40 protein-coding genes and 1 pseudogene (1 of these 41 running past the window's edge) are annotated in these 57,671 nt (G+C 64.7%); 19 read left to right on the forward strand and 22 right to left on the reverse strand.

Annotation, left to right across the window (positions count from 1 at the left end):
- Positions 1 to 472 (forward strand): annotated as a pseudogene (locus ASD73_RS21750) (mannitol dehydrogenase family protein); the annotation flags it as partial.
- Positions 473 to 549: 77 nt separating this feature from the next.
- Here the strand turns inward: ASD73_RS21750 and manD are convergent.
- The 4 genes from manD to ASD73_RS21770 form a co-directional block, all read right to left on the reverse strand.
- Positions 550 to 1,758, reverse strand: a complete 1,209-nt coding sequence (manD, locus tag ASD73_RS21755) for a D-mannonate dehydratase ManD (RefSeq protein ID WP_056368307.1) — start codon at positions 1,756 to 1,758, stop codon at positions 550 to 552.
- A gap of 219 nt (positions 1,759 to 1,977) precedes the next feature.
- On the reverse strand, positions 1,978 to 4,926 hold the full coding sequence (locus ASD73_RS21760) for a TonB-dependent receptor (RefSeq protein ID WP_235534644.1): 2,949 nt from the start codon (positions 4,924 to 4,926) through the stop codon (positions 1,978 to 1,980).
- Between the two features lie 355 nt (positions 4,927 to 5,281).
- Positions 5,282 to 6,676 (reverse strand): HlyD family type I secretion periplasmic adaptor subunit, encoded by a 1,395-nt coding sequence (locus ASD73_RS21765; protein ID WP_056368312.1) that lies wholly within the window; start codon positions 6,674 to 6,676, stop codon positions 5,282 to 5,284.
- Positions 6,673 to 8,826 (reverse strand): type I secretion system permease/ATPase, encoded by a 2,154-nt coding sequence (locus ASD73_RS21770; protein ID WP_268801260.1) that lies wholly within the window; start codon positions 8,824 to 8,826, stop codon positions 6,673 to 6,675. The genes ASD73_RS21765 and ASD73_RS21770 overlap by 4 nt, the downstream gene beginning before the upstream one ends.
- A gap of 247 nt (positions 8,827 to 9,073) precedes the next feature.
- Between ASD73_RS21770 and ASD73_RS22905 the strand changes: the two genes are divergently transcribed.
- The gene (locus tag ASD73_RS22905) at positions 9,074 to 13,885 is read left to right on the forward strand and encodes a beta strand repeat-containing protein (RefSeq protein WP_162248186.1); all 4,812 of its coding nucleotides are present in this window, start codon (positions 9,074 to 9,076) and stop codon (positions 13,883 to 13,885) included.
- 8 nt (positions 13,886 to 13,893) lie between these two features.
- Here the strand turns inward: ASD73_RS22905 and ASD73_RS21780 are convergent, their stop codons facing one another.
- The 7 genes from ASD73_RS21780 to ASD73_RS21810 all read right to left on the reverse strand — a co-directional run bounded on the left by ASD73_RS21780 (position 13,894) and on the right by ASD73_RS21810 (position 25,246).
- On the reverse strand, positions 13,894 to 16,077 hold the full coding sequence (locus ASD73_RS21780; protein ID WP_056368316.1) for a calcium-binding protein: 2,184 nt from the start codon (positions 16,075 to 16,077) through the stop codon (positions 13,894 to 13,896).
- A gap of 393 nt (positions 16,078 to 16,470) precedes the next feature.
- Positions 16,471 to 17,610 carry a PepSY-associated TM helix domain-containing protein gene (locus tag ASD73_RS21785; protein ID WP_056368318.1) on the reverse strand — a complete coding sequence of 380 codons (1,140 nt, stop codon included), beginning with the start codon at positions 17,608 to 17,610 and terminating at the stop codon, positions 16,471 to 16,473.
- Positions 17,611 to 17,614: 4 nt separating this feature from the next.
- Positions 17,615 to 19,717, reverse strand: a complete 2,103-nt coding sequence (locus ASD73_RS21790) for a TonB-dependent siderophore receptor (RefSeq protein WP_056368321.1) — start codon at positions 19,715 to 19,717, stop codon at positions 17,615 to 17,617.
- 186 nt (positions 19,718 to 19,903) lie between these two features.
- Positions 19,904 to 20,833, reverse strand: coding sequence for a tetratricopeptide repeat protein (locus ASD73_RS21795; protein WP_156377504.1), 930 nt, complete (start codon positions 20,831 to 20,833; stop codon positions 19,904 to 19,906).
- Complete coding sequence (locus ASD73_RS21800) at positions 20,830 to 21,894, reverse strand: dipeptidase (RefSeq protein ID WP_056368324.1); 1,065 nt, start codon at positions 21,892 to 21,894, stop codon at positions 20,830 to 20,832. The genes ASD73_RS21795 and ASD73_RS21800 overlap by 4 nt, the downstream gene beginning before the upstream one ends.
- A 92-nt stretch (positions 21,895 to 21,986) precedes the next feature.
- Positions 21,987 to 22,649 (reverse strand): helix-turn-helix domain-containing protein, encoded by a 663-nt coding sequence (locus ASD73_RS21805; protein WP_082521773.1) that lies wholly within the window; start codon positions 22,647 to 22,649, stop codon positions 21,987 to 21,989.
- Between the two features lie 155 nt (positions 22,650 to 22,804).
- The gene (locus tag ASD73_RS21810; RefSeq protein WP_056368326.1) at positions 22,805 to 25,246 is read right to left on the reverse strand and encodes a TonB-dependent receptor plug domain-containing protein; all 2,442 of its coding nucleotides are present in this window, start codon (positions 25,244 to 25,246) and stop codon (positions 22,805 to 22,807) included.
- A 186-nt stretch (positions 25,247 to 25,432) separates the two neighbouring features.
- Here ASD73_RS21810 and ASD73_RS21815 point away from each other — a divergent pair, with 186 nt between their 5' ends.
- Genes ASD73_RS21815 through ASD73_RS21830 form a run of 4 tightly spaced genes read left to right on the forward strand, consistent with a single transcriptional unit; the run spans position 25,433 to position 30,853 of the window.
- Positions 25,433 to 26,740, forward strand: coding sequence for a metal-dependent hydrolase family protein (locus tag ASD73_RS21815; protein ID WP_056368328.1), 1,308 nt, complete (start codon positions 25,433 to 25,435; stop codon positions 26,738 to 26,740).
- 47 nt (positions 26,741 to 26,787) lie between these two features.
- Positions 26,788 to 28,356, forward strand: a complete 1,569-nt coding sequence (amaB, locus tag ASD73_RS21820) for an L-piperidine-6-carboxylate dehydrogenase (RefSeq protein WP_235534645.1) — start codon at positions 26,788 to 26,790, stop codon at positions 28,354 to 28,356.
- Positions 28,357 to 28,387: 31 nt separating this feature from the next.
- Positions 28,388 to 29,380 (forward strand): tetratricopeptide repeat protein, encoded by a 993-nt coding sequence (locus ASD73_RS21825; protein WP_235534646.1) that lies wholly within the window; start codon positions 28,388 to 28,390, stop codon positions 29,378 to 29,380.
- Positions 29,381 to 29,440: 60 nt separating this feature from the next.
- Complete coding sequence (locus tag ASD73_RS21830; RefSeq protein ID WP_056368332.1) at positions 29,441 to 30,853, forward strand: amino acid permease; 1,413 nt, start codon at positions 29,441 to 29,443, stop codon at positions 30,851 to 30,853.
- Positions 30,854 to 30,868: 15 nt separating this feature from the next.
- On the opposite strand, the gene ASD73_RS21835 is transcribed toward ASD73_RS21830, so the two are convergent.
- The 8 genes from ASD73_RS21835 to ASD73_RS21870 are packed head-to-tail and all read right to left on the reverse strand — an operon-like array spanning position 30,869 to position 38,505.
- On the reverse strand, positions 30,869 to 32,545 hold the full coding sequence (locus ASD73_RS21835; RefSeq protein WP_056368335.1) for a GMC family oxidoreductase: 1,677 nt from the start codon (positions 32,543 to 32,545) through the stop codon (positions 30,869 to 30,871).
- Positions 32,546 to 32,567: 22 nt separating this feature from the next.
- On the reverse strand, positions 32,568 to 33,407 hold the full coding sequence (locus ASD73_RS21840; RefSeq protein ID WP_056368336.1) for a sugar phosphate isomerase/epimerase family protein: 840 nt from the start codon (positions 33,405 to 33,407) through the stop codon (positions 32,568 to 32,570).
- Positions 33,404 to 33,967, reverse strand: a complete 564-nt coding sequence (locus ASD73_RS21845) for a gluconate 2-dehydrogenase subunit 3 family protein (RefSeq protein ID WP_200935002.1) — start codon at positions 33,965 to 33,967, stop codon at positions 33,404 to 33,406. The genes ASD73_RS21840 and ASD73_RS21845 overlap by 4 nt, the downstream gene beginning before the upstream one ends.
- Positions 33,964 to 34,791: a 3-keto-disaccharide hydrolase gene (locus ASD73_RS21850; protein ID WP_443027990.1), complete on the reverse strand. Its 828-nt coding sequence runs from the start codon at positions 34,789 to 34,791 to the stop codon at positions 33,964 to 33,966. The genes ASD73_RS21845 and ASD73_RS21850 overlap by 4 nt, the downstream gene beginning before the upstream one ends.
- Before the next feature lie 11 nt (positions 34,792 to 34,802).
- Positions 34,803 to 35,714: a hydroxypyruvate isomerase family protein gene (locus ASD73_RS21855; RefSeq protein WP_056368339.1), complete on the reverse strand. Its 912-nt coding sequence runs from the start codon at positions 35,712 to 35,714 to the stop codon at positions 34,803 to 34,805.
- Positions 35,711 to 37,009, reverse strand: coding sequence for an MFS transporter (locus ASD73_RS21860; protein ID WP_056368341.1), 1,299 nt, complete (start codon positions 37,007 to 37,009; stop codon positions 35,711 to 35,713). The genes ASD73_RS21855 and ASD73_RS21860 overlap by 4 nt, the downstream gene beginning before the upstream one ends.
- A 46-nt stretch (positions 37,010 to 37,055) precedes the next feature.
- Positions 37,056 to 38,099 (reverse strand): sugar phosphate isomerase/epimerase family protein, encoded by a 1,044-nt coding sequence (locus tag ASD73_RS21865; RefSeq protein WP_056368343.1) that lies wholly within the window; start codon positions 38,097 to 38,099, stop codon positions 37,056 to 37,058.
- Positions 38,100 to 38,115: 16 nt separating this feature from the next.
- Complete coding sequence (locus ASD73_RS21870; protein WP_056368345.1) at positions 38,116 to 38,505, reverse strand: c-type cytochrome; 390 nt, start codon at positions 38,503 to 38,505, stop codon at positions 38,116 to 38,118.
- 95 nt (positions 38,506 to 38,600) lie between these two features.
- Between ASD73_RS21870 and ASD73_RS21875 the strand changes: the two genes are divergently transcribed.
- Positions 38,601 to 39,803, forward strand: a complete 1,203-nt coding sequence (locus ASD73_RS21875; RefSeq protein WP_056368412.1) for a Gfo/Idh/MocA family protein — start codon at positions 38,601 to 38,603, stop codon at positions 39,801 to 39,803.
- Positions 39,804 to 39,858: 55 nt separating this feature from the next.
- Here the strand turns inward: ASD73_RS21875 and ASD73_RS21880 are convergent, their stop codons facing one another.
- Positions 39,859 to 40,614 carry an AraC family transcriptional regulator gene (locus ASD73_RS21880; RefSeq protein ID WP_056368347.1) on the reverse strand — a complete coding sequence of 252 codons (756 nt, stop codon included), beginning with the start codon at positions 40,612 to 40,614 and terminating at the stop codon, positions 39,859 to 39,861.
- 183 nt (positions 40,615 to 40,797) lie between these two features.
- On the opposite strand from ASD73_RS21880, the gene ASD73_RS21885 reads away from it, so the two are divergent.
- The 11 genes from ASD73_RS21885 (at position 40,798) to ASD73_RS21935 (ending at position 55,223) form a co-directional block, all read left to right on the forward strand.
- Entirely contained in the window at positions 40,798 to 41,463 is a 666-nt protein-coding gene (locus ASD73_RS21885; RefSeq protein ID WP_162248188.1) for a helix-turn-helix domain-containing protein, read from the forward strand.
- 243 nt (positions 41,464 to 41,706) lie between these two features.
- Positions 41,707 to 43,662: a serine hydrolase domain-containing protein gene (locus ASD73_RS21890; protein WP_156377508.1), complete on the forward strand. Its 1,956-nt coding sequence runs from the start codon at positions 41,707 to 41,709 to the stop codon at positions 43,660 to 43,662.
- Positions 43,663 to 43,843: 181 nt separating this feature from the next.
- Positions 43,844 to 44,890: a DUF1611 domain-containing protein gene (locus ASD73_RS21895; RefSeq protein WP_235534647.1), complete on the forward strand. Its 1,047-nt coding sequence runs from the start codon at positions 43,844 to 43,846 to the stop codon at positions 44,888 to 44,890.
- Entirely contained in the window at positions 44,887 to 46,056 is a 1,170-nt protein-coding gene (locus tag ASD73_RS21900; protein WP_056368353.1) for a YkvI family membrane protein, read from the forward strand. The genes ASD73_RS21895 and ASD73_RS21900 overlap by 4 nt, the downstream gene beginning before the upstream one ends.
- Positions 46,053 to 47,132, forward strand: a complete 1,080-nt coding sequence (locus ASD73_RS21905; RefSeq protein WP_056368356.1) for an alpha/beta fold hydrolase — start codon at positions 46,053 to 46,055, stop codon at positions 47,130 to 47,132. The genes ASD73_RS21900 and ASD73_RS21905 overlap by 4 nt, the downstream gene beginning before the upstream one ends.
- A gap of 47 nt (positions 47,133 to 47,179) precedes the next feature.
- Positions 47,180 to 48,814 (forward strand): N-acyl-D-amino-acid deacylase family protein, encoded by a 1,635-nt coding sequence (locus ASD73_RS21910; RefSeq protein ID WP_056368358.1) that lies wholly within the window; start codon positions 47,180 to 47,182, stop codon positions 48,812 to 48,814.
- Between the two features lie 4 nt (positions 48,815 to 48,818).
- Positions 48,819 to 50,258, forward strand: a complete 1,440-nt coding sequence (locus ASD73_RS21915) for a serine hydrolase domain-containing protein (protein WP_056368361.1) — start codon at positions 48,819 to 48,821, stop codon at positions 50,256 to 50,258.
- A gap of 20 nt (positions 50,259 to 50,278) precedes the next feature.
- Entirely contained in the window at positions 50,279 to 51,289 is a 1,011-nt protein-coding gene (locus ASD73_RS21920; RefSeq protein ID WP_056368363.1) for a dipeptide epimerase, read from the forward strand.
- Between the two features lie 27 nt (positions 51,290 to 51,316).
- The gene (locus ASD73_RS21925) at positions 51,317 to 52,603 is read left to right on the forward strand and encodes a metal-dependent hydrolase family protein (RefSeq protein ID WP_056368365.1); all 1,287 of its coding nucleotides are present in this window, start codon (positions 51,317 to 51,319) and stop codon (positions 52,601 to 52,603) included.
- 2 nt (positions 52,604 to 52,605) lie between these two features.
- Positions 52,606 to 54,591 (forward strand): serine hydrolase domain-containing protein, encoded by a 1,986-nt coding sequence (locus tag ASD73_RS21930; RefSeq protein WP_235534648.1) that lies wholly within the window; start codon positions 52,606 to 52,608, stop codon positions 54,589 to 54,591.
- A gap of 260 nt (positions 54,592 to 54,851) precedes the next feature.
- Entirely contained in the window at positions 54,852 to 55,223 is a 372-nt protein-coding gene (locus ASD73_RS21935; protein WP_056368368.1) for a pentapeptide repeat-containing protein, read from the forward strand.
- A gap of 98 nt (positions 55,224 to 55,321) precedes the next feature.
- Here the strand turns inward: ASD73_RS21935 and ASD73_RS21940 are convergent, their stop codons facing one another.
- Positions 55,322 to 55,654: a hypothetical protein gene (locus ASD73_RS21940; RefSeq protein ID WP_056368370.1), complete on the reverse strand. Its 333-nt coding sequence runs from the start codon at positions 55,652 to 55,654 to the stop codon at positions 55,322 to 55,324.
- A 135-nt stretch (positions 55,655 to 55,789) separates the two neighbouring features.
- On the opposite strand from ASD73_RS21940, the gene ASD73_RS21945 reads away from it, so the two are divergent.
- A complete protein-coding gene (locus tag ASD73_RS21945) occupies positions 55,790 to 56,170 on the forward strand; it encodes a hypothetical protein (protein ID WP_056368372.1) in 381 nt (126 codons plus the stop codon).
- A 662-nt stretch (positions 56,171 to 56,832) separates the two neighbouring features.
- Here ASD73_RS21945 and ASD73_RS21950 read toward each other — a convergent pair.
- A protein-coding gene (locus ASD73_RS21950) for a TonB-dependent receptor plug domain-containing protein (RefSeq protein WP_056368374.1) crosses the window boundary here: on the reverse strand, positions 56,833 to 57,671 show its end. Its footprint extends 1,870 nt past the window's final position; only the last 839 of its 2,709 coding nucleotides appear in the window; its start codon lies off the right edge, out of view — the gene reads right to left on this strand; the stop codon is at positions 56,833 to 56,835.

Here is a 57,671-nt window from a genome sequence, read left to right on the forward strand (position 1 = left end):
GCCTATATCGGCCTATATCGGGCTTGGGGCAGGGCATGCTTTTGTCCATCAGGCGATCGCCGACCCGGCGATCCGGCCGGTGATCGAGCGGCTGATGCGCGAGGAAGCGGCCCCGACGATCGACGCGGCGCCGGGACAGGACCTCTCGGCCTATGCCGGCGCCCTGCTCGACCGTTTCGCCAACCCCGCCCTGAACCACCGGCTGATCCAGATCGCGATGGATGGCAGCCAGAAAATCCCGCAACGCTGGCTCGAAACGCTCGCCTGGCATCAGAAACGCGGCGCGCGTTGCCCGGCGCTCGAAACGGCGATCGCCGCATGGATCGCTTTCCTGCGCAGCGACCATCCGCTTGACGATCCGCTCGCGGAGCAGCTCCGCACTGTCGTCGGGGGGGAAAGGGCGATGGAACGGCTGTTCGGCGCGAACGGTCTGCTCCCTTCCGGTTGGCACCCCGAAGACGTCATCGCATAACCGCGACGGATCGAGGAAACGGCCCATGCCCAGCCGATGCTGATGCATCGGCTCGAGCTGGAATGCCTCAAGACAGCTCACCAGTTGAACATCGTCCCGTCTTCGAGCCGGGCGACGGGCAGATAGGCGGGCTGATAGGGATATTTTGCCGCCTGCTTCTCGTCGATGTCGACCCCATGCCCCGGGGCGTCGCCTGCATACATATATCCCTGCTCGAAACGGTAGCTGTGCGGGAAGACTTCGTCGGTCTCGGGCGTGTGGCGCATATATTCCTGGATCCCGAAATTGGGGACCCATGTGTCGAAGTGGAGCGCCGCGCCCATGCACACGGGCGACAGGTCGGTCGCGCCATGGCTGCCGGTCTTGATCTGATAGATCGCGGCCAGGTCGGCGATCCGCCGTAAATGCGTGATGCCGCCGGCGTGAACCACGGTCGCGCGGATATAGTCGATCAGCTGGTTCTGGATCAGCTCCTTGCAGTCCCAGATCGTGTTGAAAATCTCTCCGACGGCCAGCGGGGTCGTCGTATGCTGGCGAATGAGTTTGAACGCTTCCTGATTTTCCGCCGGGGTCGCATCTTCGAGCCAGAATAGCTTCGCGGGCTCCAGCGCCTTGCCGAGCTGGGCGGCTTCGATGGGGGTCATCCGATGATGGCCGTCATGGAGCAGGTGATGCTCGAAACCATAGGTATCGCGGATTTTTTCGAACAATTTGGGGATGTGATCGAGATATTTCTTCGTATCCCAGATCGTCAGCGACGGAAGCGCGGCGTCGGCTGGCTCATAGAAGAGCTTGCCGCGGCCGACACCATAGGCGTCCTTGATGCCCGGTACCCCCGATTGCGCGCGAATGGCCTTATATCCCAAGTCGATATACTGGCCGACGGCGTCGACGGTTTCGGCGATGTCGGCGCCATTGGCATGGCCATAGACCATCACGCCGTCGCGGCTCTTTCCGCCGAGCAGGTCGTAGATCGGCATGCCCGCCATCTTTCCCTTGATATCCCAAAGCGCCGTGTCGACCGCCGCGATCGCCGACATGGTGACAGGGCCGCGCCGCCAATAGGCGCCGCGATAGAGATACTGCCAGATATCCTCGATCCGGCGCGGGTCCATCCCGATCAGGCAAGGGATGACATGGTCTTCGAGATAGGAAACGACCGAGAGCTCGCGCCCGTTCAGCGTCGCATCGCCGATTCCGAAAACCCCCTGATCGGTCTCGATCTTCAAGGTAACGAAATTACGCCCCGGACATGTCACGATGACGCGGGCAGACTGGATCTTCATGCTATTTTCCTGTTCTCGTTACGTGGAGCCGATCGGCTGCTCCCGTTGTTCATAGCATCTGCCTTACCATTTTCAATAAAATTGGTAATACCAATTGTGACAATTAATGGACCGGTTTTAACCTGCTTTCCGGTGCGCACCGAGACGGTCGCCGCCCGCAACATATCGCCGCGAGCATGATCGGAAAACCGACCGATGCTCGCGGCGACAGGGAGAAGCTCAGAACTGGAAATTGACTGCCAGGCTGAACGTGCGGCCGAAATAGGAGGTGTAGAGCGGGTCTTTCCGCGTGGTGTCGGTGTAGAGACGGTTGGTCTCGTTGGTGATGTTCGATACCTCGGCGATGAGCTTGATATTGTCGTTGATGTTGTAGGAGGCCGAGGCATCGACGAAGATCGAGCTCGCATTGACGTTCGCGTCGCTGTCGGTCGGGCCCGGGACGCCGGTGAGGAAGGCCGCCCGGTAGTTAATCGTCGACCGGACGCTGAACTTGTCGTCCTCATAATAGAGCGTGGCGCTGGCGGTTTCCGGCGAGAGGCCGACAAGAGGCGCCCTGCGCGTGAGGGTCGGCGAGATGATGTAATTGATGCTCGAGCGCACGCGCGTGAAGTTGGCGAGCAAGCCGAAATTGCTGAGCGCCCCCGGCAGGAAAGTAAACGGCAGCTGGAGGTTCGCCTCGAACCCGCGCAGCGGCCCGCCGTCGGTGTTGTTGCTGCGCGTCACGCTGAACAGTTCGTCGGGCGTGATGCCCGTGCCCGTGCCCTCGAGCAGCGACAGCGGAAGCCCGAGATCGCGGAACGGCACCAGCTGGTTGGTATTCTGGATATAGGTCTCGATATTCTTGTAGAAATAGGCGACCGACAGCAGTGAACCGGGCGCGAAATACCATTCGAGCGCGGCGTCGACCGTGTTCGCCCGGATCGGATCGAGATAGGGGTTGGTGATCGAGGCGGTGCGGATCACGATGTTCGCGCTGCCGCTGGGGATCAATTGCCCATAGGACGGGCGCGACATCACGCGCGCTGCCGAGAAGCGGGCGATAAGGTCGGGCGTGACGTCGAGCGCGACGTTTATCGACGGCAGCCAGTCATCGTAGCTACGCTCCACCGTCGAGATTACATATCGCGTCGGATAGGGCGATCCGGCTGGCGCAGCGGTAGGGATCGGCCCGTAAGTGTCGAAGCTGGTACGGACATAGCGAACGCCGGCATCGCCGCGCAGCGCGAATGGCAAGACGTCTTCGGTGTCGAACTTCACCATGGCGTAGCCCGACGTGTATTTCTCTTCGACCCCGCCATAGGTGCCCTTGGCGCACTCCAGGTTGCAATATTGATAGCTGCTGAAGTTCACCGCCTCGCGGAACTTGTCCGGATCGATCGCAAGGAAATCCTGCATCTGGCCGTTCAGATTCTTGCCGATCCCTTTCGTCACGAAGGTGATGTCGGCGAGCGACACGCCTGCGGGGAGCATCTGCGGCAACGACTGGGCGGGGATCAACTGCCGCTCGCGCGCGGTATATTTGTTGGTGCGATACTGGCCACCCACCTGAACGGTGAAGTTCGGGGCGGCCTCCCACTCGGCGTTTAATTCGAAGGTCTTGCTGACGATCGTGTTTTTACGGATGAAGCTCGAAATCTGTCCGCGCTGCGTGCCGTCGGCCAGCGGTGGGCCAAACAGGAAATTGGCCGGATTGGTCAGGTCGATGCCGTAACCGATCTTCGGGACGTCCGGATTGTCGCGGAAGTCGATCGAGAAATTATCGGTGTCGTTCGAATCCATCGCGACCTGGAGGCGGTCGACGTTCAATTTGGAATCGTTGACGCCGGCCAGGCCGAAGACGCGGAACGTGTCGGAGAAGCGATGGTCGAAGTTGAGGTTCACCTGGCGGAAGGTCGAGGTGAAGCGCTCGTCCTGCATTTCCGATCGCAGGTCCACGCCGTCCCACAGGCCATGGATCAGCGACCCGTTGTCGTCGACTTCGATGTCGCGGATCGACATCATCGGCTGGCCGTTGTTCGAGGCGGTGCGGCCCATCGAGCGCGCATCGAGCATCGTGTCGAGACGATTGACCTTGAAGCGCGAATACAGGCCGTCGAGCGAGATATCGGTGTCGTCGGTGGGTTTCCATTGCAGCGTCAGCGACCCGGCCATACGCTCCTGATTCTGGCTGCCCTTCACCGGACGGGGCAGGCGAGGCAGGAAAACCCCGCCACCCGGGCGGCCCGACACACCCGTGCGGCTCATGATATAATCATAGGCTTCCTTGGTGCTGGTGCGGGGGTTGCCGGCGCTGCAGTTGTTGGCGTCGGCGCCGACCGGGGTGCCGCCATTGGCATAGCCCGGCGCGGGGCTGTTCACCGGTACGCCGCCATAGGTGTAGCCGACAGGCGTACAAAAGGGGAAGATGATGCCGCCCTGCGACTGCCCGGCGACGTAGGATGGCAGGATGTCGACCGCCGAATAGGCATATTCGTCGATGTGACGCTTCGAATAGGCGAGGCTGGCGAGCACGCCGAATGTGTCGCCGAACTGCTTGGAAACGAGTGCGGACAGCCGCGGATCGGCCTTCTTGCTGATGTCGTTATAGATTCCGCGCGCCGTGCCCGAGAAGACAAAGTCCTCCTTCTGGTCGAACGGCCGGGGCGCGCGCAGGTCAACCGTCGCGCCGAGCGAGCCTTCCTCAACGTCGGCGGAGGTCGTCTTGCGGACCGAAAGCGCGGAGAAGATTTCGGTCGGGAAGGTCACGAAGTCGAACGAGCGGCCCGTGGCGACGCCGCCGCGGATGTCGCTGCCGCTGACCTGCGATGTGCCCTCCATCCCGTTGATCCGCACGCGGGTGAATTGCGCGCCGAGACCGCGAACCGAGATATTGCGCCCCTCGCCGCCATCGCCGCGCGACAAGGCGACGCCGGGAATACGCTGCATCGATTCGGCGAGGTTGGAATCGGGAAACTTGCCGATGTCTTCGGAGACGATGCTGTCGACCGCGGCGGTTTCCTGCCGCTTCAGGTTCAGCGCGCTATTTAGCGAGCCACGGAAACCGGTCACGATGATCTCTTGCGTGTCGGCTTGGGGAGATTCGGTGTTGTCGCCTGTCGGGCTGGCTTGTTCGGCCGGTGCCTGCGTAGCCGTCTGGCCATGGGCTGGCGACATGATCAGCAGGCTCATCAGACTCGTTGAAATAAGCAGGTGGCGCCTGCTGCAGCTCTCGCGACTCATTCTTCTCTCCCTTCGGCCTGCACCAAGATCCGTCGCCCTTTTGTAATCAGGGCGACCGATTTGACGTCGTGTGTCCTGTTGCCGGATAGACTTGTCAGTCCAATTTGGCAATAGTGCCTTACCAATTATCGGAATGACAGGGATTGTGCGCAGATTTCGCACATATATGCGGCCGTCATCGCGCATTCGGAGTATTTGGTCAGGCCAATATCGGCCCCGCGGAACAGGCCGGCCCGCATTAACGTGAGGCCTCCATGATGCCGTGCGTCATCGGCGCTTCCCTCTCTTCAGAGGGGAGGAGGCATTAGCGCTCCCGCGCCGCCGTCGCCCGGATCTCGTCGATCGGGCTCAGCAGGTAGGAGGCGAGCGAGCGGCGGCCGGTGCGGATGTCGGCGGTGACCGCCATGCCGGGGGTGAGAGGGATCGCCCTGCCATCGCGCACGATCGTCGCGCGGTCCAGCGTCACCCGCGCGGTGTAGATGAGGCCGCGCTTCTCATCCTGCACCGCGTCCGAGCTGATCTGCTCGAGCCGACCCGGCACCGCGCCGTAGCGCGTGAAGGAAAAGGCCTCGACCTTCAGCGCGACCGGTTGGCCGGCGCGGACGAAGCCGACATCCTTGTTGGCGATCGCCACTTCGGCGACGAGCTTCCCGCGCGCAGGCACGATCACCATGATCGGCTTGGCCGCCTCGACGACGCCGCCGACGGTGTGGACGGCGAGCTGCGTGACCGTGCCGTCGACGGGGCTGACGAGGCGCTGGAGGCTGCCGCGTTTCGTCGCCTTGGTCAGCTCCTCCTTGCGCAGCCGCGCGTCGCTCTCGGCCTTGGCGAGATCGGCGAGGATGCGCGCGCGCGCTTCGGCGGTGGATTGGCTCGAATGGCCGCCGGCCACCGCGATCTGCGCTTCGGCCTTGCGTGCGGTGGCGAGCGCGGCGTCGCGGTCGCGCGCGGCGACGAGGCGCTGGCGGCGCATTTCGATCACGCGCAGTTTCGAGACATAGCCTTTCTCCAGCAGCGTCTCGTTGGCGGCGATCTGCTCGTCGAGCAGCGGCAGGGTCTCGGTGAGCTTGTCCGCCTGGATCTGCGCTTCGGCCCGGGCCGCGCGGGCGGATTCGGTGTCGGCGGCATGCGTCTGACTGCCCGCCCGGATCTCGGCGAGCTGAGCGCGGGCGAGCGCGATCTGGGTGGCGGCGACGTCGGCCGTGGTTCCGGCGGGCGGGGTAAAGCGCAGACCCTGGCCGTCGAGCGCGGACAGTATGGCGCGCAGCCGCGCGGCGTCGAGCACGGCGGTCTCCAGCGCTTTGCCGGCCTGCGCCGTGTCGGCATCCGAGACGGTGGGATCGAGCTCGACCAGCGGCTGACCGGCGCGGACGCGCTGGCCGTCGCGGACCAAGATGGCGTGGACGATCCCTGCCGCGCCGGGCTGGATCAGCTTGACGTCGTTGGCGGGGATCAGCTTGCCCGGCGCCGAGGCGACGACGTCGACCCGGCCAAGCACCAGCCAGAGCAGGGCAACGGTAAGCAGGCCGAGCAATAGCCAGGCGGTGATCCGCGCGGTCGGCGACACGGGGCGCTCGACCACTTCGAGCGCGGCGGGAAGGAAATCGGCTTCCTCGGTGCGCAATACCCCGCGCGATCGCGCGCGTTCATTGTCGAGCGCGTCGCGAACGGCCGTCCAGTGACGCGTGATCGCGTTCATGCCGCCGCCCCCGCCTGAACGCCGATCTGGCGGTGATGGAGCGCGGCATAGCGGCCGCCGAGGCGGAGCAGCTCGTCATGCGTGCCGCTTTCGACGATGCGCCCCTTGTCGAGCGTCAGGATACGGTCGCACTGGCGGATCGCGGAGAGGCGATGCGCGATGATCAGCACGGTGCGGCCGGCGGCGATCGCCTTGAGGTTGCGCTGGACGATCTCCTCGCTCTCGGCATCGAGCGCCGAGGTCGCCTCGTCGAGGATCAGGATGCGCGGATTGGTGATCAGCGCGCGGGCGATGGCGAGGCGCTGGCGCTGGCCGCCCGAGAAATTGACGCCGCGTTCCTCGACGATCGTGTCATAGCCCCGAGGCAACTCCAGGATGAAGTCGTGCGCGCCGGCGAGGCGGGCGGCGGTCATAACCCGCTCGATCGCCATGACGGGATCGGCGAGCGCGATATTCTCGCGGATCGAGCGGTTGAACAATATGTTCTCCTGCAACACCACCCCGATCTGGCGGCGCAGCCAGGCGGGGTCGATCTGCGCGATGTCGACGCCGTCGATCAGCACGCGGCCGCTTGCGGGCAGATAGAGGCGCTGGAGCAATTTGGTGAGCGTCGACTTGCCCGAGCCCGAGGCGCCGGCGATGCCGAGCGTGGCGCCGGCGGGCAGATCGAGGTCGATGTCGTCGAGCGTCCAGGGGCCCTCGGCGGTATAGCGGAAGCGGACGGCCTCGAAGCGGACATGGCCGGCGAGCGCAGGCAAAGCTGTGCGCGATCCGGCGCCGGGCTCGGGGCCGCTATTGAGGATGTCGCCGATCCGCTGGACCGAGAGGCGGACCTGCTGGAAGTCCTGCCAGAGCTGCGCCATTCGGATGACCGGGCCGGAGACGCGCTGGGCGAACATGTTGAACGCGACCAGCCCGCCGATGGTCAGCGCGCCGGCGATCACCTGCTGCGCGCCGAAGAACAGGATCGCGGCGAGGCTCAGCTTGGAGATGAGCTGGACCGCCTGGCTGCCCGAATTGCCGAGGTTGATCACCCGCTGGTTGGCGGCGCTGTACGCGGCGAGCTGGCGCTCCCAGCGGTCCTGCCATTGCGGCTCGACCGCGGCGGCCTTGAGTGTCTGCATGCCCGAGACGCTCTCGACGAGCAGCGCGTTGTTCGCGGCGCCGCGCGCGAATTTCTCGTCGAGCCGACGGCGCAAGGGGCCGGTGACGACGAGCGAGACGATCACATAAGCGGGGAGGGTGAGCGCGACGATGGCGAAGAGGAGCGGCGAGTACAGCCACATCGCGACGAGGAAGACGATCGTAAACAGCGGATCGACCAGCACGGTGAGCGAGGCATTGGTCATGAATTCGCGCACCGTCTCCAGCTCGCGGACGCGGGTCACGGTGTCGCCGACGCGGCGATTCTCGAAATAGGCGAGCGGCAGGCGGAGCAGGTGGCGGAAGAGGCGGCTGCCCAGCTCGACGTCCAATTTCTGGCTGGTCTCCGAATAGAGCCGGGTGCGCAGCCAGCCGAACGCGACTTCCCAGAGCGAGACGACCACCAGTCCGATGCTGAGCACCTGCAGCGTTGCCAGGCTGTTGTGCGCCAGCACCTTGTCGACGACATTCTGGAAGAAGAGTGGCGCGGCGAGGCCGAGCAGGTTGAGCGCGAGGGTGATCAGCAGCACCTCGCCGATCAGCTTTCGGTACTTGACGATCTGGGGAACGAACCAGGTCATGTCGAAGGCGGGCGCGGCAACCTGCGCGGCATCACGGGTGGCGATGAGAAGCAGCTCTCCCGACCAACGGGCCTCCAGTTCGGCGCGGTCCCACCGCTCGATCGCGACACCGGGGCGCTGGACCGCGACGGCATCCTCGCCGACGCGGCCGATCACGAACCAACCCTCGGCACCGGTGGCCATCGCCGGCATGGGAAGGCGTCTCAGTCGCTCGAAATCCGCGGTCGTGGCGCGGGCGCGGACGCCTTCGATCCGCTTTGCCAGGCGTAGCATATCGGATGCCGTGACCGGATCGGAATGGCCCAGGCTGTGGCGCAGCTCGGCCGGGTCCGCGGCTATGCGGTGCATTGCGAGAATTTGGGCGAAGGCGGCGAGCCCGGTGTCCGCGGGCGGCTCCGACGTCCCAAGGGACAGGTCCTGCTGCACGGTGGGTCTCCGATCGGATTCTTGAGGCGTTGATAATCTGCGGGGTGCGGCAACGTGAATCGTCCGGCACGAACCTTGGTAGCGGCCAAAGCCTGGCGAGCGAAGGCGCCGCGGCTCCGGTCGTCGGAGCAAAGGGGCGATTCGGCTTTCGCAGGTGCAGCATATGGTTGACCCGGGTGCCGTCGCGGGCTGTTTGGTCGCGATTGCGCGGGGGGTGTCTTTTCAGGCTTATGACGGGAACCTTGCCATGCCTACCCTCTACATCTCACCGACCGGCAGCGGTTCGGGCGACGGCTCGAGCGCCACGAACGCCGCGACGCTGAAGGACCTGCCGCAGCTCATCGCGGCGGCGGGCCCGGGCGGGCAGGTGTTGCTGCTCGCCGACCAGGGGGCCTATACCGCGCCGACCGGGGCGCTGGCGATCGTCGCGGGAGGGACGGCGAGCGCGCCGGTGACGATCCGCGGGGTCGATGGCGCGGGCAATGCGATGGCGGCGACGATCGCCGGTACCCGGACCGAGCCGTTCGACCCGGCCAGCCCCTCGGGCGAGGAGGTCTTCCGCCTGCTCGGCGGCGCGAACAATCTGCGCTTCAGCGATCTTGCCTTCGAGAATGTCGGCACGGCCTTTCGTGTCGGCGCCGATGTGCGCAACCTCGCGATCGAGCATGTCGACGCTGCGAACGTCTCGCGCTTCTTTGACAATATGGTCTCGGGGGCCAATGCCAGCGCGACGATCACCGGGCTCACGATCCGTGACGTCGCGGTGGACGGTTATTCGAAAGGCGCGATCCGCATCCAGTACGACACGAACAATGTGCTGATCGAGGATGTGCGCGGCGACAGCCAGTTTCAGGACGGCGACAATTTCGCGATCGGCGTCCACATCACCGGCACTGCGCACGACGTGACGATCGACCGTGTCGCCATGCGCAACGCGCTCGACACGGTGAATGATTATCGCAACGGCGACGGTTTCGCGACCGAGCGCGGCACCTATAACATCACGCTGCGCGACGTGATCGCCACGGGCAACAGCGATGGCGGGCTCGATTTGAAGAGCGACAACATCGTGGTCGACGGCGCGATCGTCTCGGGCAATGGCCGCAACATCCGGCTGTGGGGCACGGGCGCGCAGCTGAGCAATATCGTCAGCCTCGACGCGGGTGCGCCGCTCGCCGGGGGCAATCGCGAGCATATCTGGCTGGCCGAGGGCGCGAGCGCGACGATCGACGGGGCGTTCTTCTCCGACCCCGGTTCGCCGACGTTGTTCAATCTCGCCGAGAGGAACGGCGCGCTGACGGTGCGGGACTATGGCCTCGCCACCGGTGCGGGCACGGTGACCTTGAAGAAGGGCACGGGATCGGTGCTGACCCTGGACGGGCAGCGCGTAGTAGTAGCGGCGGGAACCGCGGGCGACGACCTGATCGGCGGCACTGCGGGCGCCGATGCGCTGATCGGTGGCGCGGGCAATGACATGATGATCGGCAATGCCGGCGACGATGTGCTGGCCGGCGGTTCGGGCGCGGACATATTGGTTGGCGGCGCCGGACGTGATCTGCTCAGTTACGCAGGCAGCATCGCCGGGGTGCAGGTCGACCTGATGCGGCTCTCCGCCAGCGGCGGCGATGCCGCGGGCGATCTGTTCGAAGGGTTCGAGGATGTCGAGGGCTCGGCTTTTGACGACACGCTGGCGGGGAATGCGGGCGCGAACCGGCTGTTCGGCGGGAATGGCGACGATAGGCTTTCGGGCGGCGCGGGGGACGACATGCTCGATGGCGGCGCGGGCGCGGACCTGCTCGATGGCGGGGCCGGGATCGATCGGGTCGATTATGGCAGCAGCGGCGCGGGGGTGGTGGTCGATCTTGCCAATGGCGCGGCAAGCGGCGGCGAGGCGGCAGGCGATCGGCTGATCGGAATTGAAGCGGTGGAAGGCTCGGCCTTTGCCGATACGCTGTCGGGCGATGACGGCGCGGACTCGCTCGGCGGCGGCGCGGGCGACGACCGGATCGACGGGCGCGGCGGCGACGATCTGCTCGTCGGCGGCGCAGGTGCCGACATGCTGATCGGCGGCGCCGGGTTTGACAGCGCCGACTATTCGGGCAGTGGCGCCGCGGTCACGATCGATCTTGTCGCCGGTACCGGGATTGGCGGCGATGCCCAGGGCGACCGGCTCCAGGGGGTCGAAGGACTGATCGGCTCGGGCTTCGGCGATGTGCTGACCGGGGACGGCTTCGCCAATGTGCTGATCGGCGGCGCGGGCGCGGACCGGCTGACGGGCGGTGCCGGGACCGACACCGCCGATTATGCGGCGAGCGGCGCTGCGGTGAACGCGGTACTGGGCGGCACCGGTAGCGGCGGCGATGCCCAGGGCGACGTGCTGGCGGGGATCGAGAATCTGGTCGGCTCGGGCTTTGGCGATGTGCTGACCGGCGACGGTACGGCCAATGCGCTGTCGGGCGGCGCCGGGGACGACCGGCTGGCCGGCAAGGGCGGGGCGGACCGGCTCGACGGCGGCGCGGGTATCGATATTGCCGACTTTTCGACCAGCGCGAGCGCAGTGATGGCGGACCTCGCGGCGGGCACGGCGTCGGGCGGGGTGAGCCTTGTCGCGATCGAGGGCCTGATCGGTACAGCGTTCGACGATGTGCTGAACGGCGACGCGGGCGACAACCGGCTGGTCGGAGGCAAGGGCGCGGACCTGCTCGATGGGCGCGACGGCCCCGACACGGCGGATTATTCGGGCTCGGGGGCAGCGGTGCAGGTCGACCTTGCCCTGTCGGTGCAGAGTGGAACGGGCGATGCGGCGGGCGACCGGCTGGTGAGTATCGAAGCACTGGTCGGCTCGGCCTTCGACGATGCGCTGGCCGGGGTGGGAGCGGACGAGGCGTTGTACGGCGGCGCGGGCGCGGACCGGCTCGACGGGCGCGGCGGCGACGATCTGCTTCAGGGCGGGGCGGGCGCCGATGTGCTGATCGGCGGCGAGGGAATCGATACGGTTGACTACAGCGCCAATGCGAATGCCATCTCGATCGACCTCCAGACCGGCGTAAGCAGCGGCGGCGATGCCGAGGGCGACCGGTTCGACGGGATCGAGCGTTTCATCGGCACCGGCTTTGCGGATACGCTGATCGGAAATGGCGGCGATCAGATTCTCGTCGGCGGTGCGGGCGGAGACCGGATCGACGGTGCGGGCGGGTTCGACACTGTGGTGTATTCGGGCAGCGCCGTGGGCGTGAAGGTCAACCTCGCCACCGGCGCCGTGTCGGGCGGTGATGCGCAGGGCGACGGCCTGTCGGGGATCGAGGCTGTGACCGGCAGCGCCTTCGCCGACACGCTGACGGGCGACGCGAACGCCAACCGGATCGACGGCGACGCGGGCAACGACATACTCGATGGCGGCGCGGGCGCGGATGTGATGAACGGCGGCGCGGGCGACGATTCCTATGTGGTCGACAATGAAGGCGATCAGGTAACGGAGACGGTCGGCGGCGGGGTCGATATCGTGCGCACGGGCCTGTCCTCTCTGACGCTCGCCGATGGGGTCGAAGACCTGAGCTATACCGGCGGCGGCGGCTTTACCGGCACCGGCAATGCGCTCGATAACAGCTTGTACGGCAAGGCGTTTGCTGACGCGCTCTACGGGCTCGACGGCGACGACAAGCTGGTGGGCGGCGCGGGCGCGGACCTGCTCGACGGCGGGACGGGACGCGACCAGGTCGATTACACCAAGTCCGCCGCGATCACCGTGAACCTTGTCACCAACGTCAATCGCGGTGGTGAGGCGGAGGGCGACCGGCTGGTCGGCATCGAGACGGTGATCGGCTCCAACTATGCCGACAGCATCACCGGCGGCGACGATCCGCTGCTCGGCGATATCCTCTATGGGCGGGGCGGCGACGATCTCTTGTTCGGTGGCGCGGGTGACGATCAGCTCGACGGCGGCAGCGGTAACGACGTGCTGCGCGGCGGCACCGGCAACGACCTCTATGTCGTCTATGAGGCTGGCGACCAGGTGATCGAGGCGGCGGGGGAGGGGCGCGATCGCATCCGCACCGCCGCGACGAGCTACACGCTTGGCGCCAATATCGAGGAGCTGGTCTATACCGGGACGATCGGTGCGACGATGACCGGCAATGCGCTCGACAATTTCGTCGTCGGCAGCGGAGGCGAGGATCGGCTGACCGGCGGCGACGGCGCGGACGTGCTGCGCGGCGGCGCGGGCGGCGATATGCTCGACGGCGGCGCGGGGTCGGACACTGCGGAATATGCGGGCTCGCTCGGCGGCGTGCTGGTCAACCTGCGCGCGCAGACCGCGACCGGCGGCGATGCCATGGGCGACCGGCTGGTCAGTATCGAGAATGCGCAGGGCTCGGCCTTTGCGGATGTGCTGCTGGGCAGCGCCAGCGCCAATATACTGACCGGCGGCGAAGGCGACGACGCGCTCTCCGGCGACGACGGCAACGACACGCTGCGCGGAGGCATGGGCGCCGACCGGCTCGATGGCGGCAAGAATGAGGATATGCTCTCGGGCGAGGACGGCGACGACACGCTGTACGGCGGGTCGCAGACCGACCGGCTATATGGCGGCGCGGGCAATGATCTTCTGGTCGGCGATGCCGAGTGGGTCTCGTCGCTCGCAGCGCGGGACACTCTCGACGGCGGCGACGGCGACGACACACTGGTCGGCGACGGAATGAACATGACGGCGAGCGGGGTCGGCGGCGCGGACACGCTGATCGGCGGGCTCGGCAACGACATATTATATGGCGACGCGGTGACCATGGCGGCTGGCGCGCGCGGCGGCGCGGACAAGCTGACCGGCGGCGGCGGGGGCGACCGCTTCGTCTTCGCATCCGGCTCGGGCGCCGACGAGATCACCGACTTCACTCGCGGCGGCGCCGAGGCCGACCTGATCGACCTCAGCGCCTTCGACATCGCTTATGAGGCGCTGCGCTTCACCACCAGCAGCGCGGGGGTGACGATCCAGCTGGGCGGCACCGATACAATCTTCGTTCGCGGGGCTACCACGCTCGATCGGGCGGACTTCGCCTTCGGCTGAATCCCGCGTCAGCCGAAGACGAAATCGTTGGGCGACAACGCCTGCGCGCCGCGGACGAAGATGCTGTCCGTGCCCATGGAGATGCGGGTTCCGTCGGCGCTCGCCGTGAAACCGAGTTGCTCATAGGCGAGGTCGAAGGCGCTGAGATCGATATGGTCCGCGCCCGAGGTGAAATCGCTGATTTCGTCGGCACCCGAGCCGGGCGCGAAGATGAACCAGTCGGCGCCTGCGCCGCCCGCAAGCAGGTCGTTTCCGCCGCCGCCGATCAGGTGATCGGGGCCGTCGCCGCCATAGAGCTTGTCGGCACCGCCGGTCACCGTGGCGGTCGACTCCCGGCCGTCGCCATAGAGCCAGTCATTGCCGTCGCCACCCTCCAGCGTGTCCGCGCCGCCCCTGGCGCTGTCCATCATCACGTCACCGTCGCCGATCAGGATGTCGTTGCCCGCGCCGCCGGTCAGCCGGTCGTTGCCGCCTCTGCCGCTGCCATAGACATTGGTCGCATCGCCGATCAGCAGGTCGGCATCGTCGCCGCCGTCGAGCCGGTCGTTGGCGCCCTGGCTGCTGAGCCATTCCTGATCGCCGACCAGCCGGTCCGCGCCCGCGCCGCCGAAGAGCGTGTCCGACTGCCAGCCGCCGAGCAGCATGTCGGCACCCGACTGGCCCCGGAGCAGATCCTCGCCATTGCCGCCGACGAGCATATCGTCACCCGAGTTGCCGGCGATGTCATCATTGCCGCCGAGCCCGCCCAGCGTGTCGCTGCCCGCGCCTCCAATCACCGCGTTGGCGAGCGCATTGCCATTGCCAGTAAAATCGGCGGCGCCGCGACGGATCAGTTGCTCGACATTGCCGGCGAGCGTGTAGCTGCCCAGCGTCGTCTCGACCCGGTCGAACCCGGCGTCGGCGGCCTCGATGATCCGGTCGCCGCTATCGTCGACGAGGAAGATGTCGTCGCTCGCGGAGCCTTCCAGCGCATCCGCCGTGGCGGTGGCGGGCAGGGGAAGCAGCGCGATATAGCCGGTCGCGCCCGGCGAGGCGTCACCCTGATCGACGGTCAGCGTTTCGCGGATCGTTTCAATGCCGCTGAGCCCGGGCAGCGAATCGCGGGTGGCGAGCGTCGAGAGTTCGGACCGGGTGATCTCGACGCCCTGCAGGTTGAGCCGCCCCTGCGAGGAGATCACCTTGGTGCGCGATCCGGCATCGTCGAAGCGCCCGCCGATCACGGTCACGTCGGCGTCGTCGTCGAGCCAGAGCTGGTTCTGCTCGGAGATGCCGCCGCGCAGAACCGGGTTCAGGCCGACCGAGTCGATCAGCGTCGCCTCGCCCCAGAGGCGGTAATTGCGGCCATTCTCCTCGCTGAGCGCGCGGACGACCAAAGTGCCGCTCGACTTGAGGTCATAGCCGCCGTCGCTGTTGCCGCGCGCGACCGTGTCGATGAAGCGCACGTCATAAACGCCGCGCTCGCTCGCGAAGCCGTCGCCGTTGAAATAGGCGCCGGCGGTGCTCTGGATATTCTCCATCACCACCTGGCTAAGCGTGACGTTGTGGACGGTGCCGTCGAGATGGACGCCCGCGGGCAGGTCGTCGCCCGTTTGCCCGGCCATGTCCGCCGTCACATTTTCGATCACCACATTGTTGGTGTCGTACTGGAGGCGGATCGCAACTCTGGAGAAGCCCTGTATGTCGACGTCGCGGATCGTCAGCCCGGCGATCGTCGCCGTATCCGAAGGCGCACTGGAATAATTCTCGAAGAAGCGGCGGACATTGTTCGCGTCGATATTCTCAATGTGGAGATTGCCGAGATCGGCGGTGACGCGGAAGGCCGTGCCGACATTGTCGATCCTGAGGTCGCGGAATTCAAGATTGTCCGCGCCCGCGCCGAGCTTGAACAGCTCGTTGCCGGAGGCGTCGCCCGCCTGCCAGTCGGCCGGACGCGAGCCGGTGAAATGCGCGGCCATGGCATTGCCGTCGGAATCGATGCCGCGCACCACCACCGGCTGGCCCTCCGCCCCGCCGCGGGTGATGCCGAGGATGCCGGTGACGTTATAGTCGCCCTGGTCGGCCAGCAGCAGCACCTCGCCCCCCGGCCCCGCCCTTCCGATCAGCGTGTTGAGCGAACCGATGGATGCTGCGTTATTGATATCGCTGCCACTTTTGTCCCCGGATCCGGCAGGCGAGATGTACAGGCTTGGCATGGCAAACGACCCCTTGCTGTTGCGCCGAGGTTAACTTCGGCCAATTCGCCATGCTGCACTGCACTATAGTTAAGCCAGCGTTAAGCTGATCATCGGAGTGGTTATCGCGATGGACCGCCTGCCCGGGTGCAACCTGGCTCGGCGCTTAACATATTGGCATGAGGGCTTTTGGAGGCCGAGCGGCCGGTTTGAGGACGGCATGATCATACCCAACGGGGCCGACCTATTTGCGCGCGAAAAGCCGCAACAGGCAAAAGCCCGGAATCGCCGCCAGGGCGATGACGGCCAAAATGTCAAAGAGGCCGACCGTCAGCAGGCCGGTCACGAGCGAAGCGATTGTGACAATCGCCATCAGTAGCGGCCAAGCATATGTTCGGCGGACGGTCTGCCTGGTCACCTTGCGTCTCCGCCTTCGACGACTTCGTGGACGCGCCGTTGCAGCGACTGGCCGCGATGCCCGATCCAGAGATAGATGCCGCTGCCGAGGATGACGATCGCGATGATGTCGAGCAGCGCCCAGACGATCTTGAGCGGCAGGCCCGCATAGTCGCCGAAGTGCAACGGCTGCGACAGATACATGGCGCTGAGGCTGAGCGGCCAGGTCGGGACGCCAGTCAGCTTCGACGTCGCGGCGTCGACGAGTACGGGTTGATAGTTGCGCTGGTCGAGCTGTGATTGGCCGATCATGAAAACGCCATAATGATGCTCGCCGCTATAGCCCGTCCCGGGATAGCTGACGAAGGCGGGCTTGAGCTCCGGCCGCGCCGCTTTCGCCTCGGCGACCGCCTTTTCGATCAGTCCGAATTTCGCGGGGGGCGGGCGATCCGCCCATTCGCGGGTCAGTTCGGCAAGCTGGTCCTTCTGCCACTGGTCATAGAGCGGCTCGTCGAGCGTGTTGATCACGCCGGTTAGCCCGACCACCAGCAGCCAGGCGGTGGCCGCGATGCCCAGCAGATTGTGGATGTCGAGCCACTTTAGTCGTTTGCTGCGTGCCTTGCGGATCGTCCCGAACTCGAGCTTGCGCATGAAGGGACGGTAGAGCACGACGCCCGATATGGTGGCGATGGCGAAGAGCAGGCCCATCGCGCCGAGAAAGAGCTTGCCGGGAAGCCCCGCGAACATGTCGGTGTGCAGCCGCAGGATGAAGAACATGACGCCTTCGTTGAACTGCGGCGCGGGAACGGCCGTGCCCGTGTAAGCATCGAAAAGCGCGGTCTTCATCTCTGCCGGCGGGGTGTCGGCGGTGGGGCCCAGATTCACGTAAACGATCGGCTCGTCGGGATACCAGCCGAGGAACAGCGGCCGGTTGCCGGGATATTGCGCCTTCGCGTCTTCTATCAGCCGGTCGAGATTCGCCGGCTGTGCGCCGGGTGGCGGCGCAGACAATTCGGGCTCGGCGCCAGAGAGATGCGCGATCTCCTCCCCGAAGATCAGGGGCAGACCGGTAAGGCAGAGGAGGAGGAGGAAGACCGTGCAGACAAGGCTGGTCCATTTATGAACCAGATACCAGGCCTGCACGGTCTTCCGTTTCATGGCGTCAGAACCGGTAACCGAGCGAGGCGACGACATAGCGGCGATTGCCGCTGAAGCAGTCGCCGAAGGTGCGGCAGGCGGTGAAATAGCTCTTGTCGAACAGGTTCGAGGCGTTGACCGCGGCGGTCCAGCGGTTCCAGTCGACCGACACCAGCGCATCGACGAGCGTGTAGGAGGGGGTCGTTATCGCGCTCGTCGGGCCGGTCGATCGGGTATTGCCGATATGGCGCACGCCCGCGCCGATCCGCAGCTGCGCATCGGTGCCGAGCGGGACCGCTTTCACCGCCCACAGTGACGCCTGATCGCGCGGCACGTCGTTGACGCGCGCGCCCTCTTCATAGGTGTAGAGGCTTTCCGAAACGCGCGCATTGTTGTGGCTGTATGCCGCCGTGAGCTGGAAGTTGCCGGGCAGGTCGAACGCGCCTTCGACTTCAAAACCTTTGGAGGTCACTTCGCCGGTCTGGAAGACGTTGATCGGGTCGGCCGGATCATTGGTCGGGCGGTTCTGCTCGACGATGTCGTAATAGGCCGCGGTAACGAGAATGCCGCGCTGCGGCTGCCACTTGATGCCGCCTTCATACTGCCGTCCGCGCGTCGGGACATAAGGTTCGCCCGTACGCGGATTGATCCCCGAAACCGGCTGGAACGCCTCCGAATAGCTGAGGTAGGGGGACAGGCCATAACCGATCTCGCCGATCAGGCCGACCTTGAAGGTCCACGCCGTATCGACGACCGCCGGGGCGCCTTCGGTCTTCGACCGCGCGCGGTCGTGGCGGACACCGGCGACCAGCGTGACCCGGTCGGCATAGCGGATCTGGTCCTGGACATAGACGCCGAGCTGCGTGTTGCGCTGGTCGGGCAGGGCGGCATAGGGCAGCACGTCCGCCGCGACGCCGCTGTTATTCGGATTATAGGCGTCGACCGGGGTGATGCCGGGCGTGAATGCGCTTCCGCCCGACGCGCTGAGCGTGCGCTCGAAATAATTGGTGTAGTCGATGCCGACGAGGAGTTGGTGGCTGAACGGTCCGGTGTCGAAGGTCAGGCGCGCGTTCGTGTCGCTGGTAAAGATCTTGCCGTGCGGCTTGGTCTGATAGGCGTAGCGATGCAGCGTGCGGCCCGTTTCGGCGGTGCCGTCGATGAACGGATTGGTCGGGTTCGAATAGACGTCGGGATAAAGCTCGCGGAAGGTCGCCTTGGCGTCGGTGTAACGCGCCCGCGCGCTGAGGCTGAGCAGGTCGGAAACCCGCTGGTCGACGATGAGCGTCGCCGACAGCGTGCGTTGGCGGAGCGTGTCATAATCCTCGTCGCCAAGGAATGTGCGGTTGCTGAGCCGGCGATCGTCGTTGGGCGCGCCAATGGCGGACACGACAGGAAGAAACTGCTGGCTCGATGCCGAGCGGTCGCGCTGATAGAGGCCGATCAAAGTGACTTGCGTATCGGCACCCGGGCGCCAGCTCAGCGAGGGCTGGACGAGCACACGATTGTCGTCGAGCAACCGCGTCTGCTGGCCCGCGTCGCGCACGACCGCGACGACGCGGCCGGCCAGCGTATCGCCGCTGAGCGGGCCGGTCAGGTCGACCATCGCCTGCTTGCGGTCCCACGATCCATATTCGATCCGCGCGCTGCCGCCCGCTTCGAACTCGGGGCGCTTGCTGACGCTGTTGATGATGCCGCCGTTGGATGCCTGACCGTAAAGCACCGAAGACGGCCCGCGCAGCACTTCGACGCGCGAGAGCGTGTCGACAGCGGCGCGGGCGAAGGGTGCGAAGGTGTAGAGGCTGCGCATCCCGTCGAGGAACTGGACGGGTGCGAGCCCGCGCACGACGCTTGCGTCGTTGCGCGTGTCGAGGCCATAGGCCTCGCCGGTGACGCCGGCCGAATAGCGAAGCGTTTCTTGCAGGTTCAGCGCACCGCGGTCGCGGAAAAGCTCTTCGGTGACGACGCTGATCGCCTGCGGGGTTTCGACGAGCGGCGTGTCGCTCTTGGTCGCGGTGACGGCTCTGTCGGCGGTGACGGTGATCTCCGCGCTGGTCTGGCTTTCCTGCGCCTGCGCTGCGCCCGTCCAGGCCGCCGTTACCAGCAAGGCGCTGATCATTTTACGTTTCATCGCGAACCTCCAATATGGGAAGCGCGCTAGACGCGAATGATCGCTACTGCAACCCATTTGCAAGAACGCGGCCTGCCAGCCAGGAAGATCGCGCGCTGAGCGTGCGGGCTGACAGCTTGAACGCCCGCAACCGTGCAAATCTGGCCTCTCAGTCTGATGACAGGCTCGTTGGGACGGTGCCGGACATTAATAGGCTTTTCGGTCCGGGTGCGTTAATTCGGCTTCCGAAGGCCAATGGCCTTGCGGATTTTCCCGAACGATCTCGGTCAGCAGCGCCTTCGCGCCTTTTTCGTCGCCAGCAAAGCGGCGCTCCATCGCGATCGCGAACTTGATCGTGCTGTCGCGGCTGTCCTTGAAACCGGCGGGATCAAGGCGACCCTGCATGATCTGGACCGCCTGGTAATAAGTGAAATTCTCGATCAGCTTCAGCCCCGGCTCGATCGCGTCGATCGCGGCGCGCGCCTTGTCGTGCTGCCCCATCTTCCGGTACGCGAGATAGGTCCAATAGGCGGTCGGCACGCGCATGTCGTCGCGCGCGAAATCGGCCGAAAGTTCGAGCGATTTCGCCATGCCCGATACCATCGTCGGATAGTCGCCCGTCGCGAAGCTCGTTTGCGCATGATAATAGATGATGTTGCCGCGATAGGTGCTGATCGTGAGGCCGATCGGGTTGGGCATGCCGTCGGGTTCGAAACTGTCGGGCGTGTCGCCCATCAGCGCGAGCGCCTTTTCATAATCGGCGAGCGCCTCCTTGAACTTGCGCGCGCGCGTGAGGTCGCGGGCGCGGAAGCGATAGAGCTTGTAGCTGTCCGGAAACTGCTTGATTCCGGCGGAAAAGGCATCGACCGCGTCGCAGATGCGCCCCGCATAGTCGAGGCGGCGCCCGTACCAGATATGGCTATCCTCGCGGTCCGGCGCGATGCGCAGCGCCGCTTCGGCAATCGCGATATCGTCGTCGAGTATCTTCTGTGTCGCCGCCGAAAATTTCGGCACCGTCAGCGGCGAGCCGATCAGGCTGGTCGCGCAATTCCCCGCGTCGGCGCCAGGGACGTTCGCCGACGCAGGGGCTGCCGTCAGCAGCAAGGCGAGGGTGAGGGCGGAAATGCGGGGGCTCATCCGATCACCTCCTGATAGATGCGGCGGACATTGGTCCCCATGATCTTTTCGACGGTGCTTGTCGGATAGCCGAGCTTGCGCACGCCATCCCACACCACCTCCATGCGCCGCGGACCGTTGAGTTCGTTGATGAACAGCGGCCAGTCGGGCTCGTGGAAATTGGCGCCCTCTTCGCGTTTCAGCTCGGCGATATAGGCGTCGGTCATCTCGACGACGCGGTGATCACGGTCGCTGCCGATCGCGACATGGTCGGCGCCCATCACTTTGACGGCATGATCGATATGGCGGAAATATTCGGGCAGCGCGTCGTCGCGCTTCGTCGTCAGGAACGGCCGCATCTGGCAGATCCCGGCGACCCCGCCCTTGTCGGCGAGCAGGCGCAGGTTCGCGTCGGTCGTGTTGCGGATATTGCTGTGTACCGCCATGCACGCGGTGTGCGAGACGATCACGGGGACTTTCGACGCGGCGATCGTGTCGGCCATCGTCTGCATGTTAGCATGCGACAGGTCGATCAGCATGCGTCGCTCGTTCATGCGGCCGACCAGATCGCGCCCGAAATGGGTGAGGCCGTTCGTGCCGAGTTCCTTGCACCCCGCGCCCGCCCAGTTCTGGTCGTTGTAGGTGATCTGCGCCGAGCGCACGCCGAGCTTGTAGAACAGGTCGACATTGTCGAGGTCGCGCCCGAACTGCGTGCTGTTCTGGAACAGGTAGAAGAGCGCGAGCTGGCCGTGCGCGCGCGCGACGTCGATGTCGCCGGTCTTGGTGGCCTTCAGGAACAGCTCGGGATGTTTGGCAATATGCGCGTCATGGTCGAGCACCGCTTGCACGGCCTCTTCATAGGCTTGACCTTCATAGGCCTTGGGATCGCAGAGCGTGATCGTGATCGCATCGAGCCCGCTGGCGCGCATCTGGCCGATCAGCGCCGCATCATATTCGAACCGCACCTCGCCCATCGCGTCGAAGGTGAGCGGGCGCGTCTTCGACTGTGCCGCCGCCGCGGGCGCGAAGGCCATCGTGGCCGACAAGGCCGCCCCCGACAGGATGAAATTCCGTCTGTCCATCGCTTTGCCCTCTCCAAATTTTCTATTGGAAAGAAATTAGCGTATAGGAAAATTATTGCAAGCCCGTTGATGAAGCGAGCGCATCAGGCCGCTCAGGCGGTGTTGACCCACAGCACGACGGCATCTTCCTCGCTCGTCGAATAGCACGCGTGCTGCATGCTGCTGTTGATATAGATGCTGTCGCCGACGCCGAGGATCGCGGGTTCGTAATGCTCGGTCTGGAAGCAGATTTCGCCTTCGAGCACGTAGAGAAATTCCTCGCCGCTGTGCTGCGACCAGCTCTTGAAATCCTCGAGGCTGCGCGCCTTGATCGTCGTGACGAACGGCAGGATCTTCTTGTTCTTGAGCTCGGCGGCGATCAGCCGGTGACGGTAAACGGCGGTTTCCATCAAACGGCCCGCGCCGTCCATCGTGACGCTGCGCCGGCCCGCGGCATCCTGTCCCGAATTGCTTGCAAAGAGTTCGGTGATGTCGATGTCGAAGCCTGTCGCGAGTTTCTGCACGACGTCGAAGGTCGGCGACATCTGGTCGTTTTCGATCTTCGACAATGTCGAGGCGGCAAGCGCGGTCAACCGCCCCGCATCCTCCAGCGTCATCCCGCGTTCCTTGCGCAATTGGCGCAAGCGCTCACCCAGGTGAAAGCCTTCGGATCGAGGCCGTTTCGCGGTACGCACGGCACCCAATACTTCCGGCTCATCTCCATTTCTGGGCGGCATAAGTCTCCAATCCTTAACTTGCTCGAGATCGTACGGCATCGGCCAATGGGGGGCGGCTGGGGGAAGAGGTCCGGCCAATCAGCCGCCGCCATATATAAAGCACAAATTTCCGATAGGCTACGATATTGGCATATCCGCTATGCCAATATCGTATCTGCCCACCGGAAATACAGGCCGATCTCGAACAGACGAGATCAGAATTTATACTTAGCATTCAAATAATAGAAGCCGCCAGCGACGCCAAATACGCTATGGTTGTCATAGATCAGGCCGGCGCGGGCGCGCGCAGGTCCGCGGCCCGGCGGGAAGATGTTGAAGATGTTGCGCGCGCCGACGCTCAGCTCGACATCCTCGATACCCGACCAGGTCACTTCGGCGTCGAACAGCGTCACCGCCTTGCGCGGCAGGAAGGTCGCGCCATCGAGCCGGCGCCACGCGCCGTAGTGAATCGCGCGCGCCATGAAGCCGAAATCGCCGACCTTGGTCGTCGCCGAGAAATTGCCGCGCCAGCGCGGCGTGCCGCGTTCAAACTCGGTCACGATGGCCGGGCTGAATCCCGGGGGCGGCGCGCCGCGCAGATGCTGTTCGTTATAGTTCACGGCAAGGCTGAAGTCGGTCGAGGCATTGTCCGACCAGCTGTGGCGATAGGTGCTCACCAGGTCGAAACCGCGAACGCGCGTGTCCATTTCGTTCTGGAAATAGCGCACCTGTTCGATGTCGGCGCCGTTCGGGAAGTTGATCGCGGCCAGCGCGGCGCGTTCGGCGGCGGTGGTGTTCCGCGAGGGCGTGAGGAGCAGGCGATCGTCGACGTCGATCTGATAGAAGTCGAGCGTGGTCAGGAAACCGTCGAGGCCGGTGAATACCACGCCTGCCGACATGTTGAACGAGGTTTCGGGCGTCAGCGCCTGCGAGCCGAAGACCTGCGCGGCAGCCGAACCCGGAACCAGCACGGCGTCGAGGATGAAGCCGCCCACGCCGTCGAGCTGCGAGGTGAGGCTGGTGCCGAATACCTGACCCGCGGCGGGAGCGCGGAAGCCCGTGCTGACCGAACCGCGGAGCGCAAAAGCATCGCTCAGCTCGAACCGTGTCGCGGCCTTGTAGCTGAAGTTGTCGCCGAACTGGTCATAGTCTTCGAAGCGGGCCGCGGCCGACAGGTTCCACCAGGACGTGATGTCGGCATCGATTTCGCCAAACACAGCATAGCTGTTCGAGTCGAAGCTGCCGGCGAATTCGGGCGAGAAGCCCTGGAAGCCGTTCGAGCCGGCGGGCAGATCCTGCAGCGGGCCGGTGGTGTAGCTGGCGGCGTCGCCCTGGCCGATGACATAGGTCTCCCTGCGGTGGCTGGCGCCCGCGAACGCCAGGATATTGTCGGTCAGTTCGTAGGAGACTTCGGCGTCGAACTGGATTTCGCGCTGGGTGAGCGAGCCGGGCTTGAACGCGGTCGGCGACTTGACGCCCATCGAAGCGTTGATCGTGCCGGTGATCGTATAGTCGACGGTGTTGGTGCCGTAGCGCGCCGACAGATCCCAGGTCAGCGGACCAGCCTGGTCGCGGAGGCCAACCAACGCGCTGAAATCTTCGAGATGGCCCTCAAATTCCGGCGTGAACCCACCCGGATAGATGGCGGCGAGGTTGAACGCCTCGGGATGCGCCGGGGTCAGGTCGAACGCCGAATTGGCATAGGTGCCGTGGCCATTCAGGCCGCCCGCGGTGAAAGGCTGGCGCAGGCCGAAGGTGACCGAGCTCTTGCCCGTCATATAGTTGCCGAACGTATAGAGTTCGAGCTCGTCGCTGAGTTCGACGCCGGCGTTCCACACCGATTTGAACGCCATGTAACGCGGGTCGAGATTGCCTTCGGGATGCTCGGGCACACCCGGAACGCCCAGGGCCCTCAGTGCTTCCGCGCCGGCGTGGGTGGCCTTTTTGGCATAGGCTTTCGCCTGATCGGTATATTGGGCGGCAATGTTGAAATAGGCATTGTCGCCGACCGGGACGGCCAGATGACCCTGGATATCATAGGTGCGGCCGCCGCTTTCATAATATTGGCCGACCTGCGCCATGATCGAGCCGCCGCTCCTGGCCTTTTTCAGTTCCATGTTGATCACGCCGGCGATTGCGTCAGAACCATATTGGGCCGAGGCGCCGTCGCGCAACACTTCGACACTCGACAGCGCGATCGGCGGAATGACGTTGAAATCCTGGCCCTGCGAGCCCGAGGTCGAGGCGTGGCCGGTGCCGATCTGCACGATCGAGGCGCGGTGGCGGCGCTTGCCGTTCATGAGCAGCAGGACATGGTCTGCCGGCGAACCGCGCAGCGTGACCGGGCGCACGAACGACGAGCCGTCGTTGCCCTGCAGGCGCTGGGCGTTGAACGCGGGCACGAGCGTGCGCAGCGCATCGTTCACATCGGAATAGCCGGTCGCGTTGATCTGCTCGGGCGAGATGACGTCGATCGCGACCGAGCTGTCGGTGATCGAGCGATCCTTGCGGCGTGTACCGATGACGACGATGTCGCTGCCGCTCTCGTTCGACTCGGCGCCATCGTCTTCGGGCGGTGCCGACTGGGCATGCGCCATCGGTGTGATCGCGAACGCGAGAGCCGACGACAACAACAGGCGTGACACGAACTTCGACATTTTTCCCTCCTTTTGGACCCACTTCCCCGACCGGAAATTCCCCGATTTCCGGCCTGTGTCATAATTTCTAAAATTTTCCTATCATAAAAATTATTGCTCAACTAGCAAAAACTTCCTATGCAAATGGAGAGGGCTGCACGGGCGGCATCGGGGCGTGGGCCTGCGGGAGAATTTCGCTTGAGCGGCATGAGGAAATTGTCGGCGCTGGCGATCGGCGTATCGCTTTCGGGCGGCGCGGTCGCTGCGCCAGTCGGGGCGGATGTCGCCGGGGCACTGGTCATTCATGCGGGCGCGGTCGTCGCGATTCCGGGAGAAAAGCCGCTGGGGCCGAGCACGGTCGTGGTCCGGGATGGGCGCATCGCCGAAATCCTGCCGGGCTATATCGAGCGCCCCGATGCGCGGTCGATCGACCTCCGGGACCGCACGCTGCTGCCCGGGCTGATCGACACCCATGTCCATTTCAGCTTCGCGCCCGAAACGAAATTATGGTCAGCGGCGGTCGATACGCCCGAGGATGTCGCGCTGTTCGCTTTTTCCAATGCGAAAAAGACCCTCGAGGCCGGGTTTACGACGGTTCGCGACGTCGGGTCCGACGGCTATTCGATCCACGCCCTGCGCGATGCGGTCAACGAAGGCACCCTTGTTGGGCCGCGTATCTTCCTGTCGGGCACGTCCTTGTCGATCGTCGGCGGGCATGGCGACATGTCGGGGCTCAACCGCAAGACGACCGAGGCACTCTATCCCTATGACTATACCGGCGCCTGCACCGGCGGCGTCGAATGCGCGCTGCGCGTGCGCGAAGCGGCAAAATATGGCGCGGACCTGATCAAAATCACCTCGACCGGCGGCATCATGTCGCAGCAGGCGCGCGGTCTGGGCCAGCATCTGACCGACGAGGAGTTGACCTCGATCGTTACCACCGCGCACAGCCTTGGGCTCAAGGTCGCGGCGCATGCGCATGGTGGGGAGGGCGTCGCCGCCTCGGTGCGCGCGGGGGTCGATTCGATCGAGCATGGTACGTATCTCGACGAGGAAACCGCGAAGCTGATGGCAAAGCGTGGCACCTGGCTCGTGCCGACGCTCGGCTTGCTCGATTCGCGGAAACAGGGCGACGCCAGCCCGGCGGTGGAGGCAAAGATGGCCGAAGCGCGCCGCGTCGCGGGGCGGAATATCCGGCTCGCGGTCCAGCATAAGGTCAAATTCGCCTTCGGCACCGACGCGGGCGTGTCGCCGCACGGACAGAATGCGCGGCAGTTCCGCCTGATGGTCGAGCAGGGACCGATGACGCCGATGGCGGCGCTGCGGTCGGCGACCGTCGATGCCGCGGCGCTGCTGGGTCAATCGGACAATCTCGGCACGATCGAAGTCGGAAAATATGCCGACATGATCGCGGTCGCGGGCGATCCCTATCGCGACGTGACGGTGACCGAGCGCGTCTCCACCGTGATCAAGGACGGCCGCGTCATCATCCACGATGGCAGCGCAAGCCCGTGACTCAAACATGCCAACACCATGCTTTTCCCCTTTCAACGGACAATTAGATGAACGCTCTTGATAAGATGATTTCTCCCGGTGCCGGCCACAGCGCGCAGGGCGGCTTTGCCCGTTCGGTTGCCGATATATTCGGCGCGCTCGGGCTGTCGCTCGATGCCAACCTGGGTTCGGACCTGAAGATTTTTTCGCCGGTCGATGGTTCGGAACTCGCGGCCCTGCGCACCGACAAGGCGGGCGAAATGGACGCGATGGTCGCGAACGCGCGTGCTGCCTTCTCGGTCTGGAAGGACGTTCCGGCGCCGCATCGCGGCGAGCTCGTCCGTCGTTACGGCTTGCTGGTGCGCGAGCATAAGGAAACGCTGTCGCAGCTTCTGACCATCGAGAATGGCAAGATCCTGACCGAAGCGCGCGGCGAGGTGCAGGAGGTAATCGACATCTGCGAATATGCCGTCGGCCTGTCGCGCCAGCTGTTCGGCCTGACGATCGCGTCGGAGCGTGCCGAGCACCGGCTGACCGAATATTGGCACCCGCTCGGCGTGCTCGGGCTGATCTCGGCGTTCAATTTCCCCGCCGCCGTCTGGGCGTGGGGCACGACCGTCGCGCTCGTCTGCGGCGACAGCGCGATCTGGAAGCCGTCCGAAAAGACCCCGCTCACCGCGCTCGCATTCGCTGGCCTTCTCCAGAAGGCGGCCGCCGACTATGACCTCGCGCCCGACCATCTCGTACAGATCGCGATCGGCGATGCGGCGTGCGGCACGATGCTCGCCGACCACCCCGACGTCGCGATCGTCAGCGCGACGGGCAGCGTTCGCATGGGACAGGATGTCGGCGTGCGCGTCCAGCGCCGCTTCGGGCGACCCGTCCTCGAACTCGGCGGCAACAACGCCGCGATCGTCGCGCCGAGCGCCGACATCGGGCTCGCCTTGCGCGGAACGATCTTCGCCGCGACGGGTACGTGCGGCCAGCGTTGCACGACGCTGCGCCGCCTGATCGTCCACGATGACATCCGCGCCGATTTCGTGAAGCGCCTGATCGCCGCGGTCGGCAGTCTCAACATCGGCAGCCCGCTCGACGACGCGACGCATGTCGGCCCTCTGATCGACAAGGCCGCCTTCGACGCGATGCAGCGCGCGCTCGAACAGGCACGCCGCGACGGCGGGGTGGTCCACGGCGGCGACCGGATCGACGTCGCGGGGCCGGACGCTTATTATGTCCGCCCGGCGATCGTCGAAATGCCCGCGCAAAGCGAAATCGTTCGCGAGGAAACCTTCGCGCCGATCCTCTATGTCCTCGCCTACACCAGCTTCGACCAAGCGATCGCGCTGCAGAACGGCGTCCCGCAGGGGCTGTCGTCGTGCGTCTTCACCAGCGACGTCCGCGAGGCCGAGAAATTCCAGTCGGCGCAGGGCAGCGACTGCGGCATCGTCAACGTCAACATCGGGACCAGCGGCGCCGAGATCGGCGGTGCGTTCGGCGGCGAGAAAGTGACCGGCGGCGGGCGCGTGTCGGGGTCCGACAGCTGGAAGAATTACATGCGCCGCGTTACCGCGACGGTGAATTACTCGACCTCGCTCCCGCTCGCGCAGGGCGTGAAGTTCGATCTCGACATCGATTGAAGACACGAATTTTGTTCGGAGAGGATTTATGATGAACCGCAGGCATTTGAAATTGCTGGTATCGGCCGGCCTGTTGCTGATCGCCGCGCCGGTAACGGCGTCGGCACAGGAAGGCAGCTTTCAGGGCATGTCGCTGCTCGGCGAGCGAATGGTCACCAGCCCCGCGCGCAACGCGAACGTGGCGTCGACCGAAACGCTCGAACGCGCCGCGCGCGATGCCAAGGCGGCGTTCGAGAGCAATATGACCGTCGATAGCGCGACCTGGTACGGCCGCATCCTCTTCTATCAGGGCTATACCCGGGAGTCGGCGGCGGTTTACGATCAGGCGCTGAAGCGCTTCCCCAATTCGGGCAAGCTGCTCCGCCACCGCGCGCATCGCCATTTCTCGCTGCGCGAGTTCGACAAGTCGATCGAACTGGGGCTGAAAGCGGCGAAGCTTTATGAGAACCAGCCGCTCGAACGCGAAAAGCCGGGCCCCGACTATTTCCCGGGTGACCCCGATGTCGTGCAATATTATCTCTACTACCATCTCGGGCAGGCCTATTTCGGCAAGCATGATTTCGAAAATGCCGCGAAATGGTTCGCAAAGTCGGCCGAATCGGCCGCCTTCACGCACGACGTCGAGGCGCGGACCGCGAACGGCTATTGGGAATATCTTTCGCTCGCGCGCGCCGGGAAGCTTCGTGAGGCACAGAAGCTGCTCGACGATTATGATCTGACCTTGTTCGAAGTTCACCCGAAGGGCGGGTCGGACACCTATTTCGACGGGCTGCAGCTGTTCAAGGGCAACCGCGCCGCCGACAGTTTTTTCAGCGACAAGGACAGCGGCCGCGCTTTCGCGACCGCCGACGGGGTGGCGGCGTCGACCGCCTACAGCCTCGCCAACTATTATATCCTCCGCGGCGAGCCCGAAAAGGCGAAGCCCTGGCTGAAGCGTTCGATCGCCGTCGACAGCTGGAGCTTCTTCGCGCGTATCCAGGCCGAGGCCGACTGGCTGCTGCTGTTCCCGAACGAAAAGCCATGAACTGACGGATTGGGTGAGCGGCGGACCTGAACCATCGGGCCGGATATTGGGAGACGCATCGTGAATAACTGGACCCGCCGCAAACCCATCCCGCCGCCCGGCGAACGCAGCGTCGACGCGCTGCCGCCGAGCCTGTCATGGCCGCAGCTGATGGCGATGGGCGTCGGCGCGATCATCGGGACGGGAATCCTGACGCTGATCGGCGTCGGCGTCGACCGCGCGGGTCCTGCGGTGCTGCTGTCCTTCGCGATCGCCGGTGCCGTCTGCGCCTGCGCCGCGCTCGCCTATGCCGAATTGTCGGCGATGATGCCCGCGGCGGGCAGCGCCTACAGCTATTCCTACGCCGGCCTCGGCGAGGCTTTTGCGTGGATCGTCGGCTGGAGCCTGATCCTCGAATATTCGCTCGTCGTCTCGACCGTCGCGGTGGGCTGGTCGGGTTATGCGTCGCCGCTTTTGATGGGGATCGGGTTTCCCGAGGCGCTGACGCGTGGTCCCGAACTCGGCGGATTGATCAATCTGCCCGCGGTCGCGATCATCGCGGTCGTCGCGGGCCTGCTGCTGCTGGGGACGCGCGAGAGTGCCCGGATCAATTCGGTGCTCGTCGTCGTGAAGATCGTCACGCTGCTGCTCTTCGTCGGTTACACATTGCCCTATTTCGACGCCGCGCACCTCGATCCGTTCATGCCCTATGGCTATGCCGCGAAGGTCGACAGCGACGGCGTCCAGCGCGGGGTCATGGCGGCCGCCGCGATCATCTTTTTCGCCTTCTACGGCTTCGACGCGATTTCGACCGCGGCGGAAGAAACGAAACGTCCGGCGCGCGACCTGCCAATCGCGATCATCGGGTCGATGGCCGTTTGCACCCTCATCTATATGCTCGTCGCTGCGACGGCCGTCGGCGCGATTTCGTTCACACGCTTCGCCGACAGCCCCGAGCCGCTGGCGCTCATCCTGCGCTCGATCGGGCAGGGGGGCGTCGCGCAGGTCGTGGCGACGACCGCCGTTGTCGCGCTGCCGACCGTGTTGCTCGCCTTCCTCTATGGACAAAGCCGGATCTTCCTTGCGATGGCGCGCGACGGTTTCCTGCCGCAGCGGCTCGCGCATATTTCACGGCGCGGTACTCCAACGCGCATCACGCTGCTAACGGCAGCGATCGTCGCGGTCCTCGCCGGGCTGCTCCCGATCGGAAAGGTCGCCGCGCTCGCCAACGCCGGAACGCTGATCGCCTTCATCGCGGTCGGAGTCTGCCTGCTCGTCCTTCGCCGCGGCGCACCCGATGTTCCCCGGCCCTTTCGCGTGCGCGCGGCGTGGCTGGTCGGGCTTGGAACGATCGGCGGCTGCCTTTACCTGTTCCTCAGCCTGCCGGCCGAAACGCTCTTGTGGTGCCTCGGCTGGAATCTGATCGGGCTCGCCCTCTATGCGGCCTATGGGCAGTATCGCAGCACCCTGGGCCGGGCGGGCGGCGGCGGATAATCCCTTTGGCGCCTTCTAGATCGTGCCGGCCTTGAGCAGCTTTACGGCATGGTCGGCGGCGCGTGCGGTCAATGCCATGAAGGTCAGCGACGGGTTGACGCACGAGATCGAGGCCATCTGGGCGCCGTCGGTGACGAACAGATTGGCGGCGTCGTGCGCCTGGCCCCATTTGTTGAGCACCGACTGGCGCGGGTCGGCGCCCATGCGCGCGCCGCCCATTTCGTGGATCGCGTCGCCGGGCACATGCTCGCGGCGTTCGCTGGTGACGTTCTGCAGCCCCGCCTTGCGCAGCATCGCTTCGCCTTCGCTGCGCGCATCGTCCATCATGCGGATTTCGTTCTCGCGGAAGGTGACGTCGAAGCGCATCAGCGGGATGCCGAACCGGTCTACCTTGTCGGCGTGCAGGCTGACACGGTTGTCCTCATAGGGCAGGCATTCGCCGAAGGCGCCCATGCCGAACTTCCACGGTCCATAACCGCGCATGCCATGCTTCATCGCCGCGCCGAAGCCCTCGGGCGGTAGCGGATCGCGCCGCGCGCTGCCCTGATAGCCATAGCCGCGCTTGAAGCCGATCCCCTCCTCGCCGCCGACGTTGCGGAAGCGCGGGATATAGACGCCGCCCGGGCGGCGGCCATATTCGATATAGTCGGTCATGCCCGGTATATCGCCCGAGATGTTCACGCGGAAGATATGGTCCATGACGTAGCGGCCGAGCGTGCCGCTGGAATCGAAGTGGCTCTTCCCGTTTCCCGGGATGCGGGAGTTCATCATGATCTGGGTCGAGGCCATCGCCGAGGCGCAGAGGAAGACGAGGCGCGCGGGGATCACCTCGGCCTGCTTCGTCTTCGTATTGATCACACGCACGCCGGTGATCTTCTTCGTCTTCGGATCATATTCCAGATTGGAGACCACCGCGTCGGAGCGCAGCGTCAGCCGCCCGGTGGCGCGCGCCGCGGGCAGGGTGACCGCCTGCGTCGAGAAATAGGCCCCGAACGAGCAGCCGCGCCCGCACTGGTTGCGGAACTGGCATTTGCTGCGGCCCTGATCTTCCTTGTCCTCGGTCATGTTCGAGAGGCGGGTGTTGATCAGCTTGCGGCCCGGCGAGGTCGTCTCCAGCCGTTCCTTTACCCATTTCTCGGCGACGTTCATCTGCATCGGCGGCTGGAACGCGCTGTCGGGCAGCTGCGGCAGATTCTCGCGCGATCCCGACACACCGATATATTTCTCGACATAATCGTACCAGGGAACGAGGTCGTCATAGCGGATCGGCCAGTCGCCCCCGACATTCTCGCGCTTGTTCGCCTCGAAATCCTCCGGGCTCCAGCGAAAGCTCCAGCGCCCCCAGATCAGTGATTTGCCGCCGACCGCGGCGGGCCGGATCCAGTAGAATTTCTCGCCCTCGTCATAGGCATAGGGGTTAAGCCGGTCGTTGTTGTAGAATTTCTGGTTCGATGGCGAAACATAGCCATGCGTCGCGATGAAATAGTCGCTCTTGACCAGTGCCGCGGGCATTCGGTCGCGCGCCGGGATCTCATAGGCCGGCTTGCCGTCGAAATCATAATCCTCGCCATGCTCGACCATCACGCCGCGGTCGAGCATCAGGACCTTGAGGCCCTTTTCGGTCAATTCCTTCGCGGCCCATCCGCCGCTCACTCCGGAGCCGATGACGATCGCATCGAACATGTCGGCCATATCTTGATCCTCGAATATTGGGTTAAGCGCGAAGGCGGCTGAGCGTGGTGAAGCTGGTCTGGATGTCGGGAAGATAGGGCGCGGGCGACTGATCATTCTCGACATAGAAATGCTTCACGCCGGCGGTCCGATTGAGCGTGAAGATGTCGGCGAAATCGATCACGCCCTTGCCGACGCTGGTCATCTTGCCGTCGGCGGTGCGATCCTTGACGTGATAGGCATAGATGCGGCCGGCCAAGCGCCGGATGATCGCCTTGGGATCTTCACCCGCGGCGACCGCCCAGAACAGGTCGAGCTCGATCTGGACGAGTGCCGGATCGGCGTCGGCGATGAGCGTGTCGAACAGGCTGGTGCCGCCCGGTTTCAACCTGAACTCGAAATCATGATTGTGATAGGCAAAGCCCAGCCCGGCCTTTTTGAGCCGCTCGGCATAGCGGTTGAAATTGGCGACCGCCGCCTTCCAGCCCTCGGCATTGCGATGGGCTTCGACCATATAGGGAACGACGAGCGTGTCGGCGCCCAGCGCCTTGGTCATCGCGACCGCGCCGTCGAAATTGCTGGCGAGCGCCTCATAGGCGACATGGATGGAAGGCGATTTCAGGCCCAGCCGGTCCATCGTCTTGCGCAGCGCGGCGTGATCCATCTTGTCATAGCCGCCGCCGCCATATTCGACTTCGCGATAACCGATCGCCGCGACCTTCTCGAGCGTCCCCATCGGGTCCCTCGAGAAGAGTTCGCGCACGGTATAGAGCTGGATGCCGATGGGTTTCGATTTAAGGCTCTTTGCCATGAGCGGCCCCGCTGCGAGTGTTACCCCGAGCGCGGCGCCGCCCGCCATCCATTGCCGCCTGTTGATCATCATGACGAAAACACCTTCTTGATCTCGGAATAGGGATAGGCGCCGTCGTAGCGGCCGGGGACGGGAAGATATTCGCGCTCCTGGGTGATGCCGACTTCCGACGTGAAATATCCGGTGAGCACGAGCTGGCGGAACTTGTCGAAGAAGTCCGCGCCGCCGGGCAGCTTGCCTTCCATCGCCAGCGTCAGCAGCGCGTCCTGCTGCGCGGGCGTCGCCTTGTCGGCGGCGATCTTGAAAGCGGTCCGGCTGCGCGCCTCGATCGCGTCAAGCCCCGCGATTATCGGTTTGCGATCGTCGGGCGAGGCCCAATCGGCGAGCAGCTTTTCGATATATTCGGGGACGCCCGCCGCGATCGCGCCGGGGGTGTCGGTGGTCGGCATCACGCGCTCGCTGAGAGCGGTCGTCAGCGCGCGCTGCTGCGCGGTAAACACGGGCGAGGAGGGCGGTCCGCTGCTGATGATCGGGGGCGTTTCTCCCGCCGCAGCGCGCGCGATCGGGGCGAACAGGCTCGCGCCGAACATCGCGGCCATGCCGGCCAGCGCGTCTCTGCGATCGATGATCATTTCACGGTTCCTTCGAAGTCATGGCTCGCCGCCGCTTCGGGCAGCGGGCGCACCCAGATGTTACGGAACGAAACGGGCGAATTATGGTCCTGGAGCTGGATCGGCGCGGCATCGCCATGCGCTTCATATGTCGCGACCTTGCGCCAGACGGTGCTGCCGAGCCACGGCTGGCGGTTCTGCACGAGCACGCCGTTGAGGAAGGCAGTAACATAGGCCGGGCGCAGCAACTTGCCATCGGGTCCGAAATGCGGTCGCTCGAAGACGATATCGTAGCTCTGCCATTCGCCGGGCTTGCGCGATGCGTTCACCAGCGGCGGCTTCCAGGCATAGATCGAGCCGACGGTGCCGTCGGCGTAAGTGGGGTTCTGATAGCCGTCGAGGATCTGGATCTCGTAGCGCTGCATGAACCAGATACCGCTGTTACCGCGGTCCTGCGAGCTATGGAGCGGTGGGTTCGGTGAGCGGAATTCGAGATGGAGCTGGACGTCGCCGAAGCTCGCCTTGCTGACCAGCGCATTTTCGCCGCGGCCGCCCAATGGTGGGGTCGACGTCATCGCGCCGTTGCTGACGATCCACGGCCTTGCCATCGCCCGCCACGCATCGAGCGACTTGCCATCGAACAGCACCACCGCATCCGACGGCGGGGCGCCGGGCACGGCACCCGGCGTCACCACCGTCGGATAAGGACGGTCGGAATCGTGAACGCGCCATTTGCCGTCGGGCAGCATCGGTGTGTCCTTGAACCCGGGCTTTTCCTGCGCCGTGACGGGATTGCCCGCCGCCGCGGCGACCGCGATCGCCGCGGCCCAAACGATATGCTTCACGCGTGTCTCCCTCATGCCGCGTCGATCGCGCGATAGGCGGCGATCAGCCGTTCTTCGCCCGCGCGTCCCTCGACCGAATTGCCATGTTCCATTCCGATCACGCCCGCGAATTTCTTCGCGCGCAGCCAGCGGACGATATTGCGATAATTGATCTCGCCGCTGCCGGGCTCCTTGCGGCCGGGATTGTCGCCGAACTGGACGTAAGCGATCTCGTTCCAGCAGCTGTCCAGCGTGTTGATCAGATTCCCGGCCTGAATCTGCTCGTGGTACAGGTCCGCCAGTATCTTGATCGCCGGGCTGTCGATCGCACGCGCCATCGCATAGCCTTGCGGCACGGTCGACATGAAGACGCCGGGATGGTTCACCAGCGTATTGAGCGGCTCCATCACCATGACCAACCCGTGCGGTTCATAGATCTCGGCGGCACGGCGCAGCACATCGATCACGCGCGCGGTCTGGATATCTACCGGCAGCTTGCGGTCCATAAAGCCGGTGACGATCGTCATGTGCTTGGAGTTCAACCTCTTGCCGACATCGACCGAACGCCCGATGTCGGCAAGGAAGCGCTCGCGATCGCTATCGTCATTGCCGCCCAGCAGCGGCCGGAAATCGGCCCATCTTGGCATGCTCGCGACGAACACGCCCATCGTCATGCCCCGTTGTTCCAACGCGCGCGCCATCGCTGTCTGGTCGGCGACCGAGCGCGTCGCCGCCTCATTATCCTCCCACGCGGTAAAGCCCTGATCGGCGGCAAAAGCGATCTGTTCGAGCCGGTCGCCGCGGCTTTTGAAGCTCCCCTCATGCGGGGCGTATTTCAACGAAAAGCGCGCCGCGTTCGACGCCATCACCCCGTTCGCCACCGTCGTCGCGGCGGCCGCAGCGACGGCGCCACCCGCCAGCACCGATCGACGCGATACGCTCATGCCGTCTGACCCGCGAGCGCCGCGCGCGACTTGCCACGCTCACGCAGCCAGATGAAGCCGAATACCGCCAGCAGGACGACCGGCAGGATCGCCAGCCGCTGGAACGACAGCGACGCAGCCGCATCCTCGACCGCCAGCTTCGCAGCACCGGTCAGCGCCGCGAACGCTTCGGGACCGCCGGCGAACTCGATCTTGGCCTGGTCGAACATCGCGCCGAGTTGCGGCAGCACGAAGAAGCTTGCGAGCGCGCCCGCCGATCCGACCAGCCCCATCGCCCACGATCCACCGCGCGGATAGCGTTCGGCGACCGACGCGAGCATCGTCGGCCACATCACGCAGACGCCGAGGCCCCAGACGGTGGCGGCGACGATCGCCGTGACCGGCGACTGCGCCTGGCTCAGCATGAACAGGCCGATCGCGGCGAGCAGGCTCGATACCCAAAGCAGGCCGGGGTTCGAGATTCTGTTGGCGAGCCGCCCCGCGAAATGGCGGAAGATGAACATCAGCGCGTTGACATAGACGAGCAGCAGGATGCCGCGCATGCCGACGCGGTTCGACAGGGCGACGTCGATCCACTGGCCGGGCGCCAGTTCGGACGCCGCGGTCAGGAACATCGCGCCGAACCAGATGAAGAAGCTGGGGCGGCGAAACACCTCGCCCATCATCTCGCCAAAGCTGACGCCGCTCTCGCTGCGCAGCGGCGGGGGAAAGGTCGTGGTGAGGGCGATCACGACGGTCGCGGCGGCGGGGATCATGACCAGCGCCATGATGCCCTGCCACGGCAACGCAGCCGACAGGAAAAAGCCGGCAAGTCCGCCGACGATGATGCCGCCGGGGAACCAGGCGTGCAGCACATTGAGCCGGTGCGTGGTATCGTCGGGGTAAAGCTGCGCGGTCAGCGGATTGATCGCTGCTTCGGTCAGGCCCCAGCCGATGCCGCTGAGCAGCATGCCCGCCCACACGAGCCAATAGATGTTCATGCCCGTGGCGACATGGCCCGCGGTGACGATCATCAACGGACCGAGGATGAAGCACAGCCCCGCTCCCGCCAGGCACCGCTTCATGCCGATCTGGTCGAGCAGCGCGCTGACGACGAACAGCGTGATCGAAAAGCTGAGGAACGCTGCGCCCAGTGCGGCGGCGATCAACTCGCCCGCCTGCAACGGAGCGATCGGGTCGATCCATTCTGCCTTGAGCCCGCTGGCGATCGCACCGCGGATGGCAAGGCTCGCCGCAGCGGTGAACAGCGCCAGCACGCCCAGCCAGAACAAGCGTCCCTTGTGCAATGTCGTCATCCTGCGTCCCCTCTGATTATTATCGTTTAGTTCGTCTGCCGCGCGGTCAGGTCAGCCCCAGCATCGCGCGGTTGAGCGCCGGATCGCTGCCTCCCGCGAAATCGTCGAACGCCTTGTCCGCCTTGCGAATCATGTGCGCGGCGATGAAGGGGGCGCCTTCGCGCGCGCCGTCTTCGGGGTGCTTCAGGCAGCATTCCCATTCGAGCACCGCCCAGCCGGCGTAGCCATATTGCGTCAGTTTCGAGAAGATACCGCCGAAGTCCACCTGGCCATCGCCCAGCGAGCGGAAGCGTCCGGGCCGGTCGACCCAGTCCTGAAACCCGCCATAGACGCCCGAGCGCCCGGTCGGGTTCAGCTCGGCGTCCTTGACGTGGAACATGCGGATCCGCTCGTGGTAAATGTCGATGAACTGCAGATAATCGAGCGCCTGCAAGACATAATGGCTGGGGTCATAGAGGATGTTGGCGCGCGGGTGATTGTCCACGCCCGCAAGGAAGCGCTCGAAGGTCACGCCATCGTGGAGATCCTCGCCCGGATGAATTTCATAGGCGAGGTCGATGCCCTGTTCGTCGAAGGCATCGAGGATCGGCCGCCAGCGCTTCGCGAGTTCGGCGAAGGCTTCTTCGACCAGTCCGGTGGGACGCTGCGGCCACGGATAGAGATAGGGCCAGGCGAGCGCGCCCGAAAAGGTCGCATGGGCTTCGAGACCCAGCCGGCGGCTCGCTTTCGCGGCAAGATGGAGCTGCTCGACCGCCCAGACCTGACGCTCGGCGGGCTTGCCCTTCACCGCGTCGGGCGCGAAGGCGTCGAACTGCGTATCATAGGCGGGATGCACCGCGACCAGCTGGCCCTGCAGATGCGTCGACAATTCGGTGATCTCGACCCCCGCCTCGCGGCAGGTGCCCGCGAGTTCATCGCAATAATCCTGGCTTTCGGCGGCTTGGCGCAGGTCGATGCAGCGGCTGTCCCACGTCGGAATCTGGATGCCGACATAGCCGGCATCCGCCATCCAGCGCGCCGCCGAAGGCAAAGTGTCGAACGGTGCGGCGTCGCCCATGAACTGCGCAAGGAAAACGGCCGGACCCTTCATGCGGATACCTTTCCGGTCATTTGGTTTCGGTCTTGAGCCAGGCGATCAGCGCCGCGCGGCGCGCCGGGTCGGCGACCTTGACGACCATGCGCGTGCCGGGGACTTTTTTGGTCGGCGCGGCAAGATATTCGTCGAGCGTCTTGTCGTCCCAGCGAATTTTCGATGCCTTGAGCGCCGGGCTGTAGTTGAACCCGGCAACGGAGCCGGCTTGCCGGCCGAACAGACCGTGCAGATTGGGACCCATCGTGCTTTTGCCGCCCGGCTCCAGCGTATGACAGGCGCGGCAAGCCGCGAAGGCCTGCGCGCCGGGACCTTGGGCGGGTGCCGCAACCGCCGCTGGCGAAGGCGCGAGCATCAGCGCAATCAATATTGCCCCCGCCGGTGGCAGGGCGAACAGAAATTTCATTATCCTCTCCCGTCTGGCAACAGCCGGTGCGATCAGGTAACCGTTCGAAATCCTATTATGCAAACAATTTTGGAAATTCGGGCCAAGGGAATGCGATGAATACGAATACGAGGTCAAAAACGCGCTACGGCATGGTCGGTGGCGGCGAAGGCGCCTTCATCGGCGCGGTACACCGGATGGCCGCGGCGCTCGATGGCGAGTTTGCGCTGGTGTGCGGCGCGTTCAGCAGCGACGCCGGGCGTAATGGGCGGAGCGCCGCGGCGCTCGGGCTCGACCCCGCTCGGGCTTATGCGACGCTCGACGCGCTGCTCACGGGCGAGGCGGCGCTGCCCGAGGACCAGCGGATGGAGGCGCTGGCGATCGTCACCCCGAATCACCTGCACGCCCTGATGGCGATCGCCGCGCTCGATGCCGGTTTTCATGTCCTGTCCGAAAAGCCGATGGCGCTGAACCTCGCCGAGGCAAGAGCGATCGACGCGGCGGTTGCCCGCAGCGGCAAGCTGTACGGGCTGGCATTCACCTATAGCGGCTATCCGCTGATCGAAGAGGCGCGCGTCCGCGTCGCACGCGGCGATTTCGGCAAGATCCGGTTGGTGCAGGTCGAATATTCGCAAGGCTGGCTCAGCCGGCCGATCGACCGGGACGGCAACAAGCAGGCCGAATGGCGCACCGATCCCGCGCGCGCGGGACTGGGCGGTTGCCTGGGCGACATCGGGACCCACGCCTTTCAGCTTGCCGAACATGTCTCCGGGCTTGCGGTCGGGTCGCTCAGCGCGGAGCTGACCACGCATGTTCCGGGCCGCCGCCTCGATGACGATGTGGCGGCGCTGCTGCGATTCGAAGGCGGCGCGCGCGGCGTGCTGAAAGCCAGCCAGATCGCCGCGGGCGACGAAAATGGCCTGCGCCTGCGCATCCACGGCGAGGAGGGCGGCCTCGAATGGTCGCAGATGGAGCCGAATACGTTGACGTTGCGCTGGCTGGACCGGCCCACCGAGGTGATCCGCGCGGGCGGGCCCGGTCTCGACCCATCGGCGCTGGCGCGGCTGCGTACCCCGGCAGGACATCCCGAGGGCTATATTGAGGCGTTTGCCAACCTCTATCGCAGCTTCGGCCGAGCCCTTCGTGCTGGCGCCTCGACCCCGCCGCGGCCGGGCACCGCCGACTGGTTTCCCGGGATCGTCGACGGCCTGCGAACGATGGCCTTTGTCGAAGCGGTGATCGAAAACAGCGCCGGCGAGGCGAAATGGACCGCACTTGCCGACATCGCGAACGATCGCCGGACGGCAGGCGGCAATTAGCGCCGCGCTGTTTGCCAACCCTCCTTCGAGGGATGCCGCTTTACGATCGCTCCGCTCAGGCCGTGGCTTCGCGCCCGCGCATCTTGGTCGGTGCCATGCCAAAACGCCGCGCGAACGCGCGCGTGAAGCTCGCGTTGCTCATATAGCCGCAATTATAGCCGATGCTCGATATCGGGAGGTCGCTTTGCGCGAGCAGCTGGCGCGCGCGCTGCAGTCGCCGCTCGCTCACCGCCTCGGCGACGCTGCATTGATAAAGCTCGCGAAAGCCCCGCGTCAGCTTGGCTTTGCTGAGGCCGCAGCGGCGCGCGACGCTGCCGACGGTCAGCTTTTCCTGCCACTTCTCGTTGACCAGCTGATGCGCGGCGGCGACGCGGGTGATGTCGAGTTCGCTCAGCGACGTGCTGCCCCCAACCTCGACCATGCGGTCGGCGGCGAGTTCGGCGAAAAGCTGGCAGAGCAGTTCCTGACTGCGCGCGCTGCGCAACATGTCGTCGACTTCGCTGTCGCCTTCTAGGGCGACCACCGCGCGGCCGAGACCGCGAAGATTGGCGGGGAGATACCAGCGGCCATCCGCCTTGGGGCGGCGCCCGAACAGACGGTCGCACGCGGCGCGGCTGATCGCGAGCACGACCAGATGATCGTCGGCGGGGCCCGAGACATCGCCGGGGAGCAGCATCGAGACGGCGGGCTCGCCAATATCGCCAAAGCCGAAAATGAGCGCGTCGGGCGGCAGGAACGCGGCGTCACAGGGGCCGCGGCCGACGAAGCTCGTAAACTCCGGAGAAATGCGAATGGATAGCTTGTTTGTCATCCTGTCATCCCAGCGAATCGGGGCATCAGTGGCGGCGTCATGCTGTATGTGCAATCATCTTGGTCCTATCCGATAAGCAAATTTTCTTTGCCGATTGTTCCGACAGATTATGCCGTTCGGCTTGATCGATGCGATAAATGCGCAAATATGTGCTAGATGAGAAAATCGATTGAAAGGACACCGATGCCGGCAACGCGCCAGCCCATCCCGACCAGCAGCGATCGGCGCACCGCCATCGACGGCAATCCGGGCGTATTCCTGCGGGAGCTCCGGACAGAAAAGGGGTGGACGCTCGCCGAGGTGAGCGAGCGCACGCGCATTCCGGTTTCAACTTTGTCAAAGATTGAAACCGGCAAGATGTCGCTCAGCTACGAAAAGCTGTTGCGGCTGAGCCAGGGGCTCGAAATCGACATCACGCAGCTCTTCGCCGCGGCGACGTCGATCCCGGCCGCCACGCATACCGCCACCGGCCGACGCAGCATTACGCCGGCGGGCGAGGGGCCTTCGATCCAGACGGCGACCTATAACTACACCTATCCCTCGGCCGATCTGCTCAACAAGACGCTGAATCCCATGATCATCGACATCAAGGTGCGCTCGATTGACGATTTCGGCGAGCTGATGCGCCATTCGGGCGAAGAATATGTGCTCGTTCTGGAGGGCGAGTGCGAATTTCACACTGACATGTACGCGCCATCGCGCCTGAAAACGGGTGATTCGGCTTATTTCGACGCGTCGATGGGGCATGGCTATGTCGCGGTTGGCGACGGGCCGTGCCGTATCCTGTCGGTTTGCTCGGCAACCGATGCCGATCTGAAATCGGCGCTTCATCCCGTCGACGCCGAATAATCGTTTAGCACTGCGCCCCCCGGTAATCGGCCTTCGCGGCCACTGCGGAAAAATCTGTCCTTCTGAAATTTGCCCGCGCCTTCGCTTCGCGGTTGCACGGTCGCGTCCGCCATTGACAAATTTCCGTTCAGGATGCCTATATCCAGAATTGAAAATATTTCAAAAAGTGAAATTTCGGTAATAGGGCTGTGAGAATGCCCGATCGAAAGGGGAGGGCGAATGCGGTTTGTACGTTCTTGCGCAATGCTGGCTGCGGCGATGCTGGTCGGGGTCACGGCGCCACCGGTGAGCCCGTCCGCCGCGCAATCCGCCCCCAAGCCGGTGACGGAGGCACGCGGCGAGGGTCGCCCGCTCCCCGCTCCCGCTATGGTGAAGAGCGACGTCGATGCCTGGCTCGATGGCTATATGCCCTATGCCCTCAAGCGCGGCGATGCGGCGGGTGCGGTCGTCGTGGTGGTCAAGGACGGCAAGGTCCTGACGCAGCGCGGCTTCGGTTACGCTGATGTTGGCTCGCGCAGGCCGGTCGACCCCGAAACCACACTTTTTCGCCAGGCGTCGGTGTCGAAGATGATCACCTGGACCGCGGTGATGCAGCTTGTCGAGCAGGGCAAGATCGATCTCGACCGCGACATCAACACCTATCTCGATTTCAAGATTCCGGCTTTCCAGGGCAAGCCGGTCACGATGCGCAATTTGATGACGCATACCGGCGGCTTCGACGAAGTGCAGCGCGGGCTCAACAGCTATGACCCGAAGAAAATCCCGTCGCTTGGCGATGCGCTGAAGCGGCAAGTGCCGCACCGCATTTACGCGCCCGGAACGACGCCGGCCTATTCGAATTATGGCACGTCGCTGGCGGGCTATATCGTCGAGCGCGTGTCGGGCCTTTCCTACGACGATTATGTCGAACGGCACGTCTTTGCGCCCGCGGGCATGACGCGATCGACCTTCCGCCAGCCGCTTCCCGCGGCGCTCCGGCCGCTGATGGCGAGCGGATATATGCTGGGATCGGGCAAGCCGGGGCGGTTCGAGCTCAGCAGTCTCGCGCCGTCGGGCGCGATGACCGCGTCGGGTGCCGACATGGGGCGCTTTATGATTGCGCACCTCGCCGACGGCGGGGCGCTGATGAAGCCCGCGACCGCGGCGCAGATGCAAAACACGATCCTGCGCCTGATCCCGCCGCTTAACGGCATGGCGCTCGGCTTCTACGAACAGAATATCAACGGCCGCAAGGCGCTCTCGCACGCCGGCGACAGCCTCAATTTCCACAGCCAGCTCTGGATATTCCCCGAGGAGAAGGTCGGCATCTATATGTCGATGAACGCCTCGGGCACGCAGAATGTCTCGGGGCCGATCCGCGCCCATTTGTTCGAAGCCTTCGCCGATCGTTATTTCCCGTTCGAGCAGCGCGACGGCCGCGTCGATGCCGCCACCGCGCGCGAACATGCGCGGATGATGGTCGGGACGTATAACAAGACGCGGCGGCTGGAGACGAGCTTCCTGAAGGCGTTGGAATTGACCGGGCAGACGAAGGTCTCGCTCGATAGCGACGGGGGCATCCGGCTCAATACGGTGTCGGGTATCGGAGGACAGCCGCGCAAGTGGTTGGAAATCGCGCCTTTCGTATGGCGGGAAGCGGGAGGCAAGATGCGCCTTGCCGCCAAGGTGGAAAATGGCCGCATCGCGCGTTTCAGCGTTGATTCGGCGTCGCCCTATCTCGCGTTCGATCGCGTGCCCTGGCATCTGTCGGGTGCCTGGCTCACGCCCGCGATGCTCGCCAGCCTCGGCGCGCTCCTGCTCACCGCGATCGCCTGGCCCGCCTCGACGCTGCTCCGTCGCCGCTATGGCGTCAAAGCCGACCTCGCGCCCGCGGCGCTCAAAAGCTACCGGCTGACGCGCAGCTTTGCGGCGCTGGCCGTCGCGGTGATGGTTGGGTGGTTGTTGTTCGCGACTAAGCTGCTCGCCGATTTCTCGTCGCTCGGCGGTGAACTCGACTGGGCGCTCGTCATGCTCCAGATCGCAACGCCGGTCATTTTCCTCGGCCTGCTCGCCAGCGCGATCTGGAATATCCGGCATGTCTGGACGTCCAAGCGCGGCCGGTTCGCGAAATTCTGGAGCCTCGTGCTGCTGATGAGCGCGGTCGTCCTCCTATGGATTGGCGTCGGTTTCCACCTGATCGGCTTTGGAACGCGCTTCTGATCGGGGCGGGCGGGACGCATGCCGGGGTGTGCGCCGGCTTGCCAGCAAAGAAACTTCTCCAATTGTATTGCAATTATCAAAATTTGAAAATAATGTCTCAAACAGGTCAACAGGAGCGGGTACAGGATCGGCGCCGCGACGGCGCCCGATTCTGCCTCGCTTCGGATTTTTGGTGAAAGACGTGAACATTCAAACTTCCCTCGATATCGCCGCCGGCGCATTGCAATTGCCCCAGCCCTATCTGCTGTTCCTCGGGGACACGACTGTGCGCGGCTATGCGAAGACCGCCTTCGGTCTCCGCGACTGGGCGCCCGAGAAATGTGTCGGTGAATACGCCTTGCCCGGCGCGACGGTCAGTGCGGGGCTGGAACAGCTCGCACCCGCAGCGGCGAAGGCACGGGGTGCGCGTTCGCTGCTCATCGGCGTCGCGAACAGCGGCGGCGTGATTCCCGAAAGCTGGATGCCCGCGCTTTTCGAGGCACTCGATGCCGGGCTCGATATCGTCAGCGGTATGCACATGCGGCTGGCCGATATGCCCGAACTCGCCGCGCGGGCGCAGCGCCTCGGTCGCCAGCTGATCGACGTGCGTCATCCGCCCAAGGGCCTGCCCGTCGGCACGGGGCGCAAGCGGAGCGGTAAGCGGCTGCTCACCGTCGGAACCGATTGCGCGCTCGGCAAGAAATATACGGCGCTGGCCCTCGCACGCGCTTTTGCCGCCCGCGGCGTCGATGCCGATTTTCGCGCGACGGGACAGACCGGTATCATGATTGCCGGCGGCGGCGTGCCGATGGACGCGGTGGTCTCGGATTTCGAGGCTGGTGCGGCGGAGACGGTGAGCCCAGACGCGGCCGATGATCATTGGGACGTGGTCGAAGGGCAGGGGTCGCTTTTTCACCCCGCCTATGCTGCGGTATCGCTGGGGCTGCTCCACGGCAGCCAGCCCGACGTGATCGTCGTGTGTCACGAGCCAGGTCGCGAAGAAATATTGGGTTCGCCCGGTTACCGCTTGCCGAGCATTGAGGAAACAATCGATCTCAACCTGCGGCTGGGTGTGCGGACCAATCCGGCCATCCGCTGCGCCGGTCTGTCGTACAACACGTCGCATCTGGGCGAGGAAGAGGCCATCGCGCTGATGGCGGCTGATAGCGAACGGCTCGGCCTTCCGGTCGCCGACCCCATCCGCGGCGGCGAAGCCTTCGCTCGTCTGGTGGATAGCTGCCTCGCATGAGCGCAGCGGCCACCCCGGCAGCCGCGGCGGAATCCTCCTGGTTCCAGCGTTTCCTGCTGCCGGGTTTCGCCTTCAAGGCCGTGGTGATCGGTGGCGGCTACGCCACCGGGCGCGAGCTCGCGGAGTTTTTCCTGCCGAGCGGGCCGTGGGGCGGATTGGCGGCGATGCTGCTCGCGATGCTACTGTGGAGTATCATCTGCGCCACGACTTTCGCGTTCGCGCGGGCGATCGGCGCATTCGATTATCGCAGCTTTTTCGAAGGGCTGCTCGGCCGCGCGTGGATCTTGTTCGAGGTGGGGTACGTCCTCCTTGTGACGCTCGTGCTCGCGGTGTTCGGCGCCGCGGCGGGCGAGATCGGCGCGTCTATTTTCGGCTGGCCGCCGATCGCGGGAACCGCGTTCCTCGCGGCCTCGATCGCGCTGTTCGTGACCTTCGGCAACGCGTCCGTCGAGGGCCTGTTTAAATATGTCTCCTTCCTGCTTTACGGCGTCTACGCGCTGTTCATGGTCTTTGCGCTGAGCAGTTTCGGTGACGAGATTGCGGCACGTTTCGCCATTCCCGCGCCGTCGGACGGCTGGATTCTCGGCGGGCTGACCTACACCGGTTACAATGTCATCGGTGCGGTGGTGATCCTGCCGGTGATCCGCCACTTGACCAGCCAGCGCGACGCGGTGACCGCCGGCCTGATCGCAGGGCCGCTGGCGATGGCGCCCGCCATCCTCTTTTTTGTCGCGATGATCGCTTTCTATCCGGGCATCATGGGTGAGACGCTGCCGTCGGACTTCATGCTGCGGCAACTCGAAATGCCGCTGTTCCACCTGCTGTTCCAGTTCATGATCTTTGCGGCGCTGCTCGAAAGCGGGGCGGGGTCGGTGCATGCGATCAACGAGCGCGTCGATGCGGCGCGCCGGGCGCGCGGCGGCGCGCCGCTCGGCAAGCGGGCACGGGCCGGTATCGCTGCGGCGCTGCTGGTCGGCTGCATGTTCCTTGCCGATCGCTTCGGCCTCGTGACGCTGATCGCCAGCGGCTACCGCTTTCTGTCTTGGGTCTTTCTTGCGGTCTACGTCCTGCCCTTGCTGACGGTCGGATTGTTCCGTCTGCTGAGCGGCCGTGCGGTCATCGAGAAACAAGAGCTTCAACCCGCCGTCGAGGGGAATTTGAAATGACGAAGGTGACCGGCTGGGCGCGGGTCCGGCGCTGGGCGAAGCGCATATTGCTGGGGCTGCTGACCCTGTTGATCCTGCTCGTCGTCGTGGGCTCGATCTATGAGGCTCTGGGGCGCAAGAACGCCGCGGCAAACTATCCCCCGCCCGGAAAGCTGGTCGATATCGGCGGGCGCAAGATGCATATCGATTGCCGGGGCACCGGATCGCCGACGGTGATTCTCGAATCCGGGCTTGGCACCGGCGGCACGCTCGACTGGACGCTGGTTCATGATGAGATTGCGGGCTTTACCCGCACCTGCGCCTATGATCGCGCGGGCATCATGTGGAGCGATCCGAAGGATACGCCGCAGGACGCCGCGGCGGTCACCGAAGATCTGCACGCGCTGTTGAAAGGCGCCGGAATTTCCGACCGGCTCGTGCTCGTCGGCCATTCGATCGGCGGTCCCTACACGCGAACCTATACCGGGAAATATGGCGATCAGGTCGCCGGGCTGGTGATGGTCGATCCGTCGCAGCCCGATCAGGTCGCGCGGCTCGGGAAAGCGACCGGCCTTGATGTTCACCCCAAGCGGGCGTCGACCCTGATGCATACGGCAAAGGCGCTGGCGTGGACGGGGCTCGTCCGCTTCGTGATAGCGCAAGGTGACAAACCGAAGCTTCGGACACCCGCCGAAACCAAGAAGCTTGGCGACGCGCTCGCCATATCGGGTGCTTATACGAGCAGCTCGATCCGCGGCTCGACCTCCGAACTCGACGGCTATGATCGCACCCAGGTTCAGGCGCGTGCGGTTCAGACCTTTGGCAACCGGCCGCTGATCGTGCTGACCGCCATGGCGCCCTTCACGCCCGAGCAGCTCAAAGGTCTGGAGATGAAGGCAGAGGATGGCGGGCGTTTCAAACAGGAATGGAAGGCGCTCCATACCGAGCAGGCGGCCTTTTCGACCCGCGGCCGCCAGCAGCTCGTGCCCGACGCCACCCATTATATCCAGGTCGATCGCCCCGAAGTCGTGATCGCCGCGGTTCGCGAGGTTGTCGACACGGTGCGCGCCGATGCGCAGGCGGCCGCAAAGAAATGAAAGCAAAAAACCGTCAGTCCCCACGGCTGCCGGCAGGGAGAATGAAGATGAAGCGTAAGATCCTCTTTGGTGCCATGTCGATGCTGCCGATGCTGCCGATGCTGCTCGCCGCGAACACCCCGGCGCCCGAATATGACATTGTGATCCGTGGCGGCCGTGTGCTCGACGGCGCGGGCAGCCCGTGGGTCAGCGCCGATGTCGCGGTGAAGGACGGCCGGGTCGTGCGGATCGGGCGGGTCGCGGGACGCGGCGCCAAGGAAATCGACGCAAAGGGCCGCTATGTCTCGCCCGGCTTCATCGACATGATGGACCAGTCGGGGCGCGTCCTCGTCAAGAATGGCGCGGCCGAGAACAAGCTGCTGATGGGCGTGACCACGGTCATCGCCGGCGAGGGCGGGCCGCCGGCTGAGGCCGCCGAGATTCCGGCGCATTTCAGCCAGCTCGAAAAGCAGGGCATATCGGTCAACTACGGCACCTATTATTCGGCGACACAGGCGCGCGTGAAGGTGATGGGTGACGGCGCCGGGCAGCCGACGCCGGCGCAGCTCGAAGCGATGGGCCGGGAGGTCAAGATCGCGATGGAAAATGGCGCGTTCGGCATCACCAGCGCGCTGATCTATCCGCCGAGCAGCTTCCAGACCACATCGGACCTCGTCACGCTGGCGAAGGTCGCGGCGCAGTGCGACGGCTTCTACGCCACGCACATGCGCGACGAGAGCGAAGGCCTGGTCAAGGCGATCGAGGAAGCGATCGAGATCGGCGAAAAGGGCGGGGTGAAGGTAGAGATCTTCCACCTCAAAGCCGCCTACGCTCCCGGCTGGGGCAAGCTGATGCCGCAGGCGGTGGCGACGATCAACGCGGCGCGCGCACGCGGCGTCGATGTCGCGGCGGACCTCTATCCCTATACCGCGGGCGGTACGGGGCTCGAGATCATCGCGCCGAGCTGGGTGTGGGCCGACGGGGTGCAGAAGGGGATCGAACGGCTGCGCGATCCCAAGGTCCGCGAGCGGATGAAGAAGGAAGTCGCCGCAGGCTCGATGCCCGGCTGGTCGAACCTTGTCCACGCATCGGGCGGTTTCGCCAATGTGCGGCTCGCCAACGGCTTCAGCGACAAATACCGCCCCTATCACGGCAAGAGCCTCGCCGAGATCGGCAAGGCGCTGAACCGCGACCCGGCCGATGTGGCGTGGGACATCCTGCTCGAAGGCCTGCCGAACCGCTCGGTCGCGCTCTATTTCATGATGAGCGAGCAGGACATCGAAACCGCGATCAAGCAGCCGTGGGTCAGCATCGGCAGCGATGCCGCAGCGTCGGAAAAGGCGGGCGAGATGGACGCGCTCGGCCTGCCGCATCCGCGCGCCTATGGCACCTTTCCGCGCATCATCGCCGAATATGTGAAGCGCCGCCCGATCCTCTCGCTCGAGGATGCGGTGCGCAAGATGACCGGCTGGCCGGCGCAGCGCATGGGGCTGACCGACCGCGGGCTGATCCGCGACGGGATGCGCGCCGATATCGTCGTCTTCGATCTCGACAAGCTCGACGATGTTGCGAGCTGGGAAAAGCCCATGGCGTCGCCGGCGGGGATCGAGACGGTGATCGTCAACGGCGTCGTCACGATCGCGGGCGGCAAGCATACCGGCGCCAAGGCCGGCGCGGTGCTGCGGCATAGCTGCGGCGTCTGAGGATATGGCCCGGTCTATTTCGAGTCTCTGCCTCACCGGTCTTGCGCTTGTCGCTTCGGCGCCGGCCTTTGCCGCCGCTCCCGCGATTTCGACCCCCGAAGACCTGGGCACCGCAGTGTCGGCGCAGATCGCCTGCGCCAGCATCTTCGTAGCGGAGCGCGCCGAGGCCGATGTGCTGCGCGATGACATCCACGCGTTCGCGCCGTTCACAAAGGCGGTGATGCTGGCGGTCGACCGCAAGGCGCGGACCGTCACAGCGTCGGCCCCCGGCGCCGCGACGCGCACCGCGCTGTATCGCCCGGTCGCGGGGTGCACATTGCTGACCGGCGATGTGTCGACCGCCGCGCTCGACGCGCAGGCGGCGCGGCTCAAGCCGACACGCGGGAATGCCGCAAAGCCATGGCCGATCGGCGACGCCCCCGTGGCCAGGCTGCGGGCGGCCGCCGAAGCCAGGCTCGACCGCGCCGCGCTCGATAAGGCGGTAAGCGCCGCGTTCGACGAGCAGAACAAGGGCGGCTATCCCGACACGCGCGCGATCGTCGTCGTGCAGGGCGGGGCGATTGTCGCCGAGCGCTATGCGCCGGGGTTCGACCAAGGCACCGAGCTGCTCGGCTGGTCGGCGTCGAAGAGCATCATGGGAACATTGGTCGGCCTGCTGGTCGACGACGGTGTGCTGAAGCTCGACGAACCCGCACCCGTGCGCGAATGGCAAGGCGAAGGCGATCCGCGCGCGAAAATCACGCTGCGCCAGTTGCTGACGATGTCGAGCGGCCTGACCTTCAGCGAAAGCTATGTTCCCGGCAATGACTCGATCAAGATGCTGTTCGAGGCGGGCGACATGGGCGCGATGGCGGCGGCGAAGCCGCTGAAGGACGCGCCCGGCACGAACTGGAGCTATTCGTCGGGGACGACCAATATCTTGTCGCGCATCGTGTTTCAGGCGACCGGCGGGACGCTGGAAGGCATGACGCGCTTTGCGCAAAAGCGGTTGTTCGAGCCCACGGGCATGACCAGTGCGCTGATCGAACCCGATGAAGCGGGGGTGCAGGTCGGCAGCTCGTACGCCTATGCCACGGCGCGCGACTGGGCGCGGTACGGGCTGCTGCATCTCAACAAGGGCAGGGCGGGGGGCAAGCAATTGCTTTCGCGCGAATGGCTCGATTTTGCGGTCACGCCGACCAAGGCCGCGCCGCGGCCCGTCTATGGTGCGCAGCTCTGGCTGAATCACGCCGAAGCCGACGGCGAGCGCCGGAAGCTCTATCCCGACCTGCCGACCGATACCGTGATGGCGCGCGGACATAGTTTCCAGATCGTCGCAGCGATCCCGTCGCAGGACGCGGTGATCGTCCGGCTCGGCTGGACGCCCGAGGGGCACACATTCGACTGGAACAAATATCTCTCGCAGATCGCGACAGCGCTCGCGCCCGCTGCCCCCGCGCCCTGAACCGACCGAAGGACAGAATGATGACAACGCCTGCCCCCCTCTCCCTCGACCTCGCGATTGAATCGCTCCCGCTGGCCAAGCCGTTCCGCATCTCGGGGCATGTTTTTACCGACACGCCCGTGGTTCTCGTCACGCTTTCGGACGGCGAACACAGCGGGCGCGGTGAAGCTTCGGGGGTCTATTATCTCAGCGACGATGTGCCCGCGATGGTGGCCGCCATCGAAGGCGTCCGCAGTGCGGTCGAGGGCGGGGTGACGCGCGAGCAATTGCAGACGCTGCTCCCCGCGGGCGGCGCGCGCAACGCGCTCGATTGCGCGCTTTGGGAACTGGAAGCCCGGCGCAGCGGCGTGCCGGTCTGGGAACTTGCCGGCCTCGCCGAACCGCGCCCGCTCCGTACCACCTTCACGCTCGGCGCCGACGATCCCGACGTAATGGCCGAGGGCGCGCGCCACTATGCCCAGGCGCGCGCGCTCAAGCTCAAGCTCACCGGCGACCTCGACGTCGATATCGCGCGCGTGCAGGCGGTGCGCGCGGCGCGGCCCGAATGCTGGATCGGCGTCGATGCCAACCAGGGTTTCGCGATCGGCGATCTCGATGCGCTCGTCGCGGCGCTGGTCGCCGCCGACGTCAAGCTGCTCGAACAGCCGCTGGCGCGCGGCCGTGAAGCCGACCTGACGGGTTATCAGTGCCCGATCCCCATCGCCGCCGACGAAAGCGCGCTGACGCTGGCCGATGTCGACGGGCTGGTCGGCCGGTTCGACGTCGTGAATATCAAACTCGATAAATGCGGCGGGCTGACCGAGGGACTGGCGATCGCCAACCGCGCCCGTGAACTCGGGCTGGGCGTGATGGTCGGGAACATGGTCGGCTCCAGCCTCGCGATGGCGCCCGCGTTCGTAGTCGGACAGCTCTGCGACATCGTCGATCTCGACGGCCCGATCTTCCTCGCGGACGACCGCAAGCCATCGATCGAATATGTCGACGGCGACGCATGGTGCGGCGAGACGATCTGGGGCCGCGAAGCCGGCTGAGTGGATAACGGAACAGGGAGAGACAGGGTGAAAAAAGCAATATTCGCAGGCTTGGCACTGGTCGCGCTGATCCAGTCAGCCGCTGCGCAAGAACCGACGACGACATACATCCACGCCGGGCGTCTGCTGGCCGATCCGGCGAGCGGCCGCGTCGAAACGAACAAGACGATTGTCGTCACCGCCGGAAAGATCGCCGAAATCCGCGACGGCTTCGTCGGCGAGGGCAAGATCGTCGACCTCCGCGACCAGTTCGTCCTGCCGGGCTTCATCGACAGCCACGTCCATCTGACCTTTGAATCGAGCCCGACAAGCCGCCTCGACGCGGTGACCAAGTCGACCGTCGATCAGGCGTTCGATGGAGTCGTCTTCGCCAAGCGCACGGTGCGCGCCGGCTTCACGACCGTGGTCGATCTCGGCGCCGACCCACAAGCGATCAACGCGCTGCGCGACGCCACCGCGACGGGCAAGGTCGTCGGACCCCGCATCATCGCTGCGGGCGGCGTCGCCGCGCACGGCGGGCATGGTGACGTCCACGGCTATCGTCAGGAAATCATCGACCTGTTCCGTTCGCCGACGCTCTGCTCGGGCGCCGACGACTGCGCGCGCGCGGTGCGGCTGGCGGTGCAGCAGGGCGCCGACGTCATCAAGACCGCCTCGACCGGCGGCGTGATGTCGAACACCGCCGCAGGGCTCGGCCAGCAGATGAGCGACGCCGAACTCGTCGCGATCGTCGACACCGCGCACCGCCTCGGCCGCAAGGTAGCCGCGCACGCGCATGGTACTGACGGCGTCAACGCCGCGCTGCGCGCCGGCGTCGACTCGGTCGAGCATGGCACTTATCTCGACGCGGAATCGATCCGCCTGTTCAAGGCGAAGGGCAGCTACCTCGTTCCCACTTTGCTCGCCGGCGACACCGTCGCGCGGCAGGCCGAAACCGCCGACTGGATGCCCGCGCCGGTTCGCGCCAAGGCGCGCACGGTCGGGCCGCTGATGGTCGACGCGCTGCGCCGCGCACATCAGGGCGGCGTGCGTATCGCGTTCGGAACCGATAGCGCGGTGTCGGCGCACGGTGACAATGCCCGCGAATTTGCGCTGATGGTGAAGGCGGGGCTGACCCCGCTGGAGACGATCAAGTCCGCGACGGTCTGGGCGGCGACGCATGCCGGGCTCGAAACCGAAATCGGCACGCTCGCCGCGGGCAAGTCGGCCGACATCGTTGCGGTGAAGGGCGATCCGCTCACCGACGTGCGTAGCCTCGAAACCATGGGCTTCGTCATGGCGCGCGGCGTCGTCGTGCGGGCGGCAGGGGAATGAATATGCGCTCGATCAAGCTGTTCGCGCTGTTGCCGCTCGTCATGATGCTCGGCACTGCGGCAACGAAACCGGCAACGCCGCTGGCGCCCGCCATCGCGCCCAAACCGGCGGCCGAGGCACAAAAGACGGCGGCGCCGGTTACGACCTCGCTCGCACCGTCGGCAACGCTGACGAAGCAGGACGTCGATAGCTGGCTCGACGGCTTCGTCCCGTTCGCGCTCAAGCGCGGCGACCTCGCCGGCGCGGTGATCGTCGTGGTCAAGGACGGGCAGGTGCTGACGCAGCGCGGCTTCGGTTATGCCGACGCCGCCAAGCGCACGCCGGTCGACCCCGCCCGCACCCTGTTCCGCCCCGGCTCGGTGTCGAAGCTCTTTACCTGGACCGCGGTGATGCAGCAGGTCGAGGCGGGCAAGATTAACCTCAACGCCGACGTCAACACCTACCTCGATTTCAAGATCCCGCTGAAAGACGGCAAGCCGGTGACGATGCGCCAGTTGATGACGCACACCGCGGGCTTCGAGGAACATGGCAAGCTCACCATGTTCGAGGACAAGAAGTTTCAGATCCCGCTCGGTGATCTTGTGAAGGGCGGCATTCCGAACCGCATCTACACGCCGGGGACGACGCCCTCCTATTCGAATTACGGCACCGCGCTCGCGGGCTATATCGTCGAGCGCGTGACGAAAATGTCGTTCGACGACTATGTCGAGCAGCGGATTTTCCAGCCGCTCGGCATGGCGCAATCGACCTTCCGCCAGCCGCTGCCCAAGGCGTTCGCGCCGTGGATGGCGACGGGCTATCGCCAGCTTTCGGCCGGTCCGTCGAAGTTCGAAATCGTCGGCCCGTCACCCGCCGGGGGCCTCTCCTCGACCGGCGCCGACATGGCGAAGTTCATGATCGCGCATCTGGGTCAGGGCGCGGGGCTGATGAAGCCCGAAACCGCGCGGATGATGCACGATACGCCGCTGACGATCCTGCCGCCGCTCAACCGCATGGAGCTCGGCTTTTTCGAAACCAACATCAACGGGCGGCAGGTGATCGCGCATCTCGGCGATACGCAGCTGTTCCACACCGCACTCCACCTCTTCACCAGCGAAAATGTCGGCATCTATATGTCGTTCAACGCAACCGGCGAGCAGGCGTCGGTCGGTCCGGTGCGCCGCGCGCTGTTCGAGGATTTCGCCGATCGCTATCTTCCGGGCAACGAAGTGCCCGCGACGCGCGTCGATGCGAAAACCTCGGCCGAACATGCCAGAATGCTGGCGGGTAACTGGCTCAACAGCCGCCGCGCGGAAACGAACTTCTACGCGATCGCCTCGCTGTTCGGTCAGGTGAAGATCAGCGTCGGCCCCAAGGGCGAACTGATCGTCCCCGCCGCGCGCGACCTCAACGGAAAGCCCGCGAAATGGATCGAGACCGCGCCCTTCGTCTGGCACAATGCCGACGGCCACGGCCGGCTCGCCGCGCAGGTGGTCGATGGCAAGGTCGTGCGCTGGAGCATCGACGGCATCTCGCCCTTCATGGTGTTCGACCGGGCGCCAGCATCGAAATCGGCGGCGTGGATCATGCCCGCGATGTATATCAGCCTCGGTGTCCTGCTGATAACCCTGCTTCAGTGGCCCGTCTCGGCGCTGATCCGGCGCCATTACAAGGCACCGCTGACGCTCGATCGCCGTTCGCTGCGTGTCTATCGCGGCGTCCGCGTTGGGGCAGGGCTGGTGCTCGCGCTGGTCGCGGCGTGGGTGATCAGCATGTCGAAACTGAAGGCGCTGCCCTCCTATGATCCCTGGCTGTGGTTTCTCCAGATTGCCGGATTGATCGTCCTCGTCGGCGGGGTTGTGCTGGCCGCATGGAACTTCCGCATCGTCCGTCAGGAGAAACGCGACTGGTTCCGCACCCTCTGGGCGCTGCTCCTGCTCTTCGCGACGATCATGCCGCTCTATGTCGCATGGACCTTTGGCCTGATCGCGATGACGGTGAATTACTGACGGCATAACTCGCATGGGGAGGGCCCGGCCGGGCTTCTCCGTCAGCGCTCTGTTCTGCAACCTCCTCGTCGCCGCGCGACGGGGAGGTTTTTTTATCCTCGGCATCCTGGATCGAGTGGAACGAGACACATAGCGCGGTCGAGAATGATTGCGTCGGGAAACGACCGATTTCGGACGTTTGGCTCGGTCAGGCGGCGACAATGCTCACACCACGCTGGAGGCAGGGTTGATGAACACTCAAACGGGCCTATGCTGGCAGGATGATTGTCGTTCATGAAGAGATTACGCAGTCTGAGTTGCTGCTTAGATATGTGTCGGGGCAGCGACGTTTCCATAATCTGGACGTTTGCGATGATGGTTCAGACGCTCTGGTAGGCGCCCATCTTGACAATATTGAGATCATCGACTGCTTCGTAGTCGCATCTTTCCGTAACGCTTCTCTTAAAAATGCGGTCGTCCATGCCAACGTGAAAACTTGCGACTTTTCGGGTGCCGACCTGTCCGGCTCTGACTTTCGAGGGGCAGCACTTTGCGCAACGGTTTTCACCGGCGCCAATATGGAAGGTGCCGATTTCACCGGGGCCTTTTACTTCAGTGACGCCTTGGGAACGGGCGAGAAGCCTGACTGGTAAGGCAGGCCCGGCAATAGCTGCGTTACACCGTCTTGGTAGCGCGGTTCCGAATTAGCCGCTTTGGCGGCTAACGACCGATTGCGGACGTTGCCGCGCAGTTAGCGTCCGTTCACTCTCATGAGCCTCACGAGGTCTGATGCCGCCTGCCTCAAAGGTTGCACGTTAAGCCCAGTCAAGCGCTTCGCCGCTTCGAAGGGATTATCTTGCACGAGAGCCCACAGTTTTTCACCAACTTCGTTGGCAAGGCTCGCTTCGTTCTCAAAAATCCAAAAGCCGGTTCCTTGGCGAGGGTCGTCGAAAAGTTCCAAGTCTTGTATCAGGGTATCGGACGCCCATTGAAGCCAGTCGCCATCATCGACGCCATCAGCCAAGATCCGGCATGCGAGAAAGAGATCACGGCGTTCGGGATGTTTCCAGACAAAGTCACTCATGCGTGCATCGATGCCATCTTAGGAAACGAGAGGCAATGTCGGCTTCCCACCCCGATCGCGCCGTTTCAGCCAAATCGGTGCAGGTGGCGGGAAACGACCGGTTGCGGACATAGCGCTAGGTGATAGGCTTTCGCCATGACCAGCGCACCTCGGGACGCCGATTTGATAATCGCCAAGATCGATGCTGGAGAGCTTGCTCCTAGTACCGTGCCGATCGTTCGCGCGTTTCACGAACACATTACTCTCAAACACCCCCTTCAAAGAGAAGCGCTGGAGGCATTCGACCAAAAAGCTGCGCCCGCTGTTTTCTCGGCAATACAATCGCGGATATGGCAAGAGATCGATCAACTCGGCCCGTCGAATGACAGCGGATTACACCTTTCCAACTGCCTTGTGCGCCCGGATGAACCAATTGATTGGCACTTGGCTGAGTACCTGATCGAGTGGGCACGACAGCAAGGATTGTCGGAACAGCAAATCATCGGAGCATTCGCGGCTGCGAACAACGGCAGCTAACCACCCCGTTTCCGTCAATCCGCTCCGATCTATGGCGGCAATCGACCGATTGCAGACGTTAAGTGGGGATGGCATCATCCGGGCATGGCGAGACGGCGGCGCGAATTTTGGAAGTATGCGGAAGAGCGTTGGCCTTTGCTCCATAATCTGATGGCGGTTCAAGGGCGATATTAGGCCGTTTCTGCACGATGGTTTCGGTGTCGCCGTGCTGTTGAGGAAACCGATCGACGGACGCAACTTCATGAACCGTATTTATGACGGCTTGATCGCGGGGGTTCGGGCGGAGACAGGAAAGCATTGGGGGTGACTGCTTCCCACCCCAAAGCAGGCGTCGCCTTCAAATAGGCCTTTCCTACATTATCCGGCTGTGCCAGCCTTCATCTCGGCTCTTTCATTTGGTGGATAAAGGCGGTCGCTGCGCGGCGACCACGGCGGGGGCGTGGCGGCGTCCAGCACGCCGCGAGGTCCAAAACGGGCGCGCGCAGGGCTGAACTTTACTGAACTTTGGAATATTGCACGGTCCTTGCGCCGACCGGATCCCGGATCCAACCAACGATGACGGTGGGCGACCTCGATTACGCTTCGAAATCGCCATTCCGACACAGAAAAAGGGCAGCGGTATCACCGATACCGCTGCCCCCGGGACTAGCTTTTGAGACGGGTCAGAAGCTCAGCTTCACGCCCCCCGAAATATAGCGGCCGATCACGTCGAAATTGGGACTGGTGTACGGCGTGATCGGCGGATCGCGGTCAAACAGATTGTTGACGTTGCCGAACAGCGTGAACGGCCCCGCTTTGAACTGGGCGCCAAGATCGACATAGGTGCGGCTGCCCACCTTGTTGTTCACGATCGGCACGGCGACCCCGTTCACGACCGTCAGCGGGCGGTCGAGGCCGCCGTCGACGTAGCGGACGCGCAGATTGGCGCCGAAGCTGTCGTTGTCGAAGGCAATCGTGCCCGTTCCGCGCCATTTCGGGGTCGAGAAGGCCGTGTCGCCGCCAACGTAACCCGACACGTCCGCGCCATTGATCTTCAAGTTGAAGACATGGTTGGCCAGCGCGCGGAACGACAGGTTCCCGTCGCCCAACGGCATGCGGTACGACGCTTCGATATCGAGGCCCTGGGTGCGGTAATTGGCGAGGTTGCGATACCCGTTCGTGATCGATCCGATGGTGCCGTTCGCTTCGCGGACGACGATGCCATTGCAGGTTGGATCGCCCGGAGCGTTGGCGAAGCACTGCTTGAGCAGATCGTTCGCGGTGACCGTCGTGATCACATTGTCGATGTCGATATCGTAATAATCGACCGACAGACGCAGGCCAGGCGCGAAGGACGGGGAGTAGGATCCGCCGAGCGTCAGCGTATGCGAGATTTCGGGCGTCAGGAGCTTGTTGCCGCCGCCATAGACGACCACATTGTTCTGCACCGTGCCGTTCTGACCCTGGAACGGATCGAAGACGGTGCCGATGTTGGTCGAGCGATTGAGGAAATATTCGGTGA

Origin of the sequence: Sphingopyxis sp. Root154, assembly GCF_001427105.1 — a bacterium.
GTDB lineage: Bacteria > Pseudomonadota > Alphaproteobacteria > Sphingomonadales > Sphingomonadaceae > Sphingopyxis.

What these genes read in the sequence shown, in the direction of transcription:
- ASD73_RS21815 (WP_056368328.1), top strand. Translation starts at nt 25,433, where the DNA reads ATGAGGAAATTGTCGGCGCTGGCGATCGGCGTATCGCTTTCGGGCGGC.
- ASD73_RS21910 (WP_056368358.1), top strand. Translation starts at nt 47,180, where the DNA reads ATGAAGCGTAAGATCCTCTTTGGTGCCATGTCGATGCTGCCGATGCTG.
- ASD73_RS21915 (WP_056368361.1), top strand. Translation starts at nt 48,819, where the DNA reads ATGGCCCGGTCTATTTCGAGTCTCTGCCTCACCGGTCTTGCGCTTGTC.
- ASD73_RS21780 (WP_056368316.1), bottom strand. Translation starts at nt 16,077, where the DNA reads ATGCCAAGCCTGTACATCTCGCCTGCCGGATCCGGGGACAAAAGTGGC.
- ASD73_RS21855 (WP_056368339.1), bottom strand. Translation starts at nt 35,714, where the DNA reads ATGAGCGTATCGCGTCGATCGGTGCTGGCGGGTGGCGCCGTCGCTGCG.
- ASD73_RS21835 (WP_056368335.1), bottom strand. Translation starts at nt 32,545, where the DNA reads ATGGCCGACATGTTCGATGCGATCGTCATCGGCTCCGGAGTGAGCGGC.
- ASD73_RS21940 (WP_056368370.1), bottom strand. Translation starts at nt 55,654, where the DNA reads ATGAGTGACTTTGTCTGGAAACATCCCGAACGCCGTGATCTCTTTCTC.
- manD (WP_056368307.1), bottom strand. Translation starts at nt 1,758, where the DNA reads ATGAAGATCCAGTCTGCCCGCGTCATCGTGACATGTCCGGGGCGTAAT.
- ASD73_RS21900 (WP_056368353.1), top strand. Translation starts at nt 44,887, where the DNA reads ATGAGCGCAGCGGCCACCCCGGCAGCCGCGGCGGAATCCTCCTGGTTC.
- ASD73_RS21860 (WP_056368341.1), bottom strand. Translation starts at nt 37,009, where the DNA reads ATGACGACATTGCACAAGGGACGCTTGTTCTGGCTGGGCGTGCTGGCG.
- ASD73_RS21765 (WP_056368312.1), bottom strand. Translation starts at nt 6,676, where the DNA reads ATGAACGCGATCACGCGTCACTGGACGGCCGTTCGCGACGCGCTCGAC.
- ASD73_RS21805 (WP_082521773.1), bottom strand. Translation starts at nt 22,649, where the DNA reads ATGCCGTACGATCTCGAGCAAGTTAAGGATTGGAGACTTATGCCGCCC.
- ASD73_RS21785 (WP_056368318.1), bottom strand. Translation starts at nt 17,610, where the DNA reads ATGAAACGGAAGACCGTGCAGGCCTGGTATCTGGTTCATAAATGGACC.
- ASD73_RS21880 (WP_056368347.1), bottom strand. Translation starts at nt 40,614, where the DNA reads ATGACAAACAAGCTATCCATTCGCATTTCTCCGGAGTTTACGAGCTTC.
- ASD73_RS21930 (WP_235534648.1), top strand. Translation starts at nt 52,606, where the DNA reads ATGCGCTCGATCAAGCTGTTCGCGCTGTTGCCGCTCGTCATGATGCTC.
- ASD73_RS21865 (WP_056368343.1), bottom strand. Translation starts at nt 38,099, where the DNA reads ATGAAGGGTCCGGCCGTTTTCCTTGCGCAGTTCATGGGCGACGCCGCA.
- ASD73_RS21810 (WP_056368326.1), bottom strand. Translation starts at nt 25,246, where the DNA reads ATGTCGAAGTTCGTGTCACGCCTGTTGTTGTCGTCGGCTCTCGCGTTC.
- ASD73_RS21825 (WP_235534646.1), top strand. Translation starts at nt 28,388, where the DNA reads ATGAACCGCAGGCATTTGAAATTGCTGGTATCGGCCGGCCTGTTGCTG.
- ASD73_RS21790 (WP_056368321.1), bottom strand. Translation starts at nt 19,717, where the DNA reads ATGAAACGTAAAATGATCAGCGCCTTGCTGGTAACGGCGGCCTGGACG.
- ASD73_RS22905 (WP_162248186.1), top strand. Translation starts at nt 9,074, where the DNA reads ATGCCTACCCTCTACATCTCACCGACCGGCAGCGGTTCGGGCGACGGC.
- ASD73_RS21935 (WP_056368368.1), top strand. Translation starts at nt 54,852, where the DNA reads ATGATTGTCGTTCATGAAGAGATTACGCAGTCTGAGTTGCTGCTTAGA.
- ASD73_RS21875 (WP_056368412.1), top strand. Translation starts at nt 38,601, where the DNA reads ATGAATACGAATACGAGGTCAAAAACGCGCTACGGCATGGTCGGTGGC.
- ASD73_RS21870 (WP_056368345.1), bottom strand. Translation starts at nt 38,505, where the DNA reads ATGAAATTTCTGTTCGCCCTGCCACCGGCGGGGGCAATATTGATTGCG.
- amaB (WP_235534645.1), top strand. Translation starts at nt 26,788, where the DNA reads ATGAACGCTCTTGATAAGATGATTTCTCCCGGTGCCGGCCACAGCGCG.
- ASD73_RS21800 (WP_056368324.1), bottom strand. Translation starts at nt 21,894, where the DNA reads ATGGACAGACGGAATTTCATCCTGTCGGGGGCGGCCTTGTCGGCCACG.
- ASD73_RS21920 (WP_056368363.1), top strand. Translation starts at nt 50,279, where the DNA reads ATGACAACGCCTGCCCCCCTCTCCCTCGACCTCGCGATTGAATCGCTC.
- ASD73_RS21885 (WP_162248188.1), top strand. Translation starts at nt 40,798, where the DNA reads ATGCCGGCAACGCGCCAGCCCATCCCGACCAGCAGCGATCGGCGCACC.
- ASD73_RS21890 (WP_156377508.1), top strand. Translation starts at nt 41,707, where the DNA reads ATGCTGGCTGCGGCGATGCTGGTCGGGGTCACGGCGCCACCGGTGAGC.
- ASD73_RS21905 (WP_056368356.1), top strand. Translation starts at nt 46,053, where the DNA reads ATGACGAAGGTGACCGGCTGGGCGCGGGTCCGGCGCTGGGCGAAGCGC.
- ASD73_RS21840 (WP_056368336.1), bottom strand. Translation starts at nt 33,407, where the DNA reads ATGATGATCAACAGGCGGCAATGGATGGCGGGCGGCGCCGCGCTCGGG.
- ASD73_RS21795 (WP_156377504.1), bottom strand. Translation starts at nt 20,833, where the DNA reads ATGAGCCCCCGCATTTCCGCCCTCACCCTCGCCTTGCTGCTGACGGCA.
- ASD73_RS21945 (WP_056368372.1), top strand. Translation starts at nt 55,790, where the DNA reads ATGACCAGCGCACCTCGGGACGCCGATTTGATAATCGCCAAGATCGAT.
- ASD73_RS21760 (WP_235534644.1), bottom strand. Translation starts at nt 4,926, where the DNA reads ATGAGCCTGCTGATCATGTCGCCAGCCCATGGCCAGACGGCTACGCAG.
- ASD73_RS21845 (WP_200935002.1), bottom strand. Translation starts at nt 33,967, where the DNA reads ATGATCATCGATCGCAGAGACGCGCTGGCCGGCATGGCCGCGATGTTC.